This window comes from Aquiflexum sp. (assembly GCF_041751335.1).
GTDB lineage: Bacteria > Bacteroidota > Bacteroidia > Cytophagales > Cyclobacteriaceae > Aquiflexum.
Window position 1 is genome coordinate 1 of sequence record NZ_JBGSXS010000030.1, and the last position, 42,576, is coordinate 42,576.

The window sequence follows — 42,576 nt, forward strand, 5'->3', positions numbered from 1 at the left end:
GATCATAGTCTTTAAAGACTATATTTGAGTCTTGTTTTTCCACACCTCAAAATAACAATTTTGAGTTAAACAAGAAAAAGGCTACCCGAAAAATCAGGTAGCCTTTCAATTTAATTTAAATGAGACTTATGAGACAGCCTCTAGACCTTCGTCAATCTTTACCCAGATGGGGTGATTGATGCTGAAATCAAAAAAAGCCTCCCAGTTTCCCGGGAGGCCAATTCTGAAATCTAAAATCTTAATTCTAAAATCTACCTTTATACCTCAGCATACTCCTCCACCGGAATACAGCTACAAACCAGATTTCTATCACCATAAGCAGAATCGACTCTTCTGACGGATGGCCAGAATTTGTTGCCTTTCACAAATGGCAATGGGTAGACTGCTTTTTCTCTGGTGTATGGAAAATCCCAATTATCCGCCAAAGCCAATACTGCGGTATGGGGTGAATTTTTGAGGACATTGTTTTCTTTATCTGCTTTGCCATCATACACTTCTTGGATTTCCTCTCTTATGGCAATCATGGCATCACAGAACCTGTCCAATTCAGCCATGGTTTCAGATTCTGTTGGTTCTATCATCAATGTTCCTGCAACCGGGAATGACACTGTAGGCGCATGGAATCCGTAATCCATCAGGCGCTTGGCAATATCTTCTACCTCAACTCCCACTTCTTTGAATGCCCTGCAATCCAGAATCATTTCATGGGCTGCCCTTCCGCCTTTTCCTGTATAGAGAATCGGATAGTGATTTTCCAATCTTGATTTGATATAATTGGCATTCAAAATAGCGATTTTGGTAGCATTGGTCAATCCATCTCCACCCATCATGGCAATATATGCGTATGAAATCGGAAGGATACTGGCGCTGCCATAAGGTGCTGCAGAGATTGAGGTGATGGCTGATGTACCACCAGTCTCAATCAGAGGATTTCCCGGTAAAAACGGCACCAAATGTTCCGCCACACAGATTGGACCCATGCCAGGACCACCGCCACCATGGGGAATGCAGAATGTTTTGTGGAGGTTTAAGTGACAGACATCTGCCCCAATTCTTCCTGGGCTGGTCAATCCAACTTGCGCATTCATATTTGCCCCATCCATATATACTTGACCGCCATTGTCATGGATGATCTGACAAATTTCCTGAATGGCCTCTTCAAAGACACCATGTGTAGATGGATAAGTTACCATCAAAGATGCCAAATCATCTGTATGCGCTTCAGCTTTTGACTTCAGGTCTGCTACATCAATATTGCCACTTTCATCACATTTGACCAATACGACCTTCATCCCAGCCATCACAGCCGATGCAGGATTGGTGCCATGTGCGGAGGTCGGGATCAATGCTATGTTTCTATGATGGTCTCCCCTGCTGATATGGTAAGCACGGATCACCATCAGTCCTGCATATTCTCCCTGCGCACCTGAGTTAGGCTGAAGCGAAGTATCTGAAAATCCTGTAATTTCACTCAGCCAGTTCCTAAGATTTTGGAAAAGCTCATAATATCCGGCAGCCTGATCTTGGGGGCAAAAAGGATGCAATTGCCCAAATTCAGGCCATGTCACCGGGATCATTTCCGTGGTAGCGTTCAATTTCATGGTACATGAACCAAGGGAAATCATGGAGTGCACCAAGGAGAGATCCTTGTTTTCCAATCTTTTGAGATACCTGAGCATTTCATGTTCAGAATGGTAAAGATTGAAAACAGGGTGGGTCAAATATTCCGAAGTTCTCAACAAACCTGCTGGATAATTCAGCTCCAATTCAGAAATCATGGCATTCCAATCAAACTGAACTTTATTGTTGATGGACTTGGAAAAAACCTCCACCACGGCTTTGACATCACTGATAGTCTTTGCTTGGTCAAAAGCCAATACCGCTGCACCTTCCTCATATCGGAAATTCATTTCAGCGGATAAAGCAAAGGCCTTTATTTTTGAAAGTTGAACAGCATCTGCTTTGATCTTTATCGTGTCAAAAAAGTTTTCATTCAATTGCTCATATCCCAATAAAAATAAGGCCTTAGCAGTCAGCTGGGCAAGTCCATGGGTTCTGGCAGCAATTTCCTTTAGACTTTTAGGGCCGTGATATACGGCATACATCCCTGCCATGACTGCTAGTAACACTTGAGCAGTACAGATATTGGACGTTGCTTTTTCTCTTTTGATATGTTGCTCACGGGTCTGTAATGCCATTCTATAAGCATTATTGCCATCCTTGTCCACGGATACTCCTATTATTCTACCGGGAACTTGTCTTTTATAAACTTCTTTGGTAGCAAAGAAAGCAGCATGGGGTCCTCCATATCCCATAGGGACACCAAATCTTTGGCTGGTACCAACTACTACGTCTGCTCCCATTTCTCCTGGAGGAGTGAGCAGGGTCAAGCTCAAAAGATCAGTAGCAAAAGCAGTCAATACATTGTTTTCCTTTGCCGAAGCTACCAATTGAGAATGATCAATCACCGCCCCATCAAGATTAGGGTACTGCAAAAGCATCCCGAATAGGTTTGCGTCAGTCACGTCCAAACTGGAAAGTGGGGCAATGACCAACTCGATACCAATTGGCTCAGCACGAGTGATCAGAAGGTCCTTGGTCTGGGGGAATATTTTTTCATCCACAAAAAATTTATTGGCATTCTTTTTTTCTCTAGGCTTGGAAGCATAAAGCATGGTCATCGCTTCAGCAGCAGCAGTGGCTTCATCGAGCAGGGAAGCATTGGCCATCTCCATACCAGTAAGGTCCATGACCATGGTCTGATAATTGATCAGGGCTTCCAATCTTCCCTGAGCAATCTCAGCTTGATATGGGGTGTATGCAGTGTACCATCCTGGATTTTCAAGAATATTTCTCAGAATCACGCCCGGCACAATGGTGTCATAATATCCCAATCCTAAAAAGGATTTGAAAATCTTGTTTTTGGAGGCCAGTTTTTTAAACTCCCTCAAAAATGAAGCTTCTGTTTTGGACTTGGGGAGATCCAAAGGCTTTTCCAACTGTATGGCCTTTGGGATGGTTTGATCGATAAGCTTTTCCAAAGAAACCGATCCGATACTGTCAAGCATCAGTTCAATTTCCTTTGGAGAAGGGCCATTATGTCTTTGTTCAAACTTGGTAGAGGGATCTAATTTAATCTTCATTTTTATTAATGATAAAGGACAAATTTGGGTTATATTCTTGGCGCTTTTTTGGTTGTGCAAAGGTAAGAATTATTGAATGATAATAATTTTTTAAACCCAAAGAAATATATCCTTGTAACAGCCAAAATGACAAACGGTTTTAATGTTTTGGGAATTATTTCTATGTTTGGAGCCTTAATTTTAAATACCCCAAATATATTTTATGAAAAAGAAAGTATGGATAGCAGGAGCGATTGCGCTTTTATGTGCTGGACAGATAGATGCCCAAGATGCCACTGCAATAAAATATGCAAATTCAATTACTGCAACTGACCTTGAAAAACATTTGACTTATTTAGCTTCTGATGAACTGGAAGGTAGAGATACTGGTGAAAAAGGTCAAAAAATGGCTGCCGAATATTTAGCTGAATTTTATAATAATCTTGGACTTACCGCGCCGGTTAGTGGAAGTTATTTTCAGAAATTCAACCTATCATCTGTTTCCTATCCCCAAGTAAACCTTACCGTTGGAAAACAAAAGCTCGTAAACAATGAAGACTTTGTATTCATAGGTGATGCGGACATGAAAAAGCTTGCCAAAACTGACCTTGTTTTTTTGGGCCTTGCCAATGAGGATAACCTGAAAAAAGTAGATGTCAAAGGTAAATTGGTTGGCTTATGGGCAATCGGTAGTAGAGCGCAAACTGTAGTGCCGGAAGTGATGGAAGCTGGTGCTGCGGGAATTGTCATAGTCACTATGGAAGGACAGGCTAATTTTGACCGAATGGCCAATTGGTACAAATCCTTGAGCGGAAGAGGAAGATTGGGATTTGATATACCTACAAAACAAGAACCGATATTTCTGGTAAGCTCCGATAAAATGTCTGTGCTGTTTGATACTCCTGTAGAAATATTGAAGGAAGCAGCAAAGAACAACCCTGAATCAATTAAGACTCAAAAAGCCTCTTATTTAGTAAAAAAGGAAAACAGGTTGGTACCTACTGAAAATGTCATGGCATTCTTGGAGGGTACAGATAAAAAGGAAGAAGTATTGGTGATTTCTTCACACTATGACCATGTTGGCATCAACAGCAAAGGAGAAATAAACAACGGCGCAGATGATGATGGCTCGGGTACCGTATCAGTGATGGAAATTGCCGAGGCTTTTGCTTTGGCAGCAAGAGATGGTATTCGACCAAAAAGAAGCGTATTGTTCCTGAATGTGACCGGAGAGGAAAAAGGGCTTTTGGGTTCTGAATATTATTCCAACAACCCCATTTTCCCATTGGAAAATACGGTGAACAATATCAACATTGACATGGTGGGCAGGATAGATTATGAATATCAGGATGCCGAAAATCAGGATTATATCTATGTGATCGGTTCTGAAATGCTCTCCTCACATTTGAAAGTCATCAACGAATACAACAACATCACTTATACCAATCTAATTTTGGATTACAGGTATGATGCCGAAGATGATCCAAACAGGTTCTATTACCGATCTGACCATTATAATTTTGCCAAGCATAATATCCCTGTGATTTTCTTTTTCAACGGTGTTCATGATGATTACCATCAGCCCAGTGACACAGTTGACAAAATCGAATTTCCTTTGATGACCAAAAGAGCCAAGTTGATTTTCCATACCGCTTGGGATTTGGCAAACAGAGAAAACAGAACCCCTGTGGACGGTACCAATACAAGAACGGCGAGATAAGATCCGGTTTTTAATTAATTAGCCTTCAAAACTTATTGGAAAATATCCATGCTTTATGAAGGCTTTTTTTATTAATGAATTACAGTTTGTCATAATTTATAATGTGTACAATATACAAGGTTTCTTAAATCCTGGAGCATCTTTATAACACAGGATTAATATATTATTAAAAAAACTATGTCAACCAATCATTTTCAAAAACTCCTTTTGAAGAAAAATCCCTATATTTTGAAGGTATATCCACTAGGTTTATTCCCCTGAACACTACTTTAGGAAAATTAAAACAAACTGAAAGCCATTTGACCTATGCCTTACAAAAGTTTAACATCCCTATTTCTACTTTATGTACTTTTTTCCTGCAGCCCTTCTGACCAAGCCCAACTTCCTGATTACTCAGGTTGGGAGACTTTTGGCGGCACCAAAGATGCGGCTAGATATTCCACTTCAAGTCAGATCAATAAAGAAAATGTCAAAAACCTCGAAGTAGCCTGGACTTTCAATACCGGAGATGCCACCGAAAGGTCACAGATCCAATGTCAGCCAATCGTAGTCGACGGTGTTTTGTTTGCCACTAGTCCACAGGTCAATGTATTTGCATTGGATGCTGCCACAGGCAAACTGCTTTGGAGATTCAACCCGTTCCAATTACTCGGTGGCCAAAACTCTTGGGCCGGCACTAACCGTGGCGTGACTTATTGGGAAGAAGGCGATGATAAGCGAATATTGTTCACGGCAGGCAATTGGCTGATGGCTTTGAATGCGGAAGATGGAAGGCCAATAGAAAGTTTTGGAGATGGCGGCAAAGTTGATCTTCAGAAAAATCTGGACACGGATATGGAAGAGTTCCTGATCGTATCCAACACTCCGGGGATAATTTATCAAGACAAATTGATCATGGGCATGCGTCTTTCAGAAGGGCTTGATGCTGCACCAGGCCATATCCGAGCATTCAATGTAAAAACAGGAGAAAGGGCGTGGATATTCCATACCATTCCTCACCCGGAAGAATTTGGACATGACACTTGGGAGGCAGCATATTGGCATAAAATCGGTGCTGCCAATAACTGGGCAGGTATGAGTTTGGACGAAGATAGAGGGATTGTATATGTGCCAACAGGTTCGGCTGCCTATGATTTCTGGGGAGGTTACAGACATGGACAGAATCTATTTGCCAACAGCTTGATTGCCCTTGATGCAAGTACGGGGGAAAGGATTTGGCACTTTCAGGCCATTCATCACGACATTTGGGACAGAGACTTCCCCGCAAATCCTAATCTAATTAGAATCAAAAAAGATGGTCAATGGATAGATGCTGTGGCCCAAACTTCCAAGCAAGGCTTTATCTATGTTTTTGATAGGGTCACCGGTGAACCTGTCTGGCCGATACATGAAAAGGCTGTACCCCAATCAGAACTTCCCGGGGATAAAAGTTGGCCCACCCAACCACATCCAACTTTACCGGAACCATTTATGAGAATGGCTTACACGGAGAATGAAATTCTAAAGCTAACCCCTGAATGGGAACAACAGATCAAGTCAAAACTGGAAAATGTCAAATATGGTGACATGTGGTTACCCCCAAGTCATGAACATGGAATAGTACTTTTTCCCGGAATGGACGGTGGGGCTGAGTGGGGTGGCTCTTCATTTGATCCCTATACCCAAACCATGTACATCAATTCCAATGAAATCCCATGGGTGATAAAGATGGGTGCAAACCCAAAATTCGATAATGTCGGTCAAGGTATTTATGTCAATTACTGCGCTAATTGCCATGGCGTAAATAGAAAGGGAAATCCACCTGCTTTCCCAACATTGATGGATCTGAATAAAAATTTTAACGCAACTTCATTAGATGCTTTGATCAAAAACGGGAAAGGAGCCATGCCGGCATTTGCACACCTTGCCGACATTGACAGAAAGCTGCTGGTGGAATACCTTCTGGGAAAAGAACAGGATCCAAATGCGGAAAAAAAGGAACTTGAAGGTGGGGTGGAAATGCTTACTCCACAATATGTAATGCAGGGATATTCGAGGTTGTTGACTGAAGATGGTTATCCTGGCATTCAGCCACCATGGGGAACCCTCACTGCCATGGATATGAATACGGGGAAAATCAAATGGCAATCGGTTCTTGGAGAATTTGATGAATTGAAGGAAAGAGGTTTTGAACCAACAGGTTCGGAAAACTACGGTGGCCCTGTTACTACCGCGGGAGGTTTGGTGTTTATTGCTGCTACCAAGGATGAAAAAATCAGGGCTTTTGATAAGGATACTGGAAAAGTGCTTTGGGAAGCCAAGTTGCCTGCTGCAGGACATGCCACCCCGGCTGTGTATGAGAAAAATGGAAAACAGTATGTGGTCATCGCATGTGGAGGCGGCAAAGGGACCAAATCAGGGGATGCATATATTGCATTTGCATTGCCTGATAGTTAAAAAAATAAAATCAGCTTATCGGAATTAAAAAAAATAGAAAATACCCCTTTTCTAAAAAAAACAGAAGAGGGGTAGTTTCTATTTTTGTCCCAACAATGTTTTGATGCCTTCCAATAACTGCTTAAAGCCTTCTTTGAAATGCTCCTTGGATTCCTGAAAATTGGGCTCCAATTCCTCTTTATAAAGTTTTTCAACTTTTTCTTTCCCTTTTATAAACTCATCTTCAAGGGTAGTTTTCTTTTCTTTTAAGTCTTTGATCTTCTTTTCTATTTCATCTTTTGCCTCACCGCTGGCATTGGTACCTTTTTCGATTAATTGTTCTATTTTAGCACCAATATCCTGTAGGAGGGACTCAACTTCTTCAAACCCTGTTTTATTTTCTGACATAATGTAAATGTTTTGTTTAACCCTTTAAATCAATGATTTCTAATATACTAAGTAAGCTTGAGACTACCAGTATACTGAAATATAATTTTTCTCCAAAAATCGTGAATGATCAATCTCCAACAACCTCATTTACTTGAGTTTGTTTTTCATATAATTCGGCATAAACACCCTTTTGTGCCATCAGAATTTCATGCGATCCTTGTTCGACAACTCTTCCGTCATCCAAGACTATAATTTTATCGGCAAGTTTTGCTGAGGAGACCCTATGTGAAATGATGATTGAGGTTCTATTCACCATTATCTCTTTTAATGCATTCAATATGGCATTTTCTGTTTTGGTGTCTACTGCTGAGAGACAGTCATCTAAAAGAAGAATTCTTGGTTCTTTGGCCACAGCCCTGGCAATTGACACCCTTTGCTTTTGACCCCCTGAAAGCGTAACACCCCGCTCACCCAATCTCGTATTAAAACCATTCGAAAATTCGATAATATTTTCATAGACATCCGCATCCTTCGCTGCCTTCTCAACAATGTCCATTTCTGTTTGATCCCTACCAAAAGCAATATTACTTGCTATTGTATCACTGAAAAGGAAAACATCCTGCGGGACATAACCAATTTGTTTCCGTAGATCGGAAATATCATATTCCTGTATATTTCTATCATCAATCCATATTTCTCCTTCAATAGGGTCATACATTCGGAGCAATAGATTGGCAATGGTGGATTTACCTGAACCGGTAGTGCCGATGATCGCAAGTGACTCTCCTGACTTGATTTCAAAACTCACATTCTCCAATGCCTTAATACCCGAATCAGGATATACAAAAGAGACATTCTTTACAGAAATATCTCCTGAAATCGGCCCGATATAATTTTGTGTACTTACCATGGGGTTTTCAATATCTAAAAATTCATTGATCCTTGCCTGTGATGCAGCTGCCCTTTGGATGATACTGGTCACCCAACCCAAGGAAGTCACAGGCCATGTCAACATATTGACATAAAGAATAAATTCGGCAATTACACCATACCCTATTTGTCCTTCAATCACCTGCAAGCCTCCTATATATACTGTCAAGATTGTACTGACACCGATCAAGCCCATAATCAACGGAAAAAACAGGGATTGTACCAAAGTAAGCCGGATTGATTTATCTTTATAATCATCACTTGCTTTTGTAAATTCATTGGAGCTGTCCTCTTCTCTTACAAAAGCTTTCAAAACCCTGATCCCCGAAAATGCCTCTTGCACGAAAGTACTGAGTCCTGAAAGGCTCCTCTGGATTTTTTCCGAGCGTTCATTGATCATGTTGTTGACAAAATAAATGCTCAGAGAAAGTACGGGTAAAGGCAAAAGTGAATAAATAGTCAGCTCAACATTCACGGTCAGCATATACCCAATCACAAGCGGAAACAACACCAACAGGTTGATCCCATACATCAGTGCAGGGCCAAGGTACATCCGCACCCTACTCACATCTTCAGTGATCCTTGCCATCAAATCCCCGGTACTGTTTTGCCTGTAAAAGCTCAGGGGAAGTTTTTGGTAATGGGCAAAAATGTCATTCTTTAAATCATATTCAATAAGTCTTGACATGATGATCACCGTCTGACGGATCAAGAAAAGGAAAAAACCCCTCAAAAGGGCCATGGCCAATATCAAAACTCCAAATACAAGGACAAATTTTAGAAATTGACTCCTGGCAACTTCCGCCAGATGACCCTCTCCAAAAACCTGATAGTAGGTAAAACTCTCTACCACAAAATCTATTGAAATTCTTACCAGTTGGGCAGGTATTATTACAAAAATATTGGAGATGATGGTAAATAATGTTCCCAAAAGGAGATACCACTTATATTTATATAAGTATTTGTTTAGCCGTAATAAGTGTTTCACAAAATAAAAACTTTAAAATCTCTTAATAAGTTTTATAATACTCTATTAATTACATTAGCAAAGCCCAAACAAAATATATAATTTTGCCCAGCTATTTTCAGCATTGTAACCCAAATATAACACTTAAATAAAATCCAAGTTCAAATGGTTGAGATTAATACTGAGGAAAAGGTGAGAGAAGGGTCTATATATGGTCAGATCACTTCATTAGGTCACGAGCAACTAGTCATTTGTTATGATGCGCCAACCGGTTTGAAGGCTATCATTGGTATCCACAATACTGTCCTTGGACCTGCAGTAGGAGGTACTAGAATGTGGAATTATGCCTCTGAAGCAGAAGCTATCACAGATGTACTTAGATTATCCAGAGGTATGACTTTCAAAGCTGCCATCTCCGGATTGAACATTGGTGGTGGAAAAGCTGTAATCATTGGCGATCCAAAGTTGAAAAACGAAGCATTTTTAAGAAGATTTGGAAGATTTATTGACAGTCTAGGCGGAAGATATGTTACTGCTGAAGATGTCAATATGAAAACCAGCGACATGGAATATATCGCCATGGAAACCAAATATGTAACCGGGCTCCCTGAAGTAAAGGGAGGCGGTGGAGATCCTTCGCCTGTAACAGCCTATGGTACTTATCTCGGAATGAAATCGGCCGCAAAAAAGGCGTTCGGGTCAGATAGCTTGACTGGAAAAAAGATTGCAGTTCAGGGAATTGGACAAGTTGGTAAGTATCTCGTTGATCACCTGATCAAAGAAAGAGCCGAAGTGTTCATCACCGATATTTTTGAGGATAAATTGAAGCAAGTGGCCAAAGAGACCGGGGCCACAGTAGTTGACTCAAAAGTGATTTATGATATAGATATGGACATTTATGCTCCATGTGCATTAGGTGCAACCATCAATGATCAGACGATTGAAAGATTAAAATGCCAAGTAATCGCAGGTGCTGCTAATAATCAGTTGGAAAATGAAGAGAAACATGGCAAAATTCTCTTGGAAAAAGGAATTACTTATGCGCCTGATTTCTTGATCAATGCCGGTGGACTTATTAATGTTTATGCCGAGTTCGTAGGCGGTTACAATAGAGAACAGGCTTACACGCACACAGAAAAAATTTATGATATCTGTACTGCCATATTGGATAAATCTGAAAAAGAAAACATCCCTGCCCAACAAGCTGCTATCGAAATGGCCTGGAATAGAATACAGGCAATGGGCAAAGTCAAATTGCCTTATTAAAATAAATCACATAAGAGAAAACCACCTGTAAGAGGAATACAATCAAATCTACAGGTGGTTTTTGTGTCTTTAGGAAGGTAAAACGGATAACTTTCCCAATCCTCCCACAAAATATTTATATTTGCGTTCTTTATTTTCAGGTATGTTAAACAGAAGAATACTCAGGGTCAAAGCCTTTCAGAATTTATACGCTTATGATCAGTGCAAGGCATCTAATCTCAATCTCGAAAAAGACCATATTAGGGAAGCCTTTCAGCCTGACCTTAATAGTATGGAAGTACAGGATAAAGGACTTTTGAAAAAAGAAGGTGAAATTGCTGTAAAAGCTTTTGTCGAAAATCTGAACAATGAAATTTTTAAACCCAACGGTAATCTCAATCAGCGAATCAATTCTGAGGCAAAGGCCGCAATTAATAGTTATCATAAGGCCAATAAAAAAGATTTTGATTTTTTGTTGAAAAATATGGTGACTTCTGCTGAAAGAATTCCACAATTATATCTTTATGCCATTCAACTTTTGATAGCTTTCGGAGATTATGTTGGACTTGAATCAGAGAAAAAGAAAAAAAGGTCTACGGATGCCGTGAAATTTACGCTTGGAGAAACAAATCTTGCGAAAAACAAAATACTTCAGAACATAAAAAATTCTGCTGATTACAAAGCCGCTGTAATCAGACAGCAAGCGGGTATTGAAGAACTGGAATTGGAAATCAAAGAGTGGTATAGAGAATATGTAAAGCCACTAGAGGCTTATCAGGAATATATACAGCTGGAAGAGCCCAATTTGGAACAGGATTTTCAAATCGTGGACAACATTCTGAAGAAGGCAATATTCAAATCTGAGGTGATTTTGAATTTTTTTTCAGAAAAAGACATTAACTGGACAGAGAACAAGTCTGTAGTAAGAAGCCTGGCATCAAAAGTGCTTAAGAATGAAGCGGAAAATCCCGGTGCAGTCCTTCCCGAAATAGCCATCAATTGGGAGGATGACAAGGAATTTTTCCAAAATATATTTAACTTGACCGTCCAAAATGACGATGGGAACAGATTGTTGATTGCCCAAAAAACCCAAAACTGGGATATCGAAAGAATTGCACAGACGGATAAAATCATCCTTTCTATGGCAATTACTGAGATGATGAATTTCCCAAGTATCCCGGTCAAAGTCAGTATCAATGAGTATATTGACATCTCAAAAACATACAGCACACCCAAAAGCAAACAATTTGTCAATGGATTGTTAGATGTTTTGTCAAAAGAACTAACTGAAAAGGGTCTTATACGTAAGAGTGGTAGAGGTCTTTTAGATAACAAATAAACACTATAACGATGAGCAATAAATCAAATTCATGGATAGCATTCCTAGCAGGTGCCAGCATTGGCACTGCTCTTGGTATTCTTTTCGCACCCGATACAGGGAAAAATACAAGGGACAGATTGACTTACCAACTCTCCAAGTACAGTGAGGAGCTGGAAAAATTGATCAATGACCTGAGAGATGGAAAAAACCTGCCTTCAAATGAAGCAAAAACCGAAGGTAATAAGGTTATTTCTGATGCAAAAAACAAAGCAGAAAATCTTCTTAGTGATGTGAATAAATTAATTGAACAAATAAACAGAGAATCGAATTAAATCAAATTAATTATGAAATACCTAAAATTGTCCGCTTTGGCTTTGGCCTTAGCTATCACCGCAGTGGGTTGCGAAACTAAAAACGACCAAAGCGATAAAATCGCAGAGCTGGAACAAAAATTGGCTAGACTCGAAGCATCCCAACCTGTACCCACCAATGTAAGTTCAGTGGAAGCTGCAGATCCTTCTTCATTAGGGGCCTTTCAATTTAAGGAAATGGAATATGATTTCGGCACTATAGATGAAGGTAAAGTAGTCGAGCATCTTTTCAATTTCACCAACAACGGCCAAGCTCCATTGGTAATTTCTAACATCACCGCATCTTGTGGATGTACTAGTCCTGATTGGACCAAAACTCCAATTAAGCCAGGTGACGAGGGTTTTGTGAAGGTGGTATTCAATTCTACAGCCAAAACAGGGACACAAGCTCCAACTGTCACGATTCAGGCCAATACCAGCCCAAATGTCACAAGATTGAGATTGAAAGGTAATGTAACGCCAAGATTAACCGGGGCAAATCCAAGTCAACTCGGTCCAGTTAAAAAATAATATATGAAACTTTGGATTTTACTTCAGGCCGAAGGTGGCGCTGGAATTATGGGACAGGTGTTCCTTTTCGGCTCAATCATTTTGATCATGTACTTTTTCATGATCAGGCCTCAACAAAAAAAACAAAAAGAAACCAAAAATTTTCTTGAGTCTGTCAAAAAAGGGGATAGTGTCGTGACCATCGGAGGAATCCATGGCAAAATCTATTCGATCGAAGGGGAGACCCTAACACTTGAACTGGACAAAGGATTTAAAATTAAGGTTGAAAAGTCTGCTGTATCAGCTGATTTCACAAAGAAAGCTTTAGGAACCAAATAAAAAAACACCTTGTCCAAGCTTAAAAAATTCTTTACCAATCTTAATCCACAGAGAATTTCAAATTTTAAAGTGGCGGCGCTATGTTTCATGGCAGCCGCCACTTTTTGGGCTTTAAATGCACTGAACAAAGATGATTATTCAACCGTAGTCGATTTGCCTATAGAAATCATCTTTGATACCGGTGAATTTATGGCTGTTGAAAATCTTCCGAACAAAATCAAATTGGAAATCAATGGTAACGGTTGGGATTTATTGAGAAAATATTTCAATGTCAATGAATCCCCTTTTTTAATAGAAATAAACAATCCGGCCACAAAAGACTATTTGCTAACTTCCGAAATACGGCGTGGACTTGCAGAATCTTTGAATCCATCAAGCTTAACAGCCATTTTAACAGACACTGTTAAATTCCGAATTGACAAGATTGTCACTCGAAAAATCAAAATCCAAGCTGACACCACCTCAAATACCTTAGCCAAGAACATTAGATTGACAAGCCCGATTGAAATTGACCCAACAGTAGTCAGTATTAAAGGCCCTACTTCTATACTCCAAAAGCTTGATGGGATATTGAATGTTGATCTTAAAGAAGATAAAATCAATAAAAACTTCAATAAAATAATTACGCTTGACCTCCCTGATAGCCTGAAAAAATATCTTGAATTGGAGGAAGAAAGTGTCCATATACGTTTTGAGGTGATTCAAATGCTCGAAGGAAATAAAAGGCTTAAATTAAAATTAGAAAACTTCCCCAATAATGTGAGTTTGGTTCAACAACCCGGTACCATCATCATGTCTTATTTAATTGATGAAAGAAAGCTTGAAGACCTGAAGGCCTTAGAATTTGAGGCAGTATTGAACTATAATAACCGCAATGCCAAGGATAGTACCATCAACGTGCAGGTGACTCCAAAACCTTCTTATCTTGAAAACATCAGATTTGAACCGGAAGTGTTGAAACTCAAATATGACAAGGATTAATCCACTACTCGTCGGCCTTACCGGAGGAATTGGTTCAGGAAAATCGACCGTAGCAAAAATATTCTCCATTTTGGGCATACCGATCTATTATGCTGATAACAGGGCCAAGTGGTTGATGGTATATGATGAAAAGTTGAAGAAACAAATACTGACTCATTTTGGAGAGAAAAGCTACTCAGAAGACGGAGGGTTGAACCGTAGTTACCTGGCAGAAACGGTTTTTAGTGATGAAGATAAAGTCAAAACCATAAATGGGCTTGTCCACCCTGCGGTAAAAAAGGATTTTGAAAGTTGGGCTGCGCTGCAAAACTCCCCTTATGTTTTAAAAGAAGCTGCTTTACTTTTTGAAACGGGATCATTCAAAGACCTAGATAAAACAATCAATGTCAGTGCACCATTGAAAGTCCGTGTAACAAGGGTTTTGCTACGTGACCCACACAGAACTGAAAAGCAGGTGAATGATATTATTGACAAACAAATCCCTGATGATGAAAAGAATCAGAGGGCAGATTTTGTGATCAAAAATGCTGACAACAAATTGTTGATTCCACAGGTACTACAAATCCATAGCGAGCTATTGGACCAACAAGGATAATTTTTTTTAAAGGCTGAACTGAATCTGATCAAGATAGAATTTCATTCTTGTATGTCGGTGATTTAAAAAATCAATGTTGTCTATTTTGTCCAATTTATGATTGTAAAATACCTCAATATATTCATTATTAAGTAAGTACAGGTTTACTTTATGGGTATAATACCTGATGCCCACCACAAAAGTTCCTTCAGTGTAAAGCATCTGAATTTTTTTATTTAAAGGTAATTTTCTGAAATCTTCCTTACTCATTTCACTAATTTTGACAGCTCCATTTCTGAGGCAATATAACCAAAAGCGGACCAATTTCCACTCTCGAGGACATTTTCAAATACCGTTTTGGCCTTAACAGTATCACCTTTAGCTAGGTAGTAATTTCCTAGGCCATAGCCTTGGGTAACATATTGAAGGCTTTGACCGGTTTGATCAGATTGGACATCCAATAGGGACTCAGGGCTTAACTTACCTTGATACATCAATATCCTTTTGAAGTAAGCATCATTTTCAATAATGATCATTTCAGTGTTGACAGATTCAATTAATCTCAATGCTTCTTCTTTTCTTCCCAACTTGACCAAAGTCATGTAATACCAATCTAAGGTCGCCACAATGAGATCATCATTATTGGATGCAGCAAGGCAGTTTTTATAAGCTTCCAATGCATTTTCCCAATCATTATTTAAATAATAAGCCAAACCCAAATGATACCATACATTAAACTGAACATTTGAAAGCGGTATGTTTAATTTGTTCGGCATTCCATCCAGTTCAATTTTTAGATCGACATCGTTCATCAAATCCACTGCTTTCTGAAAATCTTCAATTGCGTTATCAAATTCCCGAATCGAGATATACCGATGTCCCCGGTGCCTCAAAGGTTCAAATGCCTGCGGATACTCTTTTATAGCTTTGGAAAAGGTCCTGATGGCCAGGTCATATCTCCCCAAATAACCTTCCCTCCTACCAATCCAGATTAAATTGTCTAGATTTGGGTTTTCTCCATATTTAGTCTCTGCTTCGCGCAGTTTTTTGATTTGCTCGCTTTGTGATACCGAGTCCAGGGATGTGATCAAAGAGTCTCCCAACAAACCCATGCCCTGATAGACCTCTTCATCAGGAGCTACATAATTGTTTTTTTCAGCCCTATTTTGTGCACGGTCAGACTGACAAGCGCTGATAACCAAATAGAACAATGCCAAAAAAAGATAAGCAATCCTCATAATTATTGTTTTATAGTTAAATAATCTTTTGAATCTATACGTTAGGTATGTATTATTGAAGATAAAAATATTCCTGCCAATAATGAAGACAAAGCTTGGGCAAATTTTCAAATCCCGATTATTTTTGATCCTGATTACATTAATCATTGCTGTTTTTTTCTCGTCATGTTCATCAACAAAGAAAATCCGCAATCAAAGTGTCAATAAAGTGATTGACACTGCCCGTACTTACCGGGGAACGCCTTACAGGTACGGTGGTACCTCCCGGTCAGGAATTGATTGTTCGGCTTTGATTTACCATTCATTCCAACCTGTAGGCATCAACATGCCCCGCACTTCGGAAGCGCAAAGTAAAATGGGCAAAAAAGTAAATGGAAAAAGCCTTTCAAAAGGTGACCTGGTGTTTTTCTCTACCGGCAAAAGCCGCAGAAAAGTATCCCATGCAGGTATCGTCACCGAAACCTCAAGAGGCCGGATCATTTTTATCCACTCCTCCACTTCCCTTGGGGTGACAGAAGACAACTTGGACAATTCTTATTGGAGCAAGGCCTTTAGGTTTGGAAGGAGGGTTTTATAGTTGACAATGGTTCTTGGAAATTGAAAAGATTCAAAATTCAAACTCAAAGCTTTAAATGGCTAGCCCCACCCATGTTTGTGTCTCCACCGCCCATGTTAGTGTCTTCACAAACATCCTATATAGATAAATTATTTATTTGGCTAAAGCCCTGAGAAAAAAGGATCTTATGTAGCCGTCCAGCTAAAGCAGGACGCAATTGATAGAAGTCAAATAGCTAGGGTTATTTTCCAAAATTGAAATTTTTATCGATAGGATTGGGCTTTAGCCCATTCACAAAAAAATGCCTAAAAAAGGCTTTAGCCAAAATTGAAAGGTATAGATTTAAAGAGATGGATTTATTATGGCTAAAGCCGGTGGAAATCAAAATTCTTTTTTTTTCAGCTGAGGCAGGAGGGAATTGATAACAAACGATTAATTTTTCGGCAATTAAGATTAGGGTGACGTCCGCTCCGATTATGTCAATGGAGAAACAATTCAAAAAAGATCCGACAATAGGATTTAATTTTCCAAACATCCTTTGGTATTAAGCTTTTATAATTAATTTTGCACTCAAATTTAAAAAGCATCATTTCTTTTTATACTCATACAAACAAATGGCAAATACTGGTAAGATAACACAGATAATCGGTCCTGTTGTGGATATTTCCTTTGAAGAAGGACATTTACCCAACATTTTGGATGCACTGACGGTAACAAGAGAAGACGGGCTCAAAATCATCCTTGAAGTACAACAGCATCTTGGAGAGGATAGAGTAAGAACTATAGCAATGGATGCTACTGAAGGATTGGTTAGAGGTCAAGAAGTTGTGGATAACGGCGCTCCGATATCTGTTCCAACAGGTGATGCCATCAAAGGCCGGTTGTTCAATGTAATCGGGCAGGCCATTGACGGCTTACCTGAAGTACATTCTGAAAAAAGATTGCCTATTCACAGATCTGCACCTAGATTCGAAGATCTTACCACAGCCACTGAAATTCTTTACACCGGTATCAAAGTATTAGATCTGATCGCTCCTTATGCCAAAGGTGGTAAAATCGGTCTTTTCGGAGGTGCGGGTGTTGGTAAAACTGTATTGATCCAGGAATTGATCAACAACATTGCGAAAGCATATTCTGGTATTTCCGTATTTGCAGGTGTCGGTGAGAGAACCCGAGAAGGAAATGACCTTTTGAGAGAAATGATCGAATCGGGAATCGTAACCTATGGTGATGATTTCCTCCACTCTTTGGAAACAGAAGGCGGTTGGGATCTTTCTAAAGTTGATCTCAAAAAATTAGAGGAATCAAAAGCTACCTTTGTGTTCGGTCAGATGAACGAACCTCCGGGAGCCCGTGCAAGAGTTGCCTTGACAGGTCTTACCCTTGCTGAATACTATAGAGATGGTGAAGGTGAAGGCGGCGGTAGAGATATCCTTTTCTTCATTGACAACATTTTTCGATTTACACAGGCTGGTTCTGAGGTTTCTGCCCTTTTGGGTAGGATGCCGTCTGCGGTAGGTTATCAACCAACTTTGGCAACCGAAATGGGCGCCATGCAGGAAAGGATTACTTCCACCAAAAACGGTTCAATTACTTCTGTGCAGGCCGTCTATGTACCTGCAGATGATTTGACTGACCCGGCACCGGCTACTACATTTGCCCACTTGGATGCTACCACTGTACTTTCCCGTAAAATAGCGGAATTGGGTATCTATCCTGCCGTGGATCCTTTGGATTCTACTTCCAGGATTCTTGACCCGCTGACTTTGGGTGAAGATCATTATGGTTGTACTCAAAGAGTAAAAGAAATTCTTCAGCGTTACAAAGAACTTCAAGATATCATTGCGATCCTTGGTATGGAAGAACTTTCTGACGAAGATAAAATGGTTGTTCACAGAGCCAGAAGAGTTCAAAGATTCCTTTCCCAGCCTTTCTTTGTTGCAGAAGCATTTACAGGTCTGAAGGGTGTTTTGGTAGAGATCAAGGATACCATCAGAGGTTTCAATATGATTATGGACGGTGAATTGGATCATCTTCCTGAATCCGCTTTCAACTTGGTAGGTTCTATCGAAGATGCCATTGCGAAAGGTGAAAAAATGCTTGCTGAGGTAAAATAATCCAAAGTCTGGATTGATCTCTGGGCTCTAAAAATATTCCAATGATGAACTTAACCATAGTAACTCCTGAACAGCAAGTTTTTCAGGGCGAAGTGAGTGAAGCTACTTTTCCCGGTGCAGATGGATCTTTTCAGGTATTACAGAATCACGCTCCTATTGTATCGGCTTTGGGAAAAGGCACTGTTTCCTACACTACCAAAGAAGGAAAGAAAAGCCATTTGGTCGAAGGAGGCGTAGTGGAAGTCAATGACAACAAAATAGTTTTGTTGGCCGAAAAAGTAATCGGCTAAACAGGCTAACATAATTAAACACAAGACCCGGCTGAAAAGTCGGGGTTTGTGTTTTCAGCAAGGTTAAAGTCAAGCAAATTTGTATCTACTTCCTATTTAACCTAAATAATTTTGGTATTGGGAAAATATTCCCCTACTTTTGCAACCCTGAAAGGAGGTGTATACATATGATCATAGTCAACGTAAAAGAAAACGAATCAATTGAAAAAGCGCTTAAGCGTTTTAAAAAGAAGTTTGACAAGACTGGTGCTGTAAGAGAACTTAGGGCGCGTCAGCACTTTGTAAAACCTTCTATCAAAAGAAGAGAACAAGTAATCAAAGCAGCTTACAAGCAAAGAATGCAAACAGAAGAAATGAACTAATTGTTTGCTATCTTTTTGAGATACACACATCAATCAGCGCATCTACCGAAAGTGGATGCGCTTTTTTATTTTAAGGTACTTAACAATACTTAACTCATCATGCTCGCATTTTTATAAGGTAAAAAGTAGTTTAGGGTTAACTTAGACTATAATGATTATGAGAGGATTAATATTGATCTACTTTGGACTTTTTGCCATTGCCTGCAGTAACCGATCAAGCCAAAACAATGAGCAATTGGATTACGAATCTTTTGCTAACTCATTGGACTCCATCATGGCGCTTGACCAAGGAATCAGGAAAAAATTTATGGATGCCATGCAAGCCAATGAAAAAATTGAGTTTAGCTTATATGAAGAAATGAACAGAATAGATTCCTCCAACCAAGTTTGGGTAATCAACAAACTTCAGAAATATGGTTGGCCGGAGAAAAGCAAAATCGGAGACAATGCCGCAAGGGCAGTTTTCCTGGTAATCCAGCATGCCGAGCTATCGGATATAGAAACCTATTATCCACAACTACAAGCACTGGCTGATAGGGATGAAGCACTTCCGGTACATGCAGCCATGATGTTGGACAGGATGCTCATGTATCAGGGCAAAAAGCAGGTTTATGGTACCCAATCCAGCGGGCAACTTAGAGATGATGGTTCATGGGTGATTTGGCCTGTAGAAAATCCTGAGACAATCAATGAAAGAAGAAAAGGTGTAGGTTTTACAGACACCGTTGAAGAAACGGCTGCATCTATGGATGCCATTTATAATCCTGATGAACCTTTACCAAGTGTAGATTGACGCAAGTTCTGATGAATAAAGATTTTCATCACTATTCGATATGAGTTTCATCCTTAAATTCATATATTCAGAAATAGTAAACCGAAAGCATGCTGGAATCCTTTATTAATTACCTTGAATACGAAAAGCGGGCAAGTGCACATACTGTACTCGCCTACAAAAAGGATTTAGAGCAGTTCACTGATTTTTACCTCTTGTCGTTTGAAAAAGAGGATATCTCTCATGCGGAACATGCCGAAATCAGGGGGTGGATCGTAGACTTGGTAGAACAGGACATGAGTGCGCTGACCGTGAACAGGAAAATGGCCACTTTACGCTCCTTTTATAAATTTTTGCTCAGATCGGGTGAAATCAGCAAAGACCCTACCTACAAACTGAAAGCCCTAAAATCTCCAAAACGCCTCCCTGAATTTGTGCAGGAAGATGCAATGGACAAGATTTTGGATGAAATGGAATATGAAGCCACATTTGATGGACAAAGAGATAAAATGGTCATGGAGTTTTTATACCTGACAGGGGTACGTCTTTCTGAATTATTGGAGTTGAAATGGAAAGATATTGACCTGTATTCCGATGGAGTAAAGGTATTTGGGAAAAGGAAAAAGGAACGAATTATTCCCCTAACCAAAAGGCTAAAAAAGAATATAATTTCGTACAAAAAAGTATTTGAAGAAACATTTTCATTTGTAGACCAGAGTGACTATTTTATCGTTATAAATTCCAAAGAGCAGGCATATCCTATGAAGATTTACCGCATTGTTAAACATTATTTAGACCTTTTTGCTCAGACTACCAAAAGAAGCCCACACTTGTTGAGACATACTTTTGCTACACACTTATTGAACAAAGGGGCTGATCTCAATGCTGTCAAAGATCTACTTGGGCATGCAAACCTTGCTGCAACGCAAGTTTACACCCACAATTCCATGGAAAAACTCAAGGCTGTGTTTGAACAGGCACATCCGAAAGCTTAATATACGTTTTACTTTAAACCATAAATGTTATGAGACTTCAAATGCATTCCATCCATTTCGACGCCGATCGTAAGCTTATCGACTTCATCCAAAAGAAAGCCGATAAATTAGACACCTATTATGATCAGATTGTTGACGGTGAAGTTTTTATGAGACTAGATAATCATGAGAAGAAAGAGAATAAAATTGTTGAAATTAAAATGAATGTGCCGGGGAAAACCCTTTTTGCCAAACACCAGAGCGAATCTTTCGAAGCAGCAACAGATGAGGCCATAGAGGCACTGAGAAGACAAATCAAAAAGTTTAAAGAGAAAGTTGTTCTAGCTAAGCAATAGTTGAATGACGGGAGACAGAAGAAGGTTTGAATCGAAAATTTATTCCGCATTTAAAAAATTTGCCTTTTACCCGGAAAAAAAGAGAATCAACGAATAATTAAACACTTTCCAAAAAGGACTTTCACACGTTGAAAGCCTTTTTTTTATGGAAACTTCTTCTTTCTTCCCCTTTTTGAAATGTTCTGAAAAAGTAAAGACATCAAGTAAACCCCACCTACGGTAGGCATGCGTCATCCCGATTCCCCAACATTTAAAAATTTTCATAAGGAGAAGTGACATCTTGCTATAGTCCGTATCAATAGGTATCAGCCCATTTCATTAATAAACGCAAAATACCAACAGCCAAAATAGAAAAGTAGGATATAAGGTTGTCAATTATGTTTTGGCTAAATCCGGAGAGATTATGACTCTTTTTTTCCTCCCGCTAAAGCAGGAGGCAATTGATTGGAAGGTATAAATTTCTGTGCCTTCACCAGCATGACAGCAGCTCCGATTTACGTCATTGGTAGCCATGAAGGATCCCTGAAGTCCTGTTTCTATTTATTTTACATTTCCTGATCCTCGTGAGAAGCCCCGAAAGCATCGGTATCAGCATGACGGCTGTTCCTAAATATGTCATTGGTATAATCGAGGCAGGCTTTGGTTCTTAGCTAGTGATTTTCGATTCAACTTACCTCCCCATAGAGATTGCCACGTCGCACGAAGGACTATTTAAAAATATCAGGGTTTTTCCAGTGCTCCTCGCAATGACGCCCCTTCTTCTACATTCCCCCTTCTATTGTTTCTTGGCTCTTATGTCTTATGTCTCAAATCTCATCCGCCACGGCGGACAAGCATCTCAAAAAAACCAATTATACCCAATCCCTGCCAAAACACCCACAGCAATGATCAACGGTGAGGACAGTTTGGTAAACTGAAGCAATAAATAAGTGCCAATAATGGCCAGGATATTGAATGCATTGGCATCCAATGGTTCAAAAAGCAAATAGGCAGCAGCAATCAACATTCCACAGCTGACCGCATTGATTCCTTCCAAGGCTGCCCTGACAGGTCTATATTTTTTTAATTGGTCCCAAAAGCGGATAACAAAGAATATCAAAAACGTACCTGGCAGGAATATTCCCGCAGCAGCAATAAAGCCACCCAAAAGCAAACCTGTTACTCCATAATCTCTCATAGACAATGCCCCAACATAAGAACTGATACTGAAAGTAGGCCCGGGAATACCCTGAGATATGGCATAACCTGTCAAAAATTCCTGAGAAGTCAAAAACTTTTTGAATTCCACGAATTCAGTAAAAAGATAAGGAACGAGCACTTGACCGCCTCCGAAGATCAAACTTCCGTTTCTGTAGAAATTCTCAAAAAGCAACACAGATTGATTTTTGGTGATTGCACCCAAAACCGCTGCAAATATTAAAATTCCCCCCCATAAATAGAAATTAGCCCAAGATATCACCAACTTTTTATCCCCTTCCTCTTTGGGTTGATTCCTATATTTCAGCGATGTCGTTACTCCTCCTACAAGGAGCAAAATTGGAAATATGAATGGAGAATTGTAAAAGAATGAAATAAAAGTCGAGAACATCATCAAAATGGAAGCTTCGGTAGTTTTCACCATTTTGAAGATGGTCTGACGGGCTGCATAAATAATGAAGCCAATTGCCATGGGTTGAATGAACTTTGCAAAACTCAGTGCTCCGGGAGTGTTTTCCTGCAGATAATCAATCAGGAAAGCTGCCGAAATCATCAACAAAGTTGCGGGAAGTATCCAAACAAATAAAGACAAGTACGCTAATATTGGACCTCCAATCCTATACCCTATCGCTGAAATGGTTTGTGTGGAAGTTGGACCCGGAAGAATCTGACACAGCGCATTCAGTTCCCACAGTTCCTGTTCTCTGATATATCCACGTTTTCTTACCATAGTATCCAATACCATGGCAAGAAAAACCTGTGGACCTCCGAAGGCCGTCAGGGAAAGCAGCAAAACATCTTTTAGATAGAAATAATATCGAGCGCTTCTGACTGACACGGCTTATTTTTTTAAGCCCAATTCTCTCAGACGTTCATCCAAAAATTCTCCGGCTGTGGAATCCTCAAATTGCTTGGGATGCTGTTCGTCCACACAGCTTTCCAGACATGTCAAGTCCATATCAGATCGGGGGTGCATAAAAAAAGGAATCGAATACCTGCTTGTATGCATCATCTCCTTGGGAGGATTGACCACTCGGTGAATGGTGGATTTCAGCTTTTTGTTAGTCAACCTTTCCAACATATCCCCAACATTGACTACCAACTGATCCGGCAAGGCCGTGATGGGAATCCATTTTCCGTCTTTTCTCAACACTTGAAGCCCATCTGCACTCGCACCCATCAACAGCGTGATCAAATTGATGTCTCCATGTTCGGCAGCGCGAACAGCATCAGCCGGTACCTCATCAGGGTTTTCTATTGGAAAATAATGAATCTGTCGGAGTATGGAATTGCCATGTGCTACTTTGTCTTCAAAGAAATTCTCTTCTAAACCAAGGTAAAGTGCTATGGCTTTGAGCATATTTTTCCCCGCCTGCTCCAATGTCCTATATGTTTCCAAAGCTATCTCTTCAAACTCAGGCATTTCTTTTGGCCAAATATTCTCGGGATATTCAGCCTTGGTGGCATCGGTGTCGGGAATGGAAGAAAGGTCCTGACCTACATGGTAAAACTCTTTTAAATCCCCTGTATTTCTTCCTTTTGCATGTTCTTTGCCTTTGCCTGTGTATCCCCTTTGGTATCCTATTTCCGGTTTTTCATATTTGGTCTTGATTTCATCAGCCAAGCCGAAAAATTTTTTTATTCCCGAATATAAATTATCCTGCAAATCCTTACTTAATCCATGGCTTTTGATGGCCACAAAACCGATGTTATTGTACGCCTGTCCAAGTTTCTTCACAAAAGCCTTTTTCCTTTCAGGATTGCCCGATGTAAAGTCAGCCAAGTCTAAAGAAGGGATCTCATCATATAGTATCTCACTCATATCTGTATATTTGTTATAATTAATAGCCAATTTAAATCAAATTTAAATAAATTAGCCTTTGTACCTCCATCACTATGAAAAAAACCGTCCCGTATTTTTGTCTACTTGTTATCATTTTGCTTCAGGCATGTTCGGGGTCAAGGGAAAAAAAAGAAGAATTGAAATACGAAAGTGATCTTATTGACTCCTTGGCCAATACACGCAAGGAGATCAGTTTTTACTTTTTTGACGAACAAAAGGACTTTCCTGATGCCATTATTGAGATGTATTCTCCATTAAACTTGGAGCGTTTCAAACCAGGCAAAGTCCCTTTTGAATTCAACATTAAAAATTACCCTTTCGGAGAAGGTTTGGCAGGATTTCAATTGAATATTATTCTTAACTCAGGAGATCCAATAGGGTACAATTCACCCATTTTTCAAAGAGACTTAAATGAAGGTACTTACAGGGTAGTAGCCTATCTTTTGGATAACGAGGGACTTGCTCTCAAAGAATTCGGGAATTATGTTGATCGTGACTTTTTGGTGGGTGATTCTAGACCGTTTCCATACTCAGCAGAACCTTATTTGGCAATGAACCTTCCCATCAATGGACAGACCTATATAGAAGATGAGGAAATTACCATAGATTTTTTGGTTATTGGCGGAGACATGCTTTTGGACAATCTCAAAGTGCAGGTCAGAGTCGGTGAATATTCCTATGAAATCAATGAGGCATATCCTATACGAATATCAGACTTGCCAAAAGGGGATTACAACCTACAGCTTAAACTGCTGAAAAAAGACGGGACAGAGTTGGATGGGCCTTTTTCCAGTGTTCAAAAGGCAATCATTGTTAAATAATTAAAGCCAAAGAATCTTTTTCGATTATGATATAATTGATGTTAGCACCCTCTCAATTGGTGAACATCCTTATCTTTGCACCTTTCATTCATACCATACAAAACACATTATGTTACTTGTCAATGCCATCAGGGACAACTTTGAAACTGTATTGCAGGGATTGCACAAACGCAATTTTGCAAAAGCAGAAACTATACTACTCCAAGTTTTGGAAATCGATAAAAACCGGAAAGAAACCCAAGCCCAAAGGGACAATCTTCAAGCCGAATCCAACACGATTTCAAGACAGATTGGAGCCTTGATGAAGGAAGGCGAAAAAGAAGAAGCGGAAAAAATAAAATTCAGGACTTCTGAAATCAAAGAACAGATCAAAACTTTAGAGTCTTCCTACACGAATTATGAGGAGGAATTGAAACAACTTTTATTTACCATTCCTAATGTCCCTCATGTATCTGTACCCAAAGGTAAATCAGCGGAAGACAATGAGGTCGTTTTCGAACATGGTAAAATCCCTTCGCTACCTGAAAACAAATTACCCCATTGGGAACTGATCAAAAAATATGACATTATTGATTTTGATCTGGGAGTTAAAATAGCAGGTGCAGGATTCCCCGTTTACAAGGGAAAAGGTGCAAGACTCCAAAGGGCTTTGATCAATTTCTTTTTGGATGAGGCTTTGAAAGCCGGATATATAGAAGTTCAACCACCAATTTTGGTCAATGAGGATTCTGGCTATGGCACAGGACAACTTCCTGACAAAGAAGGTCAGATGTATGAAGCGACAGTTGACAAGCTTTTTCTGATCCCGACGGCGGAAGTTCCCATCACCAATATGTATAGGGATGTGATACTAGACGAAAAGGACCTCCCAATCAAAAATGTGGGCTATACGCCTTGCTTTAGAAGAGAGGCCGGAAGTTGGGGTGCGCATGTCAGGGGGCTGAACAGGTTGCATCAATTTGATAAGGTGGAAATTGTACACATTTCTCATCCTGACCAATCTTACGATACTTTGGAGGAAATGAGCAAGTATGTTCAAAACCTGCTGCAAAAATTAGAACTCCCTTATCGGGTGTTAAAACTTTGCGGCGGTGATATGGGTTTCACTTCAGCATTGACTTATGACATTGAAGTCTTCTCTGCTGCACAGGAAAGATGGCTTGAAGTCAGTTCAGTATCCAATTTTGAAACCTATCAGGCCAACAGACTCAAATTACGCTTCAGAGGAGAGGATAAAAAAACACAGCTGGCTCATACCCTCAATGGTAGTGCTTTGGCTTTACCAAGAATAGTAGCTTCCATTTTGGAGAACAACCAAACAGAGGTTGGCATCAAAATGCCTGAGGTTTTGGTGTCCTATTTGGGTTTTGATCAAATTTGATTTACAAGAAATGAAGACAAATAAAATATTAGCTATGGCAATTGGAAGTTCACTTGTCCTTTCATGCCAGCAAGAAAATAAATTCCCAACTATAGAAGTGGATTATCCTGAAAATACAAAAATCGACCATGTGGATACCTATTGGGGTGAAACTGTCGCAGATCCATACCGATGGATGGAAGATGACTATGCTGAAGAAACCAAAGCTTGGGTTGTTGCACAGAATGAAGTTACTTTTGGTTATTTGGAGCAAATTCCATTTAGAGAAGCTATTAGAAAAAGACTGGAAGAAGTCTGGAATTACGAAAAATTATCTGCTCCGACGACATACGGAGATTACCAATACTATTATAAAAATGATGGGCTTCAAAACCAGTCAATCTTATATAGGAAGTCGGGCCCGGATGGAGAAGAAGAGTTGTTTTTAGACCCAAATAAACTTTCGGAAGATGGAACAACTTCTTTGGGAGGTGCATCATTTACAAAAGACGGGGAATTATTTGCTTATGCTGTTTCTGTTGCCGGTTCCGATTGGAGGGACATCTATGTCATGGATTCTAAAAGTAAGGATTTACTGGACGACAAGATAGTAGACGCTAAGTTTACAGGAATTGAATGGAAGGGAACAGAGGGATTTTTTTACAGCACCTATGACAAGCCTGATGGATCAAAATTATCTGCCCTGACCAATAACCACAAACTATATTACCACAAATTAGGAACCAACCAATCAGATGATGTATTAGTTTTTGGTGATGATGAAAGCCCAAGAAGATATGTTGGTGCTTCAGTTACTGAGGATGGGAAATATTTGGTGATCTCTGCAGCCAACAGCACTACCGGCAATGAATTATATATTCAGGACATTACTAAAGCATTTTCTCCCATCGTTCCTATGGTGTCGGATATGGAAAGTACCCATTATGTGGTTGACCACCAAGATGGAGAACTGTTCATTTTCACCAATCTGAATGCACCAAACAATAAATTGGTGAAAACTAGCATTGATGCTTTACCTCCACAATATTGGAATGATGTAATCCCTGAAACGGAAAATGTCATGGATATCTCAAAAGGTTGGGGTAAATTTTTTGCCACTTATCTCAAAGATGCTGTCACTGAAGTCCAGCAATTTGATTATACAGGCAAGCAGGAAAGAATAGTCGAATTGCCCGGTGTAGGCTCTGCGGGGGGATTTTCTACGAAGAAAGAAGAATCAGAACTCTATTTCACTTTCACTTCCTATATTACTCCGGGCTCTATTTACCGATATGATATTGCCACAGGAAAAAGTGAATTGTATAATAGGCCTCTGGTAAAATTTGATCCCGAGCAATTTGAAAGTCAACAGGTATTCTACACTTCCAAAGACGGGACTAAAATCCCTATGATCATTACACATAAAAAAGGTCTTAAAAAAGACGGTAAAAACCCTACTATACTATATGGCTACGGAGGTTTCGGGGTAAGTCTAACACCTTCCTTTAGCATAGCCAATACAGTTTGGTTGGAAAATGGCGGCATTTTTGCAGTCCCAAATATTAGGGGTGGTGGTGAATATGGTGAAAATTGGCACCTCGCTGGCACTAAAATGAAAAAGCAAAATGTGTTCGATGATTTTATTGCAGCAGGAGAATACCTCATCAGTGAAGGTTATACCTCTTCAGATTATCTTGCCCTTAGAGGCGGTAGCAATGGAGGCCTTTTAGTAGGTGCAGTAATGACCCAAAGACCTGAACTCGCAAAAGTGACTTTCCCGGCTGTAGGGGTATTGGATATGTTGAGGTATCATCAGTTTACTGCGGGTGCGGGGTGGGCTTATGATTATGGAACAGCCGACGACAATGAAGAAATGTACAAGTACCTAAAAGGATATTCTCCTTTACACAATTTAAAACCAGCAGCTTATCCAGCTACCATGGTGACCACTGCAGACCATGATGACAGGGTAGTCCCTGCCCATTCCTTCAAATTTGCAGCAACCCTACAAAATGCACATCAAGGTGAAAATCCAGTTCTAATCCGCATTGAGACAAATGCAGGACACGGTGCAGGAAAACCAACCGCCATGCAAATTGCGGAAATCGCAGATATTTTTGCCTTTGGACTCTACAATATGGGAATTGAATACCCTAGAAAATAGATGAAAAAGCTGCTCATTTTAATTCTTATCTTGTCCTGTTGCGGGTCAATATTTTCCCAAACCATCCAGGATGAAAAAACTGCCATTAAGCATACCATACAACTTTATTTTGATGGCATGATGGAAAGGGACGGTTCAAAACTCGATGCAGCTTTTGATCCATCAGCAAGGTTAATCGGATATCGGGGGGAGAATTTCAAAGTAACCCCCTATGAAGAATGGGCTTCCGGAGTGGCAAAAGGGGAAAAAAGAGACCCTAGCCTTTTTGACAATAGATTACTGGAAATTGAAATCAAAGGCTACACTGCTTTGGCCAAAACAGAACTATTCTGGCCGGGAGTTTATTATTATGACTACCTGACTTTGATCAAAATTGATGGTCAATGGAAAATAGTCCATAAGACATGGTATGAGGAAAAGAGGTGAAAAACATACCCACCAAAAATTGAAATTTTGGAGGGTTCATTTGAATTGACATTTAAGTTTGCGTTCCCTTCATAAAACCCAAACCCAATTCAGCTGATTTCATTAATCAAAGCTAAATCATCTTTCTAAAAGTTTGTTCCGAAGATGGAGCATATTGAAATGAACATTTTTATGCTATATTTATGTATTACAAGTGAACACAAATGATATCACAATGAATACAAATAGCGAAAGAAAATCAAGATCGGTAAGAATCAAAACAGAGTTAGACAAGCATCTGGAGAATTTGGCAAAAAAGGAAAACAGGAGTGTGAATAACCTGATTGAAACGTTATTGACCAAAGCTTCAGATTTCCGTGAACTAAATGAAGATACCAAACAATCTATAGAGGAAGCGATAAAGGAAAAGTCCTCCCAGAAGCGATATACCGATATGGATCAGCTTTTTAAGGATTTGGGTAAATGATTAATTATCATATTGTCTATTCAAGCAGGTTCAAAAAGGATTTCAAGAAGTTCCTCAAAAAAAAGCGTGAATTATTGGATATTCAGAGGGCAATATCTCTCCTTGCTGAAAATGGACACGAAGCTATGCCTGAAAAAATGAAACCCCATAAGCTTGTGGGCAATTATTCAGGATTTTGGGAATGTCACATTCTCCCAGGCTTGCTTCTGATATGGGAGCAAACCGAATATCCAAAAGAGATTTACTTGGTACGGCTTGGTTCTCATTCTGAGTTATTCTAAACGGTTTATTAGTTAATAATGTCCTGCCTTCAAAAATTATCTGCTTACTGGCAACAATGCGAATGATTATAAAGACAAACCCACCAAAAAAAGTTTATTTTGGTGGGTTTGTAGTTTTATTTGTTTAATTCAAATTACCTATTTCAATTTCCCCTCAGTATCAATAAAATCTCCTTTGATCGTTACATTTTGACCTCTTTGAAAATTACCAAAAATGGTGACTTTATTTCCTTCTCCTACAAATTCCAAGGTAGAACCTGAGTTAAGATTCAGATTACCGTAAATCACCAGATCCCCAAATACTTTCATAGTAGCATTGCTGTTGATGGAAAGATTGTTATTCTTATTATACTGACCAAAAACCAGGGAACCATTCATTAGGAACATCCCGTCGCTATTGATATTTAAACTACTTTCAATTGCCATTGATCCACAAAAAGTCAAATTGCCGCCAACATTGACATTTTTGAGAGAAACAGCCCCAGCATAACCCACATTTTCGCCTGTATTCACATTTAAGTTTGCATTGCCATCATAAACACCAAATCCATTACAACTGATTTCATTAGTCAAAGCCAATTCATCTTTTTGGGTCAAATTCAGGATTTGGAGACCCTGACGGCCGGACGCTACAAAAATGAACCCATTATAAGCTTTGATAAAATTTGAGGAACCTGATATTCCTAGAATACCGATTTCTTCCAAAACATCGTTTTCAACAATCTGTGAAACAGCGACACCTGCACCGCCATTCGCCATAAAGACTTTGCCATCAGCATAAGACACTGCATTGGTCACTACATCCCCCTCTTCTACCCCTTCAGGTTTGATAGGAATGGAAAGCCGCTGCAAAAAAGAACCTGTTGAGGTTGAATAAACACCTACACCTCTTAGGCCTTCTGAGGCGAATAACAGTCCCGGCGCCATGTCCAATGTCCTTTTGGACTCTGCAATATCCTTTTCAATCCAGATGTTTTGAATGGTTTCCAGGTTTGAAGGTTTAAGGATTTTTATGCCATCTGTTCCACTAAGCACAGCGATTACATCATTGCCAAATTTGACAGCCCTCAAATCGTCCAAGTGAAAGTTTTTGTGCATTTCGCCTGTGCCATTAAACAAACCGACCAGGCCATTGCTGCCACTTGCCACTGCAATATCCTCTGATGTGGTACAGACATCCACCGCCGCATAGCCTTCAATGTCATATTTGGAAAATTCTGAAGTAAATTTTCCATTGCTTACATGAACCTTCACAAGTTGTGCAGCAGTCTTGATATTGGGTTCCTGATCGATGTCAAAGGCGGCAGCAGCATACAAAACACCGTTTTTGAAACTAAGGGAATTTACATCTCCATTTTTAAAAACGGCCTGACTGATGATCTGTGGATGCAGTGGATCGGTAATGTCAAATATTTCGATGGCCCCCAAAAATACAGGTCCAACAGTATTGTAACTGACAAAGGCATAATTATCTGAAATATCCACATGGGTTGCAGTCAATTCCTTGCCCTCCAAAACCGGTGGCTTGACCTGGGAAACCATCATGAGCGGTACTTTTCCTGCGGGCAGGTCTTCTTCGGAAAGCCTTCCGTTCAATATATCAGGGCCAAAGATTTCAACAACTCCTGAACCCTCCAAAGAAAATCGTTTGCTCAGGGATTCACTATTCGTATTTATTGTAATAGTAGGATCTGAAACAGGATTTTTGTCGTCAGGCACACATGCCATAATTGTGGCAGTAAATAATAAAACAAAGATAATTTTACGCGTCATTATCAATCGGTTAGGTTAGTTTATAAATTAAAACACTTTGGAATCTCTTGTTAGACAAAGGTTGAAAGCAAATCTGTCAATCAATCTTTATCAATTTTTTGATCAGGGACTTTTCATTTTGTTGGATATATACCAAATAAAATCCCGGTTTTAGCTTTGCTATATTTAATGCCAATTTATTGTCACTGAGAATTATCTGTTCAGGAATCATTTTTGCTCCTTTACTATCCATCAAAAAGACCTGCAATTTGTCAATCCCAGTGGACTGGATATAGAATTCATCCCTAACTGGATTAGGATATAAGTGAATGTCCCAATCCGAAATAAAATCCACCCTAATGACACTGGTAAAATCAGTATTTTCATTAAAGTCAACCTGTTTAATTCGATAATAATTAGGCCCTATTGAAGGATGGCTATCCCAATCCTGGTAATGCACTGGACTTTCACTATTCCCAACACCTTTGACCTGCCCTAAGTCTATCCATGATTTGGCATCTTTGGAACGTTGAATAACAAATCCATTATTGTCCTTTTCCATTGCGGTTCCCCATTCCAATTTAATTTTATTTTCCATGGTTTTTCCATGGAAATAGATCCATTGAACAGGCAAAATCCGAAAGGACTGATTGACCTCGGTATTATAGGAACCTGCCCAGGTGTTAATGGTGATGTTGTTGCTGAAGCCATTGTCACCTGTAGCCCACCATTTACGGTTAGGCCCAGGTAATCCTGTTGTATTTACCATGATGGACTGTGGGCTGTCACTTGGTGTAAGACCGCTTCTTGGGATCAATGAATCATCCCAAAAGATATTGTTATTGGCCACGGCACCTGGTCTGATATTGGTAACGGTCATTCCTAAACTTTGCTCCAGATCAAAAATGGGGAAATGGACAGGGTAAAATACCACAGTGGCAATTACCTCAACATTGGTATCCGGAGGCACAACAGCTCCTTGTGCATCTTCTCCGTTCCAATAGATTTGATAAGTACCGGGTGCGGGATATTCCTTGGAAATCAGTAAATCAATACCATCATCATAGGTGTAATTGCCATTGAGGTCTATCAGTATATCCACTACGGCAGGCAGGCTGATTGTAAGTTTAATTGTCGCCTCGCCTCCATGTGCCGGTGCAGCCTTCTCTTGATAGTTGATATTCAAAGAAGCAGAAGGCGCTGAAGTAGATTTCCAAATTGTAGGATCAGGATCATTGATAAACAAAGGGTATTGATAATTGGAGGAGGTACCGCTGATCGACTTTCTGTTTTCATCAAAGGAAAGCGTGTTTCTGGGGCCATCCTTATTGGCAAAAAAATTAGTCCATCCACCGCTCGAACCTGCAAAATTGATGTATTTGACAAAATAGTCATCACCTGCTGCCGAATAGGTATTGTCTACAGGGACGTAAAATCCGAAATCATTATGAAAAGAATATTTGTCTGCTGAAGCTTTTGTCAAAGTGAGACTACTGATTGAAGGGTTTTGCCTTGAATTGACGATACTCCAGAATCTGGAATAAACCCGACCAGGGATTTCGGAATAGCTCCCAGAAGAACCTGAAGCAACCGTGATATCCCAAAAATTGATATTGAAACCACCTGTGATATGATTGTTGGAAGTATTGGAAATCTCAACCCAAAATGCCCTGGCCGCTCCGGTATTATTGACGAAAGAATACGCATGATATCCAGATCCGGTCACTTGCGATGGACCACTGTTGGTTGCACCAGCAGAAGGAGGCCTTCCCTGGGAAGAACCATTGCTGCTTGCATTATAATCCTGGGAAACTCTTTGAGTCCGTCCGGCACCACTTGTCCCTGTTGGAAAAAATTCTGAGCTATTGGCATCGTATAAAAATCTAACTCTAATATCACCTGAAGATCCTTCTCTGCGAAATCCCCAGAAAACTGTTTCTCCAGCTTTGGCATACACATATAATCTATGACCTCCATCATATCCCGAAACTCCGGAAGGAAGAAGCATATAGCCCCTATTTGCAAAACCACCCTCACCGGAATTACCCGGGTACCAAAGCCAGCTTTGGCGGTTATCACTTATTCCCCAAGTTGCTGAACCTTCTCCCAATGCAAGTAAAGAATCAACGCAAAACCAAATTAATAACAAGGCAACCTTGAAACCAAATGATTTCATATGAGGACAACCACTGAAGGGTTTGAACAGGAAAAACATAGTAAATAAAATTTAATCGTTTGGGTGATAATCAAAACTGTAAGGCTTTAAAAACCCTCAAAAAGTGGATGAAATAAAACAAGAAGAAGCTAATAACCAAACGGATCGTTTACAAAGCAGAATGGGCAATATAAAATTCATTTTTGAACCGAATAAAAAAACAACCTGCTAAAAAATCAATGTGCAATGTATATATATAGAATCCAAGTTACTTTTTCAAGACTTTGATATGCTCCACTTTTTGTCCCCATTGGATTTCCAATATGAAAACTCCTTTAGCAATCCCCGAAATCATTTGCCCAAGTATTTCATTCATTTCACCTTCAGTGGCAACTGAAATTAATTGAGAACTTGAAGTGGATTGGATAATTCTGAAGGAAAGGTTTTTCCCATCATATTCATCTGCATCCAAAAGACTCACTTTTAAGGTTTCACCATAATTGGGATTCGGATAGGCCCGCCAAAGACCCTTAGTAAATTGCAAAGCAGGCAACCTTACTGACAGTACACGGGAATGTTCTGATTTACCGGAAAAATCCACCTGGTTCAGCCTGTAGTAAAGATTCCCACCAGTCAATGGCAACTCTTTGTCCTCAAATTTATAATATACAGGCTCATCAGCATACCCCATACCTTCCACGCTACCTATAGTAGTCCAATTATTTACATTTTGAAAAGACCGCTGAACCTCAAAATGTGAATTTTCCCACTCTTTGGAAGTAGCCCAAGTGAGAAGGGACATTCTTTCATCCTCTACATATTGCGCTTTAATAAATATATATTCTACCGGTAAGATCCTGAAATTTTCATAGATAATATAAACAACCCCCGACCCTCCGGCCCCTCCACCAGTTCGACCGGCGCCACCACCTGATCCTGTCTTTTCTTGACCAGGTAGCCCTAATCCAGTTACATTTCCGGTTCCACCAATGACTCCAAAGCCTGGAGCACTTCCGCCAGTACCTGGATTCATCTGACCGCTATTTCCGCCATCGCCTGCTCCTCCACCTCCACCTCCATATCCAAACGGCAAACCGAATTGGTTGAAGGTAAGTCCTTGTCCACCATTCCCACCTTTTGATTGTCCTGAACCACGGGCATCACCCGTCTCTCCAAGGCCTCCAGCACCACCACCACCGCCGCCAGCTATGGCGGGACTTGAACCTGTACCCAAGTCTCCATTTCCGCCTGCATATCCCATTCCCGTGGTACCGGCACCACCAGAACCAATATAATTGGTGGGTAAATAATAAGCCCCTCCACCTCCGGATGCGCCATTTGATATTCCATTGGCAATATTACCAGAATTGTAGGAACCCCCGCCACCTCCACCAGGAGCTATGATGTTTACGGATGTGCCACCCATCATTCCAGTGAATGAGGAAGGTTCTCCATTGCCTCCACGGTTGTTGGTGGAAGTAGCTCCAAGTCCTCCCTGACCAACATTAATGTTAAATATCGTACCATCTTCTATACCATTGGGATTCGGACTGGAGACAACAGTGGTGACTAGGCCCCCTGCTCCACCTCCGCCAGCGGAGGTTCCCATTCCTCCTCCACCGCCAGATCCAACAGCGACTACCGTAAAATCCAATAAGCCTGTAGGAGCAACCCATTCATTGGTTGCGCAAGTGAATTCTATGATTGTAAAACCCGTCCTAGCACCGTCATCCCTTACTACAAAACAATTGTCGGGAGATATTGGTGGGCAGGAATATGAGATAATTACCAATCCTGGACCACCATTTCCACCTGTTCTATTATTACCTCGGGCACCTCCACCTCCACCGCCGGGTGCATTTCCATTTGCTCCATTTGAATTATTAGAAATTGCACCATTGCCTCCAGCGCCACCAGCGCCACCGCCTTGTCCTCCGTTACCTCCATTTGAAGATCCGTTTGGTAAGCCATTTACTCCAGCTCCAGAATTTCCTGTTCCTCCTGTACCAAATCCCCCAATAGATCCCGCATTGCCACCATTGGCATAAACAATCGCTGCCAAAAGGTCATCTGTTGCACTTCTGGTAACCAATGTCGGTCCACCATTAGGAGTGGTTAATGTTCCACCATCTCCGATTTTCACTCTGTAAGTTTGCCCTGGATTTACAGGGACTGTGATGGTAGCATATCCGCCACCACCGCCTCCGCCTCCAGTTTCAGCCGAAGTAGAATTTCCACCTTTTCCACCCCCACCCCACACTTTAATGGTAATTTCAAATATTCCAGCCGGCACATAGAAAAATCCATCCGCTTCATATACCGCCGCACAAATACCAAAAAATGTGATGTTGTTTTCCGTAAGGGTAATTGCACATGTATCAATAGGTCTCCTAATGGTCAAAATTTCCAAAGAAGTCAGGTCTGCATCAAAAACAGGAACTGTGGTAAAGGAACCTCTGCCATTGACCACATTCACTGTAGCAGTATATGGACCACCTGGATTGGCAAGCCCCATCCGATATGTTACTGTATAGGTCCCATTTGGTAGATTGGCCACGTCCCCACGTATGGTAACTGTGGCAGAACCCCCACTGTTACTTGGAGATACAGATGTGGTTGCTCTTAATTCATATACCGGAGAAACCACAATTGTACCTACTGCATTTACTGATCCACAACCACCTGTCAGCGGAATACTGTAATTATAGGTTCCAGATGCAGTCGGTGTACCGGAAATGGAAATTGTATTTCCTGTAAAAGAAGCCGTTACCCCTGGTGGTAAACCAACGGGAGAACCTATCCCCGTTGCCAATGTGGTATTGATGGAAACAGGATTAAGTACTTGGTTGACACATACCCTTGGTGCCAAAGGATTGGATGGGGTAAACGTGTTAATTTGTACAGTAATTGGGGTGGAAACCCTTGGTACAGCCGCAAAACAACCGTTGCTGTTGGCATAATTGATAGAAATAGATTTTGAGCCTGGAGTCAACCACCTCACTGTTAGCAAATCATCTGTTGAAGTTCCCCCAATAATAATGACATAGTCTATTCCTGGTGTTCCCGGAAGTGTCCATACATAATCAGACTGTCCTGCTTGGGTAGTATAAGTGATGTCCTGACCCACACAGAAATTACCGGAAGGCTGGGTTTCAAAAGTGACCACCGGCAACGGATTCACTGTCTGAGGTCCAGAAACAGCACTGTAAACCAAATCACCGATTCCACAGAAGTTTGAAAAAACTTCTACATAATAATACATTGTACCTTCCACATTGGAGGGTGGAGTGAAAATATTTGAATTTGCTCCCGCAATCAGGGTTCCTCCTGAATTGGATGCTATAGTATTGCTGTACCATCGATAGCTTAACCCTGTGAGACGGGATACCCCTATAGAAGAGAATCCGGAATTGAGACAAACCTCCTGTGCTGGGGTAACTTGGTTGGGTATGTTGGGATAAGCATTCACCCTGATGGTCCCCGTTGCGCTTGCTTCTCCGCAGCCACCAACCAAAGGAATACTATAATCAAAGACACCAGATTGGGTTGGTGTTCCACTAATGATAATTTCGTTTGCTGACCAGATTGCATCCACTCCGTCAGGAAGATTAACTGGCACTCCTATTCCTGTTGCCTCAAAAGTGAGATGGGTAATGTCAGGAATGGCATCATTGACGCAGACAGTGGGAGAAATGGAGCCAGGCTCAGCAGCATTCCCCGGATAAACTTCAAAGGCCCCTGAAACAGGACTGGCAACCGTAAGAGGATCACCACATAAGCCAGTAACTTCCACATAATAATAAAAAGTACCTAAACTATTTGTTGGAGGAATAAATTCATGGGAATTAGCTCCAACTACCGGTATGCCTCCGAAATTTTTCGAAAAAGTATTTTCAAACCATTGATAGGTAAAACCTAATTGAGGACTTATGTAAATAGGGTCAAATGTAGATCCCAAACAAGAAATCTGGCCATCCAATGAAGGATCAATAATTGCTACAATAGAGTTGATAACAATAGTTCCTGTGGCATTTTCGGTGCCGCAGCCATCAATTAGGGGTATAGTATAATCAAAAGTACCTGATTCAGTGGGTGTTCCTGAAAAAACTATATCGTTCCCTATCAGGTCCGCACTGACTCCAGCAGGCAAACCAACGGCAGTCCCAATAATTGTTACGCCTGTAATGGGCTGGATCGCACCCGGTGGTAATGGAGAACCTTCACAGAAGGTATTGGCAGTGATGGTCCCCGCCGTACGATTTGGTGAAACTGAAATTGTTCCTGTGAGCACATTGCTTTCACAAGCCCCAATAGGTGTAATGGTATATTCAAAAGTTCCTGCTTGCGAAGGGGCGCCACTGATGATAATGTCGCCATTACTGTAAGTTGCCGCAACCCCATCAGGTAAACCTGAAAAGGTAGCCCCGTAGGCTCCAACAAGTTCGTAAGTGATGTTGGCAATAGGTGCATTGATACACACTGATTGATTATTTGAGCCTAGTCCTGAGGCGAGTGTGGCAGAACAGGACCAGGAAACAATTATTCTCCCATTTCCACCATTTCCACCTTGAACTCCGTTCCCACCTTCGCCTCCACCACCACCTCCTGGCAAAGCACCATCATTTCCGTTGTTCCCATTATTACCTCCATTTCCGCCAGAACCTGCCCCATTTATTCCAACGCCACCAGCTCCCCCATTATTATTCCCTGTTCCAACTCCAATTACACCGTTTCCAGCTGTATTTCCAGCTGCACCTCCGCCTGCACCTCCTCTATTATTGCTATCTGCTTGGGTACCGCCATTACCTCCGGATCTATTATTGGTTAACCCTCCACTGGCATTGCCTCCTGCTCCTCCAAATCTTCCAGAAGCACCAGTACCCCCATTTGCAACCAAACTTCCAAAAACACTTTGACCGCCATTGCTTGCAGTAGTGGTACTAGCACCAAATCCGCCGGTTCCCACAACATAAATGATTGGAGAACCAGGTGAAACTGTGAAATTAATGGATTGGGAAAAACCACCGCCACCACCACCACCAGCACCCCTACTATTTCCACTTGCATAATATCCACCACCACCTCCCGCACCCCAAACACTCACATTTATTGATGTGATTTTATCAGGAACGATAAATGTTCCACTGGAATCAAAAGTGCGGGTTACAGTTTGAGAGAAGGACATATGAACACCACCGGTAAAAAATACCACCAATAAAAAAACCTTTGAGATTTTTTTTAATTTAAAAAGATAGAAATCCCAAGATTGGGATAAAATCAAACTCATTTGGAGGACAAATATTTGGGTGATCAATTGAATTATAGGGTGAATATTCCTATAAAAAACATTGAAATAAAAGGAGTTTAATTCACATTAACAAAAACCCGATTTACAAAACAAAAAATCTGATTTGAAATCCATTAAGGTTTAAAGGAAAACATTCAAGTTTATTAATTGTATAATAAGAGGGAAAAATAACTCTATAAATTCAAAACCTTGATATGCTTTACTTTTGTCCCCAACGGATTTCAACGACAAACAAGCCCCTTGACATTTTGGGTACCCATGCTGCCAGTATTTCGTTCATTTTTTCTTCAGTAGAAACAGTCATGGATTAAGAATTTTTTTCTATCAATCAACCCTAAAAAAATGAACTCTCCAAAAATTCAATCTTTTGGAGAGTTATTCATAAATACCATTTAATTATTTTCTAAGCACCTTGATATGCTCCACTTTTTGCCCCCAACGGATTTCGACGACAAACAATCCTCTTGACATTCTGGGCACCCATCCTGCTAAGATCTCGTTCATTTCTTCTTCAGTGGAAACAGTCATGGATTCAGAGACTGAATTGGCTTGGATAAGTCTGAATGTTAAGGCTTCATCATTGTACCCATTCCTGTCCAATAAACTTACCCTTAATTGATCATTTACGGTTGGGTTGGGATAGGCTCTCCAAACGCCTTGAGTAACATGTATTTTAGGAAGATTTACAGAAACTACGCTTGAATATTCAAACTTTCCGCTGAAATCTATCTGTTTTAGCCTGTAATAAACCAAGCCGCCCGAAAGCGGTAAATTTTTATCTTCAAATGAATAGGATGTTATGGTCTCAGTCCAACCCATTCCCTTCACCTGACCTATTTTTTCAAAATTTTTGATGTTCAATTCAGACCTTTCAATTTCGAAGTGACTGTTTTCCCATTCTTTGGCAGTGTACCAAGAAATTACGCTAGAAAAAATTTGATCTAAAAACTTAATTTCAAAATTTAAAAACTCAACTGGTAGAATTCTAGACGATAGAAATCTAATTATTACAATACCAGATGAACCATTACCTCCTCTTGAAAATCCAACACCTCCACCAGATCCAGTGTTTATTAAACCATTACCGCCTGCTCCTGTTGCTCCTGATGCTTGTGTATTATTTCCATTTCCGCCAATGCCCGAGCCTCCAGGTAAAGCACCTCCCTGGCCACCAGGATTACCTCCGACACCTCCCCCTCCTGCAGCAAAAATATTTTGAGGGGCGGAGGCAACAATTATAGGTAAACCATTTGTAATTGGGTATATCCTACCAGGCCCACCAGCACCACCATTTGTTGCACCTTGAGGTTCTAGTCCTTGCCCACCGGCACCGCCACCACCACCACCGCCAGTAACATTATCATTAATATTGCCGGTCCCATTTCCTCCACGGTTTCCAGCACTCGAATTCCCTCCAATACCTGTTCTTGAAGTTCCACCTCCTCCTGATCCACCATTACCACCGTTTCTCTGTAAACCATCAAAATCACTTCCTGTTAAAGCGCTTCCTCCTCCACCGCCACCTTCGCTAATAATATGTGGAAATTGTGCCGTCTCAATACTTGAATTTACACCCATATTTCCCCTTCTATTTGTAGCAGTAGCACCCAATCCACCGCTGCCTATTGTAATATTCAACGGCAAATCATTTAAGGTTAGATTAACCGGATTGGTGACATAGACAGCACCACCGGCACCGCCACCGCCACCACCTCTGCTAATATCTGTATCTCTTCTTCCGCCTCCACCGCCACCAGCAATGACCAAAGCTCCTTCAAGTTCGACTAATCCTGTTGGAGGCAACCACGTAGTATTACATTTAAAAACCACCACAACTGAACCATCATTCATATAATATTCCGTTGTACAAGGGTTTTTAATCACTAAAGAATCCAAGCTTTGGGCAAAAGTCTCAATAGCTCCACAAATAGAGATGCAGCAAAAAGAAAAAATTAAAAAAAAATATTTTTTCATGGTTTAAATTCATCTAAATGAATTTCAAATCTACATAATTGCTTTTCATTTTCCTATTAACTAAGAATAATTTTGTTGGATAATGTCTTTTCAAAAAGTTAATTTTATTATAACCTTCTTTGTTTATATTAAAGAAGGTTTTTAAATTTTAAATGTCCGCATCTTCGGTCTTCCGTCTCCCGTCTTCCGTCTTCCTTACTTCTTCAACAATTTAAAATGTTCCACTTTCTGTCCCCACTGGATTTCGATCATCAGAACTCCTCTCGGTACCCTTGCAACCAAACCACTTAAAACTTCATTCAATTCAGATTCAGAACCTGCCTGAACCCGGAAAGCAGTGGATGTAGAAGAGATGATTTTTACTGAGATAGTTTCACCGTTGTAAGATTGGAAATCGGCTAGCTTGATGTTAAGTGATTCACCTCCGATCAAAGGATTGGGATACACTTTCCAAACATTGACCATATTCTGATTGGAAGAAGGAAGACGAACAGACAGTACTTTACCAAAAGTCACTTTACCATCAAAATCAAACTGATTGATTCTATAATAAACCAAAGTTTCATTTGAAGGAAGGTTCCAATCTTCAAAGCTGTATTCGGTTACGCTTTCAGTCCATCCCATTCCGTTCACAGTTTCAATTACCCTGAAGTCATTGATATTGCCTATTGATCTTTCGATTTCGAAATGGCTGTTTTCTACTTCCTTACCAGTAGCCCACAAAATTGAATTAGTTCTATTATTGGAATTAAACTGAGCTTTGGTGTAAATATATTCCACGGGCATAATCCTACAAGAAGATGCAAAAGTTCCTTGAACTTTTTCTTGGGTATTACAATTGTTAGCTTCGCAAGGTGTAGGAAACATTCCGCAGACAAATACCTGCGCTTGTTCAGTTGCAATAACCTTTGCGCTTCCAACAGTTATAATATCACCACCAATATCTGTTTCACTAGTTCCCCCAAAAGTAATGTCGCTGGTACCTCTAACATCAAGGTTTTTTTCAATCATCACTTGAGCATTACCATAGGCATTCAATTGATTGCCAGAACCTCCTGTGATTATTACACTTCCACCAGTTCTAAAAAAACCATTGACATTAATTTCGGAATTATTTCCCCTGTAATCCACATCACCCTCAACAAACAATCCTCCACCCACCAATACATCAACCTTGGATCTCTGACCAAAATTAAATGACTTTACATTTAAAATACTGCTTGCAGCACCATCACCATTGATTATTAATTGGGCATTATTTTCAATGTCCATCAATCCTCCTGTAACATTAAAGCTACCG

34 protein-coding genes are annotated in these 42,576 nt (G+C 40.3%); 22 read left to right on the forward strand and 12 right to left on the reverse strand.

Going from position 1 to position 42,576, the window contains the following annotated elements; all coding sequences use genetic code 11:
* Positions 1-257: 257 nt before the first annotated feature.
* Complete coding sequence (gcvP, locus tag ACEW8U_RS01470) at positions 258-3,143, reverse strand: aminomethyl-transferring glycine dehydrogenase (protein WP_373520260.1); 2,886 nt, start codon at positions 3,141-3,143, stop codon at positions 258-260.
* A 202-nt stretch (positions 3,144-3,345) separates the two neighbouring features.
* Here gcvP and ACEW8U_RS01475 point away from each other — a divergent pair, with 202 nt between their 5' ends.
* Positions 3,346-4,842, forward strand: coding sequence for a M28 family peptidase (locus ACEW8U_RS01475; protein WP_373520261.1), 1,497 nt, complete (start codon positions 3,346-3,348; stop codon positions 4,840-4,842).
* Positions 4,843-5,148: 306 nt separating this feature from the next.
* Positions 5,149-7,278 carry a PQQ-binding-like beta-propeller repeat protein gene (locus ACEW8U_RS01480; RefSeq protein ID WP_373520262.1) on the forward strand — a complete coding sequence of 710 codons (2,130 nt, stop codon included), beginning with the start codon at positions 5,149-5,151 and terminating at the stop codon, positions 7,276-7,278.
* Between the two features lie 78 nt (positions 7,279-7,356).
* Here ACEW8U_RS01480 and ACEW8U_RS01485 read toward each other — a convergent pair whose 3' ends face one another.
* On the reverse strand, positions 7,357-7,665 hold the full coding sequence (locus ACEW8U_RS01485) for a hypothetical protein (RefSeq protein WP_373520263.1): 309 nt from the start codon (positions 7,663-7,665) through the stop codon (positions 7,357-7,359).
* Positions 7,666-7,774: 109 nt separating this feature from the next.
* Entirely contained in the window at positions 7,775-9,565 is a 1,791-nt protein-coding gene (locus tag ACEW8U_RS01490; RefSeq protein WP_373520264.1) for an ABC transporter ATP-binding protein, read from the reverse strand.
* Positions 9,566-9,709: 144 nt separating this feature from the next.
* On the opposite strand from ACEW8U_RS01490, the gene ACEW8U_RS01495 reads away from it, so the two are divergent.
* The 7 genes from ACEW8U_RS01495 to coaE all read left to right on the forward strand — a co-directional run bounded on the left by ACEW8U_RS01495 (position 9,710) and on the right by coaE (position 14,885).
* Positions 9,710-10,810, forward strand: coding sequence for a Glu/Leu/Phe/Val dehydrogenase (locus ACEW8U_RS01495; RefSeq protein ID WP_373520265.1), 1,101 nt, complete (start codon positions 9,710-9,712; stop codon positions 10,808-10,810).
* A 142-nt stretch (positions 10,811-10,952) separates the two neighbouring features.
* Complete coding sequence (gene nusB / locus ACEW8U_RS01500) at positions 10,953-12,128, forward strand: transcription antitermination factor NusB (protein ID WP_373520266.1); 1,176 nt, start codon at positions 10,953-10,955, stop codon at positions 12,126-12,128.
* An 11-nt stretch (positions 12,129-12,139) separates the two neighbouring features.
* A complete protein-coding gene (locus tag ACEW8U_RS01505) occupies positions 12,140-12,442 on the forward strand; it encodes a YtxH domain-containing protein (protein ID WP_373520267.1) in 303 nt (100 codons plus the stop codon).
* Between the two features lie 12 nt (positions 12,443-12,454).
* A complete protein-coding gene (locus ACEW8U_RS01510; protein WP_373520268.1) occupies positions 12,455-12,991 on the forward strand; it encodes a DUF1573 domain-containing protein in 537 nt (178 codons plus the stop codon).
* Positions 12,992-12,994: 3 nt separating this feature from the next.
* Positions 12,995-13,309, forward strand: a complete 315-nt coding sequence (gene yajC, locus ACEW8U_RS01515) for a preprotein translocase subunit YajC (RefSeq protein ID WP_373520269.1) — start codon at positions 12,995-12,997, stop codon at positions 13,307-13,309.
* A 9-nt stretch (positions 13,310-13,318) separates the two neighbouring features.
* Positions 13,319-14,290 (forward strand): YbbR-like domain-containing protein, encoded by a 972-nt coding sequence (locus tag ACEW8U_RS01520; protein WP_373520270.1) that lies wholly within the window; start codon positions 13,319-13,321, stop codon positions 14,288-14,290.
* Positions 14,277-14,885 (forward strand): dephospho-CoA kinase, encoded by a 609-nt coding sequence (gene coaE, locus ACEW8U_RS01525; protein ID WP_373520271.1) that lies wholly within the window; start codon positions 14,277-14,279, stop codon positions 14,883-14,885. Before ACEW8U_RS01520 ends, coaE begins: the two co-directional genes overlap by 14 nt.
* Positions 14,886-14,891: 6 nt before the next feature.
* On the opposite strand, the gene ACEW8U_RS01530 is transcribed toward coaE, so the two are convergent.
* Entirely contained in the window at positions 14,892-15,134 is a 243-nt protein-coding gene (locus ACEW8U_RS01530; RefSeq protein ID WP_373520272.1) for a hypothetical protein, read from the reverse strand.
* A complete protein-coding gene (locus ACEW8U_RS01535; protein WP_373520273.1) occupies positions 15,131-16,102 on the reverse strand; it encodes a tetratricopeptide repeat protein in 972 nt (323 codons plus the stop codon). Before ACEW8U_RS01535 ends, ACEW8U_RS01530 begins: the two co-directional genes overlap by 4 nt.
* 82 nt (positions 16,103-16,184) lie before the next feature.
* On the opposite strand from ACEW8U_RS01535, the gene ACEW8U_RS01540 reads away from it, so the two are divergent.
* The 7 genes from ACEW8U_RS01540 (at position 16,185) to hpf (ending at position 21,529) form a co-directional block, all read left to right on the forward strand.
* Positions 16,185-16,679 (forward strand): C40 family peptidase, encoded by a 495-nt coding sequence (locus ACEW8U_RS01540; RefSeq protein WP_373520274.1) that lies wholly within the window; start codon positions 16,185-16,187, stop codon positions 16,677-16,679.
* Between the two features lie 593 nt (positions 16,680-17,272).
* A complete protein-coding gene (gene atpD / locus ACEW8U_RS01545) occupies positions 17,273-18,775 on the forward strand; it encodes a F0F1 ATP synthase subunit beta (protein ID WP_373520275.1) in 1,503 nt (500 codons plus the stop codon).
* Positions 18,776-18,816: 41 nt separating this feature from the next.
* Positions 18,817-19,065: an ATP synthase F1 subunit epsilon gene (gene atpC, locus ACEW8U_RS01550; RefSeq protein WP_373520276.1), complete on the forward strand. Its 249-nt coding sequence runs from the start codon at positions 18,817-18,819 to the stop codon at positions 19,063-19,065.
* 167 nt (positions 19,066-19,232) lie between these two features.
* Positions 19,233-19,427, forward strand: a complete 195-nt coding sequence (gene rpsU / locus ACEW8U_RS01555; protein ID WP_194972778.1) for a 30S ribosomal protein S21 — start codon at positions 19,233-19,235, stop codon at positions 19,425-19,427.
* A gap of 157 nt (positions 19,428-19,584) precedes the next feature.
* The gene (locus ACEW8U_RS01560) at positions 19,585-20,220 is read left to right on the forward strand and encodes a DUF6624 domain-containing protein (RefSeq protein ID WP_373520277.1); all 636 of its coding nucleotides are present in this window, start codon (positions 19,585-19,587) and stop codon (positions 20,218-20,220) included.
* An 89-nt stretch (positions 20,221-20,309) separates the two neighbouring features.
* A complete protein-coding gene (locus ACEW8U_RS01565; protein WP_373520278.1) occupies positions 20,310-21,194 on the forward strand; it encodes a tyrosine-type recombinase/integrase in 885 nt (294 codons plus the stop codon).
* 29 nt (positions 21,195-21,223) lie between these two features.
* A complete protein-coding gene (hpf, locus tag ACEW8U_RS01570) occupies positions 21,224-21,529 on the forward strand; it encodes a ribosome hibernation-promoting factor, HPF/YfiA family (RefSeq protein WP_373520279.1) in 306 nt (101 codons plus the stop codon).
* Positions 21,530-22,367: 838 nt separating this feature from the next.
* Here hpf and chrA read toward each other — a convergent pair.
* Both chrA and ACEW8U_RS01580 read right to left on the reverse strand, forming a co-directional pair.
* A complete protein-coding gene (chrA, locus tag ACEW8U_RS01575) occupies positions 22,368-23,564 on the reverse strand; it encodes a chromate efflux transporter (RefSeq protein ID WP_373520280.1) in 1,197 nt (398 codons plus the stop codon).
* A 3-nt stretch (positions 23,565-23,567) separates the two neighbouring features.
* Entirely contained in the window at positions 23,568-24,548 is a 981-nt protein-coding gene (locus ACEW8U_RS01580; RefSeq protein ID WP_373520281.1) for an isopenicillin N synthase family dioxygenase, read from the reverse strand.
* 74 nt (positions 24,549-24,622) lie between these two features.
* Here ACEW8U_RS01580 and ACEW8U_RS01585 point away from each other — a divergent pair, with 74 nt between their 5' ends.
* From ACEW8U_RS01585 to ACEW8U_RS01610, 6 genes are all read left to right on the forward strand, one after another.
* Entirely contained in the window at positions 24,623-25,390 is a 768-nt protein-coding gene (locus tag ACEW8U_RS01585; RefSeq protein ID WP_373520282.1) for a hypothetical protein, read from the forward strand.
* A gap of 109 nt (positions 25,391-25,499) precedes the next feature.
* Entirely contained in the window at positions 25,500-26,771 is a 1,272-nt protein-coding gene (serS, locus tag ACEW8U_RS01590) for a serine--tRNA ligase (RefSeq protein WP_373520283.1), read from the forward strand.
* Positions 26,772-26,781: 10 nt separating this feature from the next.
* Positions 26,782-28,914 (forward strand): prolyl oligopeptidase family protein, encoded by a 2,133-nt coding sequence (locus ACEW8U_RS01595; protein WP_373520284.1) that lies wholly within the window; start codon positions 26,782-26,784, stop codon positions 28,912-28,914.
* Entirely contained in the window at positions 28,915-29,340 is a 426-nt protein-coding gene (locus ACEW8U_RS01600; RefSeq protein ID WP_373520285.1) for a nuclear transport factor 2 family protein, read from the forward strand.
* Positions 29,341-29,554: 214 nt separating this feature from the next.
* On the forward strand, positions 29,555-29,806 hold the full coding sequence (locus ACEW8U_RS01605; protein ID WP_373520286.1) for a hypothetical protein: 252 nt from the start codon (positions 29,555-29,557) through the stop codon (positions 29,804-29,806).
* Positions 29,803-30,087 carry a type II toxin-antitoxin system YafQ family toxin gene (locus tag ACEW8U_RS01610; RefSeq protein WP_373520287.1) on the forward strand — a complete coding sequence of 95 codons (285 nt, stop codon included), beginning with the start codon at positions 29,803-29,805 and terminating at the stop codon, positions 30,085-30,087. The genes ACEW8U_RS01605 and ACEW8U_RS01610 overlap by 4 nt, the downstream gene beginning before the upstream one ends.
* 138 nt (positions 30,088-30,225) lie before the next feature.
* Here the strand turns inward: ACEW8U_RS01610 and ACEW8U_RS01615 are convergent, their stop codons facing one another.
* The 5 genes from ACEW8U_RS01615 to ACEW8U_RS01635 form a co-directional block, all read right to left on the reverse strand.
* Positions 30,226-31,860, reverse strand: a complete 1,635-nt coding sequence (locus tag ACEW8U_RS01615) for a hypothetical protein (RefSeq protein WP_373520288.1) — start codon at positions 31,858-31,860, stop codon at positions 30,226-30,228.
* Between the two features lie 76 nt (positions 31,861-31,936).
* Positions 31,937-34,054 (reverse strand): T9SS type A sorting domain-containing protein, encoded by a 2,118-nt coding sequence (locus tag ACEW8U_RS01620; protein ID WP_373520289.1) that lies wholly within the window; start codon positions 34,052-34,054, stop codon positions 31,937-31,939.
* A gap of 208 nt (positions 34,055-34,262) precedes the next feature.
* Entirely contained in the window at positions 34,263-39,281 is a 5,019-nt protein-coding gene (locus tag ACEW8U_RS01625) for a glycine-rich domain-containing protein (RefSeq protein ID WP_373520290.1), read from the reverse strand.
* Positions 39,282-39,698: 417 nt separating this feature from the next.
* On the reverse strand, positions 39,699-41,276 hold the full coding sequence (locus ACEW8U_RS01630) for a glycine-rich domain-containing protein (protein ID WP_373520291.1): 1,578 nt from the start codon (positions 41,274-41,276) through the stop codon (positions 39,699-39,701).
* Between the two features lie 195 nt (positions 41,277-41,471).
* A partial coding sequence (locus ACEW8U_RS01635) for a hypothetical protein (protein WP_373520292.1) occupies positions 41,472-42,576 on the reverse strand: 1,105 nt, incomplete at its 5' end.

Bases quoted from the DNA above. Each gene is read 5' to 3' on its own strand.
- gcvP (WP_373520260.1), bottom strand. From the start codon at position 3,143: ATGAAGATTAAATTAGATCCCTCTACCAAGTTTGAACAAAGACATAAT.
- ACEW8U_RS01475 (WP_373520261.1), top strand. From the start codon at position 3,346: ATGAAAAAGAAAGTATGGATAGCAGGAGCGATTGCGCTTTTATGTGCT.
- ACEW8U_RS01480 (WP_373520262.1), top strand. From the start codon at position 5,149: ATGCCTTACAAAAGTTTAACATCCCTATTTCTACTTTATGTACTTTTT.
- ACEW8U_RS01485 (WP_373520263.1), bottom strand. From the start codon at position 7,665: ATGTCAGAAAATAAAACAGGGTTTGAAGAAGTTGAGTCCCTCCTACAG.
- ACEW8U_RS01495 (WP_373520265.1), top strand. From the start codon at position 9,710: ATGGTTGAGATTAATACTGAGGAAAAGGTGAGAGAAGGGTCTATATAT.
- nusB (WP_373520266.1), top strand. From the start codon at position 10,953: ATGTTAAACAGAAGAATACTCAGGGTCAAAGCCTTTCAGAATTTATAC.
- ACEW8U_RS01505 (WP_373520267.1), top strand. From the start codon at position 12,140: ATGAGCAATAAATCAAATTCATGGATAGCATTCCTAGCAGGTGCCAGC.
- ACEW8U_RS01510 (WP_373520268.1), top strand. From the start codon at position 12,455: ATGAAATACCTAAAATTGTCCGCTTTGGCTTTGGCCTTAGCTATCACC.
- yajC (WP_373520269.1), top strand. From the start codon at position 12,995: ATGAAACTTTGGATTTTACTTCAGGCCGAAGGTGGCGCTGGAATTATG.
- coaE (WP_373520271.1), top strand. From the start codon at position 14,277: ATGACAAGGATTAATCCACTACTCGTCGGCCTTACCGGAGGAATTGGT.
- ACEW8U_RS01530 (WP_373520272.1), bottom strand. From the start codon at position 15,134: ATGAGTAAGGAAGATTTCAGAAAATTACCTTTAAATAAAAAAATTCAG.
- ACEW8U_RS01535 (WP_373520273.1), bottom strand. From the start codon at position 16,102: ATGAGGATTGCTTATCTTTTTTTGGCATTGTTCTATTTGGTTATCAGC.
- ACEW8U_RS01540 (WP_373520274.1), top strand. From the start codon at position 16,185: ATGAAGACAAAGCTTGGGCAAATTTTCAAATCCCGATTATTTTTGATC.
- atpD (WP_373520275.1), top strand. From the start codon at position 17,273: ATGGCAAATACTGGTAAGATAACACAGATAATCGGTCCTGTTGTGGAT.
- atpC (WP_373520276.1), top strand. From the start codon at position 18,817: ATGATGAACTTAACCATAGTAACTCCTGAACAGCAAGTTTTTCAGGGC.
- rpsU (WP_194972778.1), top strand. From the start codon at position 19,233: ATGATCATAGTCAACGTAAAAGAAAACGAATCAATTGAAAAAGCGCTT.
- ACEW8U_RS01560 (WP_373520277.1), top strand. From the start codon at position 19,585: ATGAGAGGATTAATATTGATCTACTTTGGACTTTTTGCCATTGCCTGC.
- ACEW8U_RS01565 (WP_373520278.1), top strand. From the start codon at position 20,310: ATGCTGGAATCCTTTATTAATTACCTTGAATACGAAAAGCGGGCAAGT.
- hpf (WP_373520279.1), top strand. From the start codon at position 21,224: ATGAGACTTCAAATGCATTCCATCCATTTCGACGCCGATCGTAAGCTT.
- ACEW8U_RS01580 (WP_373520281.1), bottom strand. From the start codon at position 24,548: ATGAGTGAGATACTATATGATGAGATCCCTTCTTTAGACTTGGCTGAC.
- ACEW8U_RS01585 (WP_373520282.1), top strand. From the start codon at position 24,623: ATGAAAAAAACCGTCCCGTATTTTTGTCTACTTGTTATCATTTTGCTT.
- serS (WP_373520283.1), top strand. From the start codon at position 25,500: ATGTTACTTGTCAATGCCATCAGGGACAACTTTGAAACTGTATTGCAG.
- ACEW8U_RS01595 (WP_373520284.1), top strand. From the start codon at position 26,782: ATGAAGACAAATAAAATATTAGCTATGGCAATTGGAAGTTCACTTGTC.
- ACEW8U_RS01600 (WP_373520285.1), top strand. From the start codon at position 28,915: ATGAAAAAGCTGCTCATTTTAATTCTTATCTTGTCCTGTTGCGGGTCA.
- ACEW8U_RS01605 (WP_373520286.1), top strand. From the start codon at position 29,555: ATGAATACAAATAGCGAAAGAAAATCAAGATCGGTAAGAATCAAAACA.
- ACEW8U_RS01610 (WP_373520287.1), top strand. From the start codon at position 29,803: ATGATTAATTATCATATTGTCTATTCAAGCAGGTTCAAAAAGGATTTC.
- ACEW8U_RS01615 (WP_373520288.1), bottom strand. From the start codon at position 31,860: ATGACGCGTAAAATTATCTTTGTTTTATTATTTACTGCCACAATTATG.
- ACEW8U_RS01620 (WP_373520289.1), bottom strand. From the start codon at position 34,054: ATGTTTTTCCTGTTCAAACCCTTCAGTGGTTGTCCTCATATGAAATCA.
- ACEW8U_RS01625 (WP_373520290.1), bottom strand. From the start codon at position 39,281: ATGAGTTTGATTTTATCCCAATCTTGGGATTTCTATCTTTTTAAATTA.
- ACEW8U_RS01630 (WP_373520291.1), bottom strand. From the start codon at position 41,276: ATGAAAAAATATTTTTTTTTAATTTTTTCTTTTTGCTGCATCTCTATT.